The sequence below is a fragment of the Alcanivorax sp. 97CO-5 genome (assembly GCF_000524665.1).
In the GTDB taxonomy this organism is placed as follows: domain Bacteria; phylum Pseudomonadota; class Gammaproteobacteria; order Pseudomonadales; family Alcanivoracaceae; genus Alcanivorax; species Alcanivorax borkumensis.
Map to the genome: position 1 here is coordinate 1 of NZ_KI965881.1, position 57,671 is coordinate 57,671.

General features: G+C 54.0%; 53 protein-coding genes (1 of these 53 running past the window's edge). 16 read left to right on the forward strand and 37 right to left on the reverse strand.

All coding sequences use genetic code 11. The annotated features are described in order from the left end of the window. Positions 1 to 282 precede the first annotated feature (282 nt). Together pssA and ilvC are read right to left on the reverse strand one after the other, a co-directional pair. Complete coding sequence (pssA, locus tag Y017_RS04410) at positions 283 to 1,059, reverse strand: CDP-diacylglycerol--serine O-phosphatidyltransferase (protein WP_035459239.1); 777 nt, start codon at positions 1,057 to 1,059, stop codon at positions 283 to 285. Positions 1,060 to 1,211: 152 nt separating this feature from the next. Beyond that, positions 1,212 to 2,228, reverse strand: a complete 1,017-nt coding sequence (gene ilvC / locus Y017_RS04415) for a ketol-acid reductoisomerase (RefSeq protein ID WP_035459332.1) — start codon at positions 2,226 to 2,228, stop codon at positions 1,212 to 1,214. A 188-nt stretch (positions 2,229 to 2,416) separates the two neighbouring features. Between ilvC and ilvY the strand changes: the two genes are divergently transcribed. Further along, on the forward strand, positions 2,417 to 3,304 hold the full coding sequence (ilvY, locus tag Y017_RS04420) for an HTH-type transcriptional activator IlvY (RefSeq protein ID WP_011587770.1): 888 nt from the start codon (positions 2,417 to 2,419) through the stop codon (positions 3,302 to 3,304). 65 nt (positions 3,305 to 3,369) lie between these two features. Here the strand turns inward: ilvY and Y017_RS04425 are convergent, their stop codons facing one another. The 3 genes from Y017_RS04425 to Y017_RS04435 all read right to left on the reverse strand — a co-directional run bounded on the left by Y017_RS04425 (position 3,370) and on the right by Y017_RS04435 (position 7,641). After that, complete coding sequence (locus Y017_RS04425) at positions 3,370 to 5,274, reverse strand: hypothetical protein (RefSeq protein WP_035459241.1); 1,905 nt, start codon at positions 5,272 to 5,274, stop codon at positions 3,370 to 3,372. A 154-nt stretch (positions 5,275 to 5,428) separates the two neighbouring features. After that, positions 5,429 to 5,920: an acetolactate synthase small subunit gene (gene ilvN / locus Y017_RS04430; RefSeq protein ID WP_011587768.1), complete on the reverse strand. Its 492-nt coding sequence runs from the start codon at positions 5,918 to 5,920 to the stop codon at positions 5,429 to 5,431. Further along, entirely contained in the window at positions 5,920 to 7,641 is a 1,722-nt protein-coding gene (locus Y017_RS04435; protein ID WP_011587767.1) for an acetolactate synthase 3 large subunit, read from the reverse strand. The genes ilvN and Y017_RS04435 overlap by 1 nt, the downstream gene beginning before the upstream one ends. Positions 7,642 to 8,113: 472 nt before the next feature. On the opposite strand from Y017_RS04435, the gene Y017_RS04440 reads away from it, so the two are divergent. After that, the gene (locus tag Y017_RS04440; RefSeq protein ID WP_011587766.1) at positions 8,114 to 8,575 is read left to right on the forward strand and encodes a DUF4124 domain-containing protein; all 462 of its coding nucleotides are present in this window, start codon (positions 8,114 to 8,116) and stop codon (positions 8,573 to 8,575) included. An 80-nt stretch (positions 8,576 to 8,655) separates the two neighbouring features. Here Y017_RS04440 and clpB read toward each other — a convergent pair whose 3' ends face one another. From clpB to rluD, 3 genes are all read right to left on the reverse strand, one after another. Continuing rightward, on the reverse strand, positions 8,656 to 11,253 hold the full coding sequence (gene clpB / locus Y017_RS04445) for an ATP-dependent chaperone ClpB (protein WP_035459243.1): 2,598 nt from the start codon (positions 11,251 to 11,253) through the stop codon (positions 8,656 to 8,658). A 294-nt stretch (positions 11,254 to 11,547) separates the two neighbouring features. After that, on the reverse strand, positions 11,548 to 12,294 hold the full coding sequence (gene pgeF, locus Y017_RS04455) for a peptidoglycan editing factor PgeF (RefSeq protein ID WP_011587763.1): 747 nt from the start codon (positions 12,292 to 12,294) through the stop codon (positions 11,548 to 11,550). Between the two features lie 87 nt (positions 12,295 to 12,381). After that, a complete protein-coding gene (gene rluD / locus Y017_RS04460) occupies positions 12,382 to 13,353 on the reverse strand; it encodes a 23S rRNA pseudouridine(1911/1915/1917) synthase RluD (protein WP_035459245.1) in 972 nt (323 codons plus the stop codon). 68 nt (positions 13,354 to 13,421) lie between these two features. Here rluD and Y017_RS04465 point away from each other — a divergent pair, with 68 nt between their 5' ends. Beyond that, positions 13,422 to 14,240, forward strand: coding sequence for an outer membrane protein assembly factor BamD (locus Y017_RS04465; RefSeq protein ID WP_011587761.1), 819 nt, complete (start codon positions 13,422 to 13,424; stop codon positions 14,238 to 14,240). A 102-nt stretch (positions 14,241 to 14,342) separates the two neighbouring features. On the opposite strand, the gene Y017_RS04470 is transcribed toward Y017_RS04465, so the two are convergent. Beyond that, positions 14,343 to 15,968, reverse strand: coding sequence for an NAD+ synthase (locus Y017_RS04470; protein WP_035459248.1), 1,626 nt, complete (start codon positions 15,966 to 15,968; stop codon positions 14,343 to 14,345). A 122-nt stretch (positions 15,969 to 16,090) separates the two neighbouring features. Between Y017_RS04470 and Y017_RS04475 the strand changes: the two genes are divergently transcribed. Genes Y017_RS04475 through Y017_RS04485 form a run of 3 tightly spaced genes read left to right on the forward strand, consistent with a single transcriptional unit; the run spans position 16,091 to position 19,282 of the window. Continuing rightward, positions 16,091 to 16,333 (forward strand): PP0621 family protein, encoded by a 243-nt coding sequence (locus tag Y017_RS04475; protein WP_011587759.1) that lies wholly within the window; start codon positions 16,091 to 16,093, stop codon positions 16,331 to 16,333. Beyond that, on the forward strand, positions 16,323 to 17,876 hold the full coding sequence (locus tag Y017_RS04480; RefSeq protein ID WP_035459252.1) for a PAS domain-containing sensor histidine kinase: 1,554 nt from the start codon (positions 16,323 to 16,325) through the stop codon (positions 17,874 to 17,876). The genes Y017_RS04475 and Y017_RS04480 overlap by 11 nt, the downstream gene beginning before the upstream one ends. Positions 17,877 to 17,887: 11 nt before the next feature. Beyond that, positions 17,888 to 19,282 (forward strand): sigma-54 dependent transcriptional regulator, encoded by a 1,395-nt coding sequence (locus Y017_RS04485; protein WP_035459254.1) that lies wholly within the window; start codon positions 17,888 to 17,890, stop codon positions 19,280 to 19,282. On the opposite strand, the gene Y017_RS04490 is transcribed toward Y017_RS04485, so the two are convergent. Next, positions 19,222 to 20,337, reverse strand: coding sequence for an FAD-binding oxidoreductase (locus Y017_RS04490; RefSeq protein ID WP_046961665.1), 1,116 nt, complete (start codon positions 20,335 to 20,337; stop codon positions 19,222 to 19,224). The two genes, Y017_RS04485 and Y017_RS04490, sit on opposite strands and share 61 nt — an antisense overlap. A 102-nt stretch (positions 20,338 to 20,439) precedes the next feature. Between Y017_RS04490 and Y017_RS04495 the strand changes: the two genes are divergently transcribed. After that, the gene (locus Y017_RS04495) at positions 20,440 to 20,955 is read left to right on the forward strand and encodes a GspH/FimT family pseudopilin (protein WP_035459256.1); all 516 of its coding nucleotides are present in this window, start codon (positions 20,440 to 20,442) and stop codon (positions 20,953 to 20,955) included. On the opposite strand, the gene Y017_RS04500 is transcribed toward Y017_RS04495, so the two are convergent. The 12 genes from Y017_RS04500 to murJ all read right to left on the reverse strand — a co-directional run bounded on the left by Y017_RS04500 (position 20,952) and on the right by murJ (position 34,497). Beyond that, the gene (locus Y017_RS04500) at positions 20,952 to 21,401 is read right to left on the reverse strand and encodes a type IV pilin protein (RefSeq protein WP_051428700.1); all 450 of its coding nucleotides are present in this window, start codon (positions 21,399 to 21,401) and stop codon (positions 20,952 to 20,954) included. The genes Y017_RS04495 and Y017_RS04500 overlap by 4 nt on opposite strands. 19 nt (positions 21,402 to 21,420) lie before the next feature. Continuing rightward, the gene (locus tag Y017_RS04505; RefSeq protein ID WP_035459258.1) at positions 21,421 to 24,450 is read right to left on the reverse strand and encodes a PilC/PilY family type IV pilus protein; all 3,030 of its coding nucleotides are present in this window, start codon (positions 24,448 to 24,450) and stop codon (positions 21,421 to 21,423) included. A gap of 10 nt (positions 24,451 to 24,460) precedes the next feature. Then, positions 24,461 to 25,000, reverse strand: a complete 540-nt coding sequence (locus Y017_RS04510; protein WP_035459259.1) for a PilX N-terminal domain-containing pilus assembly protein — start codon at positions 24,998 to 25,000, stop codon at positions 24,461 to 24,463. After that, positions 24,997 to 25,725 carry a PilW family protein gene (locus tag Y017_RS04515; RefSeq protein WP_035459261.1) on the reverse strand — a complete coding sequence of 243 codons (729 nt, stop codon included), beginning with the start codon at positions 25,723 to 25,725 and terminating at the stop codon, positions 24,997 to 24,999. The genes Y017_RS04510 and Y017_RS04515 overlap by 4 nt, the downstream gene beginning before the upstream one ends. Next, positions 25,722 to 26,240, reverse strand: coding sequence for a type IV pilus modification protein PilV (gene pilV / locus Y017_RS04520; protein ID WP_011587750.1), 519 nt, complete (start codon positions 26,238 to 26,240; stop codon positions 25,722 to 25,724). The genes Y017_RS04515 and pilV overlap by 4 nt, the downstream gene beginning before the upstream one ends. Then, positions 26,240 to 26,728, reverse strand: coding sequence for a GspH/FimT family pseudopilin (locus Y017_RS04525; protein ID WP_035459262.1), 489 nt, complete (start codon positions 26,726 to 26,728; stop codon positions 26,240 to 26,242). The genes pilV and Y017_RS04525 overlap by 1 nt, the downstream gene beginning before the upstream one ends. A 255-nt stretch (positions 26,729 to 26,983) precedes the next feature. Then, positions 26,984 to 27,919, reverse strand: a complete 936-nt coding sequence (ispH, locus tag Y017_RS04530; RefSeq protein WP_011587748.1) for a 4-hydroxy-3-methylbut-2-enyl diphosphate reductase — start codon at positions 27,917 to 27,919, stop codon at positions 26,984 to 26,986. Positions 27,920 to 28,044: 125 nt separating this feature from the next. Then, positions 28,045 to 28,515: an FKBP-type peptidyl-prolyl cis-trans isomerase gene (fkpB, locus tag Y017_RS04535; protein ID WP_035459264.1), complete on the reverse strand. Its 471-nt coding sequence runs from the start codon at positions 28,513 to 28,515 to the stop codon at positions 28,045 to 28,047. Then, positions 28,508 to 29,053, reverse strand: a complete 546-nt coding sequence (gene lspA, locus Y017_RS04540) for a signal peptidase II (RefSeq protein WP_231483395.1) — start codon at positions 29,051 to 29,053, stop codon at positions 28,508 to 28,510. Before lspA ends, fkpB begins: the two co-directional genes overlap by 8 nt. Beyond that, complete coding sequence (gene ileS, locus Y017_RS04545) at positions 29,046 to 31,859, reverse strand: isoleucine--tRNA ligase (protein WP_011587745.1); 2,814 nt, start codon at positions 31,857 to 31,859, stop codon at positions 29,046 to 29,048. Before ileS ends, lspA begins: the two co-directional genes overlap by 8 nt. Positions 31,860 to 31,870: 11 nt before the next feature. Further along, positions 31,871 to 32,848 (reverse strand): bifunctional riboflavin kinase/FAD synthetase, encoded by a 978-nt coding sequence (ribF, locus tag Y017_RS04550; RefSeq protein ID WP_035459265.1) that lies wholly within the window; start codon positions 32,846 to 32,848, stop codon positions 31,871 to 31,873. 83 nt (positions 32,849 to 32,931) lie between these two features. After that, complete coding sequence (murJ, locus tag Y017_RS04555) at positions 32,932 to 34,497, reverse strand: murein biosynthesis integral membrane protein MurJ (RefSeq protein ID WP_035459266.1); 1,566 nt, start codon at positions 34,495 to 34,497, stop codon at positions 32,932 to 32,934. A 247-nt stretch (positions 34,498 to 34,744) separates the two neighbouring features. Here murJ and rpsT point away from each other — a divergent pair, with 247 nt between their 5' ends. Beyond that, positions 34,745 to 35,011, forward strand: coding sequence for a 30S ribosomal protein S20 (gene rpsT / locus Y017_RS04560; protein WP_011587742.1), 267 nt, complete (start codon positions 34,745 to 34,747; stop codon positions 35,009 to 35,011). A gap of 104 nt (positions 35,012 to 35,115) precedes the next feature. Here the strand turns inward: rpsT and proB are convergent, their stop codons facing one another. From proB to rplU, 4 genes are all read right to left on the reverse strand, one after another. Next, entirely contained in the window at positions 35,116 to 36,246 is a 1,131-nt protein-coding gene (gene proB, locus Y017_RS04565) for a glutamate 5-kinase (protein WP_035459268.1), read from the reverse strand. A 67-nt stretch (positions 36,247 to 36,313) separates the two neighbouring features. Continuing rightward, positions 36,314 to 37,498 carry an Obg family GTPase CgtA gene (cgtA, locus tag Y017_RS04570; RefSeq protein ID WP_035459270.1) on the reverse strand — a complete coding sequence of 395 codons (1,185 nt, stop codon included), beginning with the start codon at positions 37,496 to 37,498 and terminating at the stop codon, positions 36,314 to 36,316. Positions 37,499 to 37,624: 126 nt separating this feature from the next. Further along, entirely contained in the window at positions 37,625 to 37,885 is a 261-nt protein-coding gene (gene rpmA / locus Y017_RS04575) for a 50S ribosomal protein L27 (protein WP_011587739.1), read from the reverse strand. A 45-nt stretch (positions 37,886 to 37,930) separates the two neighbouring features. Continuing rightward, positions 37,931 to 38,242 carry a 50S ribosomal protein L21 gene (gene rplU, locus Y017_RS04580; protein ID WP_007148862.1) on the reverse strand — a complete coding sequence of 104 codons (312 nt, stop codon included), beginning with the start codon at positions 38,240 to 38,242 and terminating at the stop codon, positions 37,931 to 37,933. 265 nt (positions 38,243 to 38,507) lie between these two features. Here rplU and Y017_RS04585 point away from each other — a divergent pair, with 265 nt between their 5' ends. From Y017_RS04585 to Y017_RS04595, 3 genes are read left to right on the forward strand one after another with little or no spacing between them, the layout of a single operon-like run. Then, positions 38,508 to 39,479 carry a polyprenyl synthetase family protein gene (locus Y017_RS04585; RefSeq protein WP_035459274.1) on the forward strand — a complete coding sequence of 324 codons (972 nt, stop codon included), beginning with the start codon at positions 38,508 to 38,510 and terminating at the stop codon, positions 39,477 to 39,479. A gap of 26 nt (positions 39,480 to 39,505) precedes the next feature. Next, entirely contained in the window at positions 39,506 to 40,087 is a 582-nt protein-coding gene (locus tag Y017_RS04590) for a YajG family lipoprotein (protein WP_035459278.1), read from the forward strand. Then, entirely contained in the window at positions 40,087 to 40,368 is a 282-nt protein-coding gene (locus Y017_RS04595) for a SelT/SelW/SelH family protein (RefSeq protein ID WP_011587735.1), read from the forward strand. The genes Y017_RS04590 and Y017_RS04595 overlap by 1 nt, the downstream gene beginning before the upstream one ends. A gap of 82 nt (positions 40,369 to 40,450) precedes the next feature. Here the strand turns inward: Y017_RS04595 and Y017_RS04600 are convergent, their stop codons facing one another. From Y017_RS04600 to Y017_RS04610, 3 genes are all read right to left on the reverse strand, one after another. Further along, positions 40,451 to 40,645, reverse strand: a complete 195-nt coding sequence (locus Y017_RS04600; RefSeq protein ID WP_035459280.1) for a CPXCG motif-containing cysteine-rich protein — start codon at positions 40,643 to 40,645, stop codon at positions 40,451 to 40,453. Continuing rightward, positions 40,645 to 41,064, reverse strand: coding sequence for an HIT domain-containing protein (locus Y017_RS04605; RefSeq protein ID WP_035459282.1), 420 nt, complete (start codon positions 41,062 to 41,064; stop codon positions 40,645 to 40,647). Before Y017_RS04605 ends, Y017_RS04600 begins: the two co-directional genes overlap by 1 nt. A gap of 116 nt (positions 41,065 to 41,180) precedes the next feature. After that, positions 41,181 to 42,197, reverse strand: a complete 1,017-nt coding sequence (locus Y017_RS04610) for an AraC family transcriptional regulator (RefSeq protein WP_011587732.1) — start codon at positions 42,195 to 42,197, stop codon at positions 41,181 to 41,183. 690 nt (positions 42,198 to 42,887) lie between these two features. On the opposite strand from Y017_RS04610, the gene Y017_RS04615 reads away from it, so the two are divergent. Further along, positions 42,888 to 43,316: a phasin family protein gene (locus tag Y017_RS04615; RefSeq protein ID WP_035459284.1), complete on the forward strand. Its 429-nt coding sequence runs from the start codon at positions 42,888 to 42,890 to the stop codon at positions 43,314 to 43,316. 241 nt (positions 43,317 to 43,557) lie between these two features. Beyond that, positions 43,558 to 44,886 carry an AarF/ABC1/UbiB kinase family protein gene (locus tag Y017_RS04620; protein ID WP_035459286.1) on the forward strand — a complete coding sequence of 443 codons (1,329 nt, stop codon included), beginning with the start codon at positions 43,558 to 43,560 and terminating at the stop codon, positions 44,884 to 44,886. 112 nt (positions 44,887 to 44,998) lie between these two features. Here Y017_RS04620 and Y017_RS04625 read toward each other — a convergent pair whose 3' ends face one another. Next, positions 44,999 to 45,550: a porin family protein gene (locus Y017_RS04625; RefSeq protein WP_011587729.1), complete on the reverse strand. Its 552-nt coding sequence runs from the start codon at positions 45,548 to 45,550 to the stop codon at positions 44,999 to 45,001. 136 nt (positions 45,551 to 45,686) lie between these two features. Between Y017_RS04625 and Y017_RS04630 the strand changes: the two genes are divergently transcribed. Beyond that, positions 45,687 to 48,128 (forward strand): hybrid sensor histidine kinase/response regulator, encoded by a 2,442-nt coding sequence (locus tag Y017_RS04630; protein ID WP_035459288.1) that lies wholly within the window; start codon positions 45,687 to 45,689, stop codon positions 48,126 to 48,128. A 19-nt stretch (positions 48,129 to 48,147) separates the two neighbouring features. Here Y017_RS04630 and Y017_RS04635 read toward each other — a convergent pair whose 3' ends face one another. The 6 genes from Y017_RS04635 to Y017_RS04660 all read right to left on the reverse strand — a co-directional run bounded on the left by Y017_RS04635 (position 48,148) and on the right by Y017_RS04660 (position 53,528). Then, entirely contained in the window at positions 48,148 to 49,509 is a 1,362-nt protein-coding gene (locus Y017_RS04635) for a VWA domain-containing protein (protein WP_035459290.1), read from the reverse strand. Continuing rightward, positions 49,509 to 50,438, reverse strand: a complete 930-nt coding sequence (locus Y017_RS04640) for a MoxR family ATPase (RefSeq protein ID WP_011587726.1) — start codon at positions 50,436 to 50,438, stop codon at positions 49,509 to 49,511. Before Y017_RS04640 ends, Y017_RS04635 begins: the two co-directional genes overlap by 1 nt. A gap of 192 nt (positions 50,439 to 50,630) precedes the next feature. Then, positions 50,631 to 50,993 carry a putative quinol monooxygenase gene (locus Y017_RS04645; protein WP_035459293.1) on the reverse strand — a complete coding sequence of 121 codons (363 nt, stop codon included), beginning with the start codon at positions 50,991 to 50,993 and terminating at the stop codon, positions 50,631 to 50,633. A 102-nt stretch (positions 50,994 to 51,095) separates the two neighbouring features. Continuing rightward, positions 51,096 to 51,779: a nitroreductase gene (locus tag Y017_RS04650; protein ID WP_035459295.1), complete on the reverse strand. Its 684-nt coding sequence runs from the start codon at positions 51,777 to 51,779 to the stop codon at positions 51,096 to 51,098. Positions 51,780 to 52,084: 305 nt separating this feature from the next. Continuing rightward, positions 52,085 to 52,576, reverse strand: a complete 492-nt coding sequence (locus Y017_RS04655; RefSeq protein ID WP_035459297.1) for a nucleoside triphosphate pyrophosphohydrolase family protein — start codon at positions 52,574 to 52,576, stop codon at positions 52,085 to 52,087. Further along, positions 52,557 to 53,528 (reverse strand): alpha/beta fold hydrolase, encoded by a 972-nt coding sequence (locus tag Y017_RS04660; protein ID WP_011587722.1) that lies wholly within the window; start codon positions 53,526 to 53,528, stop codon positions 52,557 to 52,559. Before Y017_RS04660 ends, Y017_RS04655 begins: the two co-directional genes overlap by 20 nt. A gap of 204 nt (positions 53,529 to 53,732) precedes the next feature. Here Y017_RS04660 and Y017_RS04665 point away from each other — a divergent pair, with 204 nt between their 5' ends. Together Y017_RS04665 and Y017_RS04670 are read left to right on the forward strand one after the other, a co-directional pair. After that, positions 53,733 to 55,232: an adenylate/guanylate cyclase domain-containing protein gene (locus Y017_RS04665; protein WP_035459299.1), complete on the forward strand. Its 1,500-nt coding sequence runs from the start codon at positions 53,733 to 53,735 to the stop codon at positions 55,230 to 55,232. Then, on the forward strand, positions 55,210 to 56,235 hold the full coding sequence (locus Y017_RS04670; protein WP_035459301.1) for a hypothetical protein: 1,026 nt from the start codon (positions 55,210 to 55,212) through the stop codon (positions 56,233 to 56,235). The genes Y017_RS04665 and Y017_RS04670 overlap by 23 nt, the downstream gene beginning before the upstream one ends. A 155-nt stretch (positions 56,236 to 56,390) precedes the next feature. Here Y017_RS04670 and gspD read toward each other — a convergent pair whose 3' ends face one another. Beyond that, positions 56,391 to 57,671, reverse strand: the 3' portion of a protein-coding gene (gene gspD, locus Y017_RS04675; RefSeq protein ID WP_231483397.1) for a type II secretion system secretin GspD. 840 nt of this gene lie beyond the right edge of the window; only the last 1,281 of its 2,121 coding nucleotides appear in the window; the start codon falls outside the window, past its right edge; it ends in the stop codon at positions 56,391 to 56,393.

Here is a 57,671-nt window from a genome sequence, read left to right on the forward strand (position 1 = left end):
CCGGGGCCGTCAACACTTTTTTTCATGTCTTTTTTATCAAACGGTCATCTTCTGTCTGGACGGATAAAAAACCATCAGAAACGGCCTAAAACGCTCATTTATTATGCGTCCCAACCTCCTAACCAACAGCTCTCTTCTACCAAAACAGCCCCCCCCCCCCAAAATACCATCACCTCCTGTCTTCTCTGCCTTTTTGTTTTTTTTCATGGCCCCAGCAGCAAGGCTGCCATTGGCAGATAAAAAAAGGCGCCCTGGGGACGCCTTTTTTTATCTCGAACCTGACTAATGTTTACGCAGCTGCCAAAGTGTCATCAGTAAACCCGCGGCCACATAGGTCACTGCTACCCCCAACAACACTAACGGTGGGTCCAAAAAGACAATGGCAAAAGCAATAATCACCCCAAGAAGCATCTTGAAGGGGACTCTGCCAATATGGAATTCTTTAAAAGAGTGGTACTTCACTGACGACACCATCAGCAAACCGGCACCCCCAACCACAATGGCCACTAGCCAGGAAATATCCGCCCCCTCAATGCCACGACTAGCTCCCAGCCAGACAAGCGTCGCCACCAACCCCGCTCCGGTAGGGCTAGGCAAACCGATAAAAAAGCGTTTATCCGTGCTTTCCGCCTGTACATTGAACCGAGCTAGGCGCAAAGCAGCGCAGGCCACATAGATAAAGGCCGCCACCCAACCAAACTTACCCAGCCCTGATAGCGCCCAAGCATAAGCCACCAGTCCCGGAGCCACACCAAAAGCCACGCAGTCTGACAGCGAGTCATACTCCGCTCCGAACTTACTTTGGGTGTTGGTCATTCTCGCCACCCCGCCATCCATCCCGTCAAGGATACCGGCAATGATGATCCCCAAAGCGGCATTTTCGAAATGCCCATTCATGGCAGCCACAATGGCGTAGAAGCCGGCGAACAAGGCCGCTGTGGTAAACAGATTGGGCAGTAGGTACACGCCCTTGTGGCGAGTCCCTGTTCGATACTCAGCTTCAACCACTTCAAATGTGTCTTGAGTGTCCGTCGCTGCTGTCTTGTCGTTATCCTGCATGGTTATCCACCCATTTATGATGGCGCTAGTGTAACGCAGTACTCCCAAACAAAAAAACGCGGCCGAAGCCGCGTTTTTTGGGTCCCTAAGACAAGGGAGCCTCTGAGTGACCCCTTGCATACTCAACATGCAAGAAGTTTTTCAGTGAGCCCTTAGTTCTTGGTTTTGTCTACGATCTGGTTCGCCTGGATCCACGGCATCATGCCACGTAACTTCTCACCCACCTGCTCGATGGGATGCGCCGCATTGTTACGACGCGCCGCAGTCATGGACGGGTAGTTATGCGCGCCTTCAGCAATAAACATTTTTGCGTATTCGCCACTTTGGATACGCTTGAGCGCATTGCGCATGGCGGCACGAGACTCATCGTTGATCACTTCTGGGCCCGTCACATACTCACCGTACTCCGCATTATTGGAGATGGAGTAGTTCATGTTAGCGATGCCACCTTCGTACATCAGATCAACAATCAGCTTAAGCTCGTGAAGACACTCGAAATACGCCATTTCCGGCGCGTAACCCGCTTCGGTCAGGGTTTCGAAGCCCGCCTTCACCAGCTCAACAGCCCCACCACACAGTACCGCCTGCTCGCCGAACAAGTCGGTTTCAGTTTCGTCCTTGAACGTAGTTTCGATGATACCGGTACGGCCTCCGCCCACACCACAGGCATAGGAAAGAGCCAGTTCTTTAGCGCTGCCGGACGCGTCTTGGAAAATCGCGATCAGGTCGGGGATACCGCCACCCTTGGTGAACTCAGTGCGCACAGTGTGGCCCGGCGCTTTAGGAGCGATCATGATCACGTCCAGGTCCGCACGCGGTACGATCTGATTGTAGTGAATAGCAAAGCCGTGCGCGAAGGCCAAGGTAGCCCCCTCTTTCAGGTTCGGCTCAATGTCGGACTTGTACAGGTGCGCCTGGAACTCATCAGGCGTCAGCACCATTACCACGTCAGCGGCGGCAACGGCGGAGGGTACGTCAGTTACGCTAAGGCCATGGGCTTCAGCTTTGGCAATGGAAGTAGAACCAGTACGCAGCCCGACAACGACGTCTACACCGGAATCTTTCAGGTTACAGGCGTGGGCATGGCCTTGAGAGCCGTAACCGAGAATGGCTACTTTCTTGCCTTGGATAATGGAAAGGTCGCAATCCTTGTCGTAATACACTTGCATGCTCATAGCTCTGACTCTTTATAAATAGAAGAAAAAGGTAAAGGCCCGATACACATAAAGCACCAGCCTGATAGGCCGGTACTTTAGGGGATTCACATCATTGCGTAAAATGATATATTTGAAACACCACATTCCTTATTCTGCAACACAGCAAGTGTCTCACTCCTTCAGCAGCAAGCGGATACCTGATGGACACCAAACCCCTGCGGCTGTTCCTGACCCTAGCCGACACCCTGCACTTTGGGCGCACCAGCTCCATGTGCCACGTAAGCCCTTCCACACTCAGCCGTACCATTCAACAGCTGGAAGAAGAGCTGAACGTGCCATTGTTCTACCGTGACAACCGCAGCGTTACCCTGACTCGAGAAGGCCAACGCTTCCAGGAATATGCCCGCGACACACTGATGCGCTGGGATGGCCTGCGCCATGCATTACAGGAGGATCGCCGCATTCTGCAGGGTGAGCTGCGCCTGTATTGCTCCGTGACCGCCAGCTATAGCTTTCTCTACGATCTACTCAGCAGTTTTCGGCACCAATACCCTCGTATCGAACTAAAGCTGCATACTGGCGACCCGGCTCAAGCCGTGCAGCGCATCCAGCAGGGCGAAGAGGATATCGCGATCGGCGCACGACCTGATCACCTCCCCAGCGGCATCGCCTTTAGGCCCATTGCCCGGTCCCCTTTACTGTTTATTGCCCAGGCCGGACAAACCCAGTTGGCGGAACGGCTCAACGGTGTAGCCAAGCAAGCGGACTGGAAAGACACTCCCATGATTCTCTCGGAGGAAGGGTTGGCACGGGAACGGGTAGATCGCTGGTTTCGCCAGCTTGGCGCGAAGCCGCATATCTATGCTCAGGTCAGCGGCAACGAAGCCATCGTCAGTATGGTCAGCCTAGGATTTGGGGTGGGCGTGGTGCCGAAGATTGTGCTGGATAACAGCCCGCTAGCCGGACGCACCCGATCATTGGATGTGCAGCCCGCCCTTGCACCTTACGAAGTAGGGCTGTTTACCCAGGAGCGACGCCAAGAAGAACCGCTCATTAATGCGTTTTGGTCACAATTAGGTGATACCTGACGCCAGACAACAAAAAAACGGCTCACTCTTGGGGCCGCTTCGGGAGGGAGACCGAGCAAGGCGTGTTACGGTACCGGCTCATCTCCCGCGGTGCCGCCATTGCTAGGCTTCGCTTCGACATCGTCCGCTGCCTGCTCCTGGCGCAGATACCCGGCAGCGTCCTCATCAGCTCCCGCCGTCGGCAGTGACACCTGAGCTCGAGTTTGCTGATTGAGCTGATAAATTTGCGATGCATTACCCAAATCCCTCTCACTTGTAATCGACGCGATGGACTCGCGGTCCTTCAAGAAAGTGACCACATCAGCCCTAATTGAGGCTAACGCTTCTGGAGCCTTATGCATTTCCATCACGTAACGCGGGAATTCAAGGTTACGCATACCAGTGGCTGCGAACGTGGACGTCACCAACCTTGAGACCACAATCCAGGGTGTAATGCTGCTGCGTATTAAGGTATTTTCTGAACGAGTACTATCATGGATGCCCGTACCCGTGGACATTTTCGACTCCGTAAATGTGCCTTCACACTTGAAGTAAATCATCACCGATTCGAACTGCATTTCAGAAAAAAACAAGTGGGCCGCTCCGCGTAACAGCGCCGCGAAAGCTCTAAAAATAACGCCCCACACCAGTAAATTCACCGCCAACGACAGTGCACTGCTATCACCAGACAACAACGCCTCCACCGATACGCCTTGCTGGGCCAAAGCCTCATAAAGATCCACCGTGGCAAACGCTAACCACAAGGTTAGCCCTGTCGCTATCAGCACTAAGATATTACCCCCGATGAGCAGAGCCATTCGTACTTTGTCAAAACCTGCCCCCAAGTTCATCGGTTTCACTTTCGGCTGGATTTCCTGGATCATCTCACCCTTGAATCCCCCCTTGCCCTCCACCTGTTCAACCAATTGCGGGTCCAGTTCCCGATACACCCGGTTGGGCACTTCCTTATAACGACGGTTAGCCATAACTAGATTATCTAGGTTGATAAAAATTTCATTGGGGTGCACCGACTCCTGCCAATTTTCCCGCAACTCAGACACTTCCGACACCGGATTCGCCAACGCCAAACGACGACGAAGCAGCTGATAAATGCCCACGCTAGCCACTGCAGCAAACAGCAATGACACCAACAAATACGTTAACGGATAAAGGCCGTCGAGCACGCTAATCCACTGCTGCCACTGCTGAATACCCACATTGCCCACTTGGGAAACCGAGCCCAGCATAAGACCCACCATCACCGGCAGCACAATAGACACCGCTATCACCATAACCAGGTCGCCACCGCCCATGGACTCCACCTGCCGTTCCGGATGCCGAGCAATAGCGCGACCGGCTCTCCACCACAACACAATCACATAAATGCTCAAGATCACCGAATAGAGGGGAAAGATCACGGTACCCATATCACCGACAAAACCCGCCAGCGTGACAAACGCCACAAACAGATACGCCATGATAGCCACTGCTGTTTTCACCCAGGCGCCAAATAAGCGCTGCCCAAGGTTACGAATGGGATACGGCATGAACAACAACTTAGGAAGTAGACTGTGCAGCGCGCGCGCCAGAAACCCTTCTGGCTCCACAAAAGTGGGATTCTTACGACCAATCAACATTTCTTCTAGCGTACTGCCTTTGTAGCCCACATAACGGGACTCTTCCTGCGCAGTGCTGCTTTCCGAGGGGCTGTAATTATAGGCCAGCGAGGTGGGATGGTTCCGACCTACAAAATAGCGCAACATGGCAAAAGCACCCCCACTCAAGGCGCGAACCCCGCCCCCTAGAAGCACTACCGCAAACACTATATAAATCCAGCCCGCCACGGTATTTTCCTTCACCGTTGCCGCCGCTATCAGCAGCACAGCCAGCCCCACACAAGCACTCAGCCCACCCGTTACCGCAGTAACCAAGCCTTCTTTTTTAAACGGGTTCCGCAGTCCCAAATCAATGGACCCATAATCAAACGCCATAGCGACTCTCCTTTCCTTGGTGCGGCCGATTAGGCCGTGCGCTTTTCCGTGAATCGATTCTAAAGACTTTTATGTTGCTATCATGAAAAACAAAAAAAGCCGCTCCGAAGAGCGGCTTTTGCATCTAGCATTCAGCGTCAACCGCTGAGCACGACTACAAGCTCAAAACCTTCTCGCCACGAGCAATGCCGGATACTCCAGACCTCACCACTTCTAGCACCTGGGTTTCCCCAATAGCACCAATAAAGGCGTCCAGCTTGTCCGATGCACCCGTAAGCTGAATGGTATACACCGTACTAGTCACATCCACAATCTGGCCACGGAAGATATCCACCGACCGCTTCACTTCAGCCCGTTGGGCACCGGTAGCCTTCACTTTGATCAGCATCAGCTCGCGCTCAATGTGCGCGCCTTCTGTCAGGTCCACCAGCTTGACCACTTCGATCAATTTGTTGAGGTGCTTAGTAATCTGTTCGATCTTCAGATCATTACCGTAAGTGGTCAGCGTCAGGCGAGACAGGGTGCTGTCTTCCGTAGGTGCTACCGAAAGGGTTTCAATGTTGTACCCCCGCTGGGAGAACAGACCGATTACCCGGCTCAGTGCGCCCGGCTCGTTTTCCATCAGAATAGAAATAATTCGACGCATCAGGTCCGCTCCGTCTTGCTCAACCACATATCACGCATGGAACCGTCTGCAATCTGCATAGGGTATACGTGCTCGGTGGAATCAACATAAATATCCATGAATACCAAACGGTCTTTCAGGGCAAAGGCTTCGTCCATAGCCGCGTCCAGATCCTCGATCTTGGTGATCTTCATGCCCACATGACCATAAGATTCGGCCAGCTTGACGAAGTCCGGCAGGGACTCCATGTATGACTGGCTGTGACGGCCGCCGTACTGCATGTCCTGCCATTGGCGAACCATGCCCAGCGCCTGGTTATTAATGTTGATGATTTTCACCGGCAAGCCATACTGCAGGCAGGTGGACAGTTCTTGGATATTCATCTGAATAGAGCCTTCGCCCGTCACACAGGCCACCGTCGCCTCGGGGAACGCAAACTGCACCCCCATGGCCGCCGGCAAGCCGAAGCCCATAGTCCCCAGGCCACCGGAGTTGATCCAACGGCGAGGCTTGTCGTACTGATAGTACTGGGCTGCGAACATCTGGTGCTGACCCACATCGGAAGTCACATAGGCATCACCTTTGGTTGCCTTATATAGCGCCTGCACCACCTGCTGGGGCTTCATGGGACCATCTTCGTTGATCTCATAACGCATGCCATGCACCTTGCGCCAGCCGTCGATCTCTTCCCACCAGCGCTCAAGCGCCTTGCGGTCCGGCTCGCCACCGTGCTCATCCAGCGCCGCCAGCATCTCTTCCAGCACCTGCTGCACCGGGCCCACGATGGGGATGTGCGCCATGATGTTTTTAGAGATAGTCGCCGGGTCGATATCGATGTGAATGATCTTGGCGCCCGGGCAGAACTTCTTCACATTGTTAGTCACCCGGTCGTCCAGACGGGCACCCACAGCCAAAATCACATCCGAGTTATGCATGGTCATGTTGGCTTCATAGGTGCCGTGCATGCCCAGCATACCCACGTTCTGACGGTCGGTACCGGGAAAGCCCCCCAGTCCCATCAGGGTATTGGTCACCGGGAAATTAAGCCGGTGGGCCAACTGGGTCAGCAACTCGCTGCCTTCACCCTGCACCACGCCACCGCCGGCATAAATCACCGGGCGCTTGGCTTTCATCAACTCGTCCAGCGCCTTACGGATCTGCCCGGAATGGCCGCGGCTCACCGGAGAGTAAGAGCGCATCTTCACTTTCTTGGGATACTCGTAGGGATTCTTGACGTTCGGTGCCGTCTGATCCTTAGGAATATCCACCAGCACCGGGCCGGGACGGCCGGTGGTGGCGATGTAGAAGGCCTTCTTCATGATTTCGGGAATGTCTTTGGCATCACGAACCATGAAACTGTGCTTCACCACCGGACGGGACACACCAATCATGTCCGTTTCCTGGAAGGCATCATCACCAATCCAGTCAGAACGCACTTGCCCGGACAGCACTACCATAGGAATCGAATCCATAAAGGCCGTAGCCAAGCCAGTAATCGCATTAGTCGCGCCTGGCCCGGACGTCACCATGACCACACCGGCCTTGCCGGTGGCACGGGCATAGCCGTCGGCCGCATGGGTGGCCGCCTGCTCATGGCGGACCAGAATATGGTTGACCTTGTCCTGCTGGAACAGCGCATCATAAATGTGCAGTACGGACCCTCCGGGATACCCGAAGATGTACTCCACTCCCTCGTCTTGCAGCGCACGGACCACCATTTCCGCGCCGGATAACATTTCCACGGTTGCTACCTCAAATTTAAATGCATACTACCCACTGCCACGCAGCGGGACGGTGTTTTGGCTGGCTGTTGAACAGCCTGCTAGCTTGCTGCCTGCGGAAAGCACCGTATTTAGGTGCTCTGGAGCCCTGTCGGAGGTGGCCGACAAGAACACAGGCGGGAGGACTACACGGAAGATCTGCAAACCTGAAAGGGAATACTCCCGCTTTAGGAATGAGAAACCTCCGGAGGCTCCCACAGCGGGACGAGAGTGCAGTGGTACTGCTGGCAGGACATCGCGGTAACGGTGCCCCGGGTCCCGGCCTCACACACGCCGGTAAGCGAATGCGGGTCCCGATCTCCGGAAAGTCATAATCTTCGCAGAAATGTGCAGTCAATCAAAGCCCTTGGTCGACTTTAGGTTGCAGAAAATCCCCTTCTCACGTCATGCTAAAGTCTGATGGATCAACCGAAATCATAAGAAGACGGACATCATGACAAAATTCAGCCTGTTTCTCGGCGGCGCCTTACTTGCCCTTTCGAGCCTGAGCCCGGCGGCCAAGTTCTATAAATGGGTAGACGACAAAGGCGTTACCCATTACGACGCCCAGGCTCCACAGGGCGCGAATACGACCGAAATAAACACCCGCGCCACTGCCAGTTCGAGTCAGAGCGAGGCCATCGAAGCCCTTGAGACCAAAAGGAACGCGGCACAAAAAGCCAAAGAGGCTGCCGCGAGTCAAGCCAAGGAGCAAAAGCGACTGGAAACGGAACCAGAAGCGGTCGCTCAAGAACGCTGCGAACAACACCGCAAGAATCTGGAAACCCTGACCAACAAGCCCACCGTACGGCGTAAAAACCCGGAAACAGGTGAACTGGAAGTGATCGACCAGCAAGTTAGAGACGAGATGCTCGCCGAGACCCGTAGTGCCTTGGAGAAATGCGAAGGCCGCTAAGCTGAGACTAAAAGCCCGCCCACAAAAAAGCCGCCGGCGTTACCACCGGCGGCCTTTCTTTACTTGGCCCAAAGGGACGATTAACGGCCAAACGTAAACCGCCCCTCTTCCACATCCACGTGAATGGTATCGCCCTGAACGTACTCGCCTTTCAGCAGCGATTGAGCCAGCGGATTTTCCAACTGCTGCTGGATAGCCCGCTTAAGCGGACGAGCCCCGTAGACGGGATCAAAACCGGCATCCACCAGCTGATCAAGCGCCGCATCACTCAGCTCCAGGCTCATTTCCCGCTCCGCCAATCGCTTGCGCAAGAAACCCAACTGAATGGACGCAATGCCCTTGAGCTGATCTTTGGCCAGCGGATGGAACACCACGGTTTCATCTACTCGGTTGAGGAACTCCGGGCGGAAGTGGTTACCTACCACCTCCATCACCGCCGATTTCATCGTTTCATAATCACTAGCAGATTCGGCATCAGAACCTGCCAGCTTCTGAATCAGATCAGAACCCAGGTTGGATGTCATCACCACCACAGTATTGCGGAAGTCCACGGTACGGCCTTGGCCATCCGTCAGGCGACCATCATCGAGCACCTGCAACAGAATGTTGAACACATCCGGGTGGGCTTTTTCCACCTCGTCCAGCAACACCACCGAGTAAGGTTTACGTCGCACTAACTCGGTGAGGTAGCCGCCTTCCTCATAACCCACATAGCCCGGAGGGGCTCCCACCAGCCGAGCCACGGAATGTTTTTCCATAAACTCAGACATGTCGATGCGAACCATGGCCTCTTCGGTGTCGAACAGGAAGTTGGCCAGCGCCTTACAAAGTTCCGTTTTACCCACCCCGGTGGGGCCCAGAAACAGGAAGCTGCCGTTGGGTCGATTCGGATCTGACAACCCTGCCCGGGAGCGGCGTACCGCATTAGCCACCGCCTCAACAGCCTCATTCTGGCCGACCACCCGATCATGCAAGGCATCTTCCATACGCAGCAACTTGTCCTTCTCACCTTCCAACATTTTCGATACAGGAATGCCGGTCCACTTGGCCACCACCTCAGCAATTTCCTCGTCGGTGACCTTGTTACGCAGCAGCTGCGTCTCAGTTTGGGCTTGTTCTTCCCGGTCCTGGGCATCCTGAACTTTCTTTTCCAGTTCCGGAATTTCGCCGTACTGCAGTTCGGACATACGGCTCAGGTCGCCGGCGCGACGGGCCTGCTCCAGCTCCACACGAGCCTGCTCCAGCTCCGCCTTATATTCGGCTGCGCCCTGCAACGCGGCTTTCTCCGCCTGCCAAATTTCCTCTAGATCCGCGTACTCTTTTTCCAGCTCATCGATCTCATCTTCCAGCTTTTCCAGCCGCTTGCGGCTGGCATCATCGTCTTCCTTGCGCAGCGCTTCACGCTCCATTTTCAGCTGGATCAAACGGCGATCTAGGCGGTCCATTTCCTCCGGCATAGAGTCGATTTCCATACGGATACGGCTGCCGGCCTCGTCGATCAGATCAATGGCCTTATCCGGCAGTTGTCGATCGGTAATGTAGCGATGACTCAAGCGAGCAGCGGCAATGATGGCGCCATCGGTGATGTCCACGCCATGGTGAACTTCGTAACGCTCTTTCAAGCCCCGCAGAATGGCAATGGTGTCTTCCACCGTGGGCTCATCCACCAGCACTTTCTGAAAACGACGCTCCAGCGCGGCATCTTTCTCAATGTACTGCCGGTATTCGTCCAGCGTGGTAGCACCCACACAGTGCAGCTCACCCCGAGCCAGTGCCGGCTTGAGCATATTGCCCGCATCCATGGACCCTTCACCCTTGCCGGCGCCGACCATGGTATGCAGCTCATCAATGAAAAGAATGATGCGCCCTTCCTGCTTAGCCAACTCGTTGAGTACCGCTTTCAAGCGCTCTTCGAACTCTCCTCGATATTTAGCACCCGCGATCAGCGCGGCCATATCCAGCGAGAGCACTTGCTTGTCCTTCAAGCCTTCAGGGACTTCGCCATTCACAATACGCTGAGCAAGGCCTTCGACAATGGCGGTCTTGCCCACCCCGGGCTCACCGATCAATACCGGGTTGTTCTTGGTGCGACGCTGCAAGACCTGAATAGTACGGCGAATTTCGTCGTCCCGGCCGATCACCGGGTCAAGCTTGCCGGACTCCGCTCGCTCGGTCAGGTTCACGGTGTACTTATCTAGCGCTTCACGTTTGTCTTCCGCGTTGGGATCGTTCACCGTTTCGCCCCCTCGTACTTCAGCAATTTTTTCAGCCAGCACCTTACGAGTGACGCCGGCATTCTTAAACAGCTTACCCAGCTCACCGCTATCGTCGCAGGCCGCCAGCAACACCACTTCCGTAGAAAGATACTGGTCACCGCGCTGCTGAGCTTCCCGGTCGGCAATATTCAGCATCCGCCCGGTGGCTTGTCCCATCTGCACATCACCATTGAAGTTAGTCACCGTGGGCAGCTTGTCCACAGCCATTTTCAGGGCGGTAATCACATCGGCAACGTTGGCGCCTGCTTTTTCCAACAACGGCCGAGCGGCGCCTCCCTGCTGCTGCATCAACGCCAACATCAGATGAACTGGCTCAATGGTGCTATTACCCTGCCCCACGGCCAAGGATTGCGCGTCTGACAGCGCTTCCTGCAGGCGGGCAGTGAGTTTATCCATTCGCATTGTATCGCTCTCCTATCCGGTCGTGATCCACACAACGCCTCCCTGTCGGCAAGGCCAATGTGATCACCGGTTATCTATCAACTGAATCATAGATGGGTCCGATTGGGCCAGCTTCAAGGTTAATTGTTTTTTGGAAATAGCGAATTGATACCGCGCAATAACAAGCATGACCATAGCCTTAAAGCAAAGAGGCCGCGCCCAATCCTGGATCGCAGCCTCTTTGTTTTTGGATAAAAGAAAAAACAGCCCATATAGCGGAGTCCACTCACCCTCCCCGCTCAACAATCCCTGTTTTCATCCATCAAGCCAGATCAGTGAGGCGAACCGACCCGTTTGGCCTTCCTTACGATAGGAGTAAAAGCGGGACAAATCACAGGCCGTGCAAAGATCTCCACCATGAACATCGTCGATGCCCAACAGGGCCAGCTCAATAATGGCAGCGTGGGCCACAGAAAACCGCCAATGATTAGGGGTAGCATCTTTCTTGAAGGCAGGCTCAAAAGCCGGGCGACCCATGGTGAAAGCGCGATACACGTCATCCCCCACCTGATAACACTGCCCACAAATGGCCGGCCCTAGCCAAGCACTCACTGGCTCACCGCTGGGAGCAATACGAGCGACCCCTTCGGCGATAATGCCCGCTTGCAAGCCGCGCCAACCGGCATGCACCGCCGCCACCGCCGTGCCATCCTTGCGAGCGAGCAACACGGGCAAACAATCAGCCGTCAGCACGACACAAGGCCAACGCTGCTGATCGGTCCAAACACCGTCTGCCTCATTATTCTGTTCATCTGCCCGCATCACCCGTTTGCCATGGACCTGCCACAACCAGGCCGCAGGATGATCCGCCTGTAATTGTTTCTCCACATGGTGGCGCGCCCGCTCCACTCGCTCAGGCTGGTCACCACAATTCAGCCCCAAATTTAAACCGTTCCAAGGTTTAGGGGAGAGATCGCCAGCCCGGGTGGTCACACATACCCGCACTGCCGGGTGTGGATTCCAATCCGGGCACAACCACTCACTCTTGTCCGGTAGTGACATTTCCGGCTCCTTGATCATGAAGGGGCGCAGGCCCCTTCCCCCGCTCATATTGAACAACACACCTGATTGAGGCTAAGCGGGGGTGACCTATTCGTCTTTGATGTCATTTTCCAACGCGACAATCAGGCTAGTCATATCCGCCGGCAATTCGGCTTGAAACTCACAATACTCTCCCGTAGCCGGGTGGATCAGCCCCAATTTCCTGGCATGTAGCGCTTGGCGGGGAAATTTATGCAGCGCCTGACGCAACGCTTCGGTGGCACCGGCTGGCTGCTTGAGGCGACCTCCGTAGAGCGGATCACCCACCAGCGGATAGTTGCGATGGGCCATATGAACGCGAATTTGATGGGTACGACCGGTTTCCAGTTGCACCTGAATCCGGGTGTGAGCCCGGTAACGATCAAGCACCCGGTAGTGAGTCACCGCATTTTTTCCGCCGGTTTTCACTACCGCCTGCTTCTTACGGTCCACCGGATGACGCCCCATGGGCGCATCCACCTTGCCACCGCCAGTCATCACCCCCACCGCAATGGCCTCGTATTGCCGAAACAGACTTTTATCTTGTAGTTGCGCCACCAGGCTCTGATGAGCTTCTAGAGAACGGGCCACCACCATTAACCCAGTAGTATCACGGTCCAAACGGTGAACAATACCCGCACGGGGCAGGCTGTTAAGGCGTTCGTCCAAGTGAAGCAACCCGTTAAGCAATGTGCCATCTGCGTGGCCTGCGGCCGGGTGAACCACTAGCCCGGCGGGCTTATTAATCACGATCAGGTCGTCATCCTGATAGACCACATCCAGATCGATGGACTGAGGCTGATCATCCAATTCAGGCTCAATTTCCACCTCCAGAGTCAGCGATTCATTACCGGTCAGCTTCTCTTTGGGCTTGGTCTGGGCACCGTTGACCGTCAACACACCATTCTTGATCCAAGTCTGCAGGCGCGAGCGAGAAAAGCCCTCGAACAGCTCCGCCGCTACCTGATCTACCCGCTGCCCGGCGTGCTCCGGCTTCACCTGTTCGGTGCGCTGAATTTTTTCGCCGCCAAGATGTCCCATATAAAAGGTTCCTCAACCTGTGCTTAAATACCCAATTCGCGAATTGTAACCCGTTCAACGAGGAAAGAATGCCACGACTTTTATGGCCACTACTGTGTCTACTGATTCTGGCCGGCTGTGCCGCTAACCCTGAAGATCGCCCGGAGCTCACCGAGGCCGATCAATATCGGGAAGCCCGCGAGTCCATTGAATCGAAAAACTATCTGACGGCCATCGACCAGCTCAAAGAGCTGGAGGCGCGTTTTCCGTATGGAGATTATGCCGAACAGTCCGCACTGGACCTGATTTACGCCCAGTACAAATCTGTGGACTACCCAGCCACAGTGGTAGCGGCACAGCGTTTCATGCGCAACCATCCCGCCCATCCGCGCATGGATTATGCGCTCTACATGCGCGGGCTGGCCAACTTCAATATGGAGAAGGGCCTGTTTGACAATATGGTTGCCTCCGACCGCTCCAGCAAGGATATGGCTGCCGCAAAAGACGCCTTCCGCGACTTCGAGCGCTTGGTCAGCCGCTTTCCGGACAGCGAGTACGCCCCTGACGCTCGCGCCCGCATGGTACATATCCGCAATCAACTCGCCCGGCAGGAACTCCACGTGGCACGCTATTACGCGCGGCGCGGCGCCATCGTCGCCTCTCTTAACCGAGCGCAGTATGTGGTAAAACACTATCAGCATACCCCAGCCGTGGAAGAAAGCTTGGCCATTATGGTGAAAGGCTACCAACGGCTAGAGCTCCCCAAGCAGGCTGAAAAAAGCCGCGCGGTGCTGGCCCTGAACTGGCCCAACAGCACCTTTCTAGATGACGACAAACACGTAGACCTGGCTTGGTGGCCAGATGAGGATAACGGCTTACTCAGTTTGCTGACATTCGATTTGTTATAACATGCTGCACGCAAACAGAACGCCCGACGCCTAACGAAGAAAGCCCGCAATAGCGGGCTTTTGGGTGTTTACCTAGTAGCAAACATCTTGCGCCACAGCCACTTAATCTCCCGGCCGCCAACCGTTGGTTATTGGATAGCGCCGGTCCTTGCCGAAAGCCCGGCGGCTAACGCGCGGCCCCACGGCAGCCTGGCGACGCTTATACTCGTTGCGGTCCGTGAGTTTCACCACCCGATACACTGTTTCTCGATCAAAACCATCACGAATCACCGCTTCGGCGCTCATGTCCTGCTCCACGTAACGCTCCAGAATCGCGTCCAGCTCGTCGTAATCAGGCAGAGAATCACTGTCCACTTGGTCTGGAGCCAACTCTGCGGATGGAGGGCGCGTAATCACCCTGTCGGGAATAATTTCCGCCCCAGCCTGTTGGTTGCGCCAACGACACAGGTTAAACACTGACGTCTTGAAGACATCCTTGAGCACCGAGAAGCCTCCCGCCATATCGCCATACAGCGTGGCATACCCCACCGCCATTTCGCTCTTGTTACCCGTGGTCAACACGACTGAACCGTTCTTGTTGGAAAGCGCCATCAACAGCACCCCGCGACAGCGAGCCTGGAGGTTTTCTTCGGTTGTGTCCCGGGAGGTGCCTGCAAACGGCTCCCTGAGAATATCCATAAACCCATTAAACGCTGCCTCGATCGGCAATAACCGGTAATGGACGCGCAGGGTTCGAGCCTGTTTTTCTGCGTCTTCCAGACTCATGGCAGAGGTATACTGAAATGGCATCATCACCGCCTCCACCCGTTCCGGGCCAAGGGCATCCACCGCCACCGCCAGGGTCAGAGCAGAATCAATCCCCCCGGACAGTCCCAATAGAGCGCCCTTGAAACCGTTTTTGTTCACATAATCACGGGTTGCCAATACCAAAGCCTGGTACATACCCGCCTGCGGCCCTGGCAGCGGCAACACCTCACCACGAGGCTCACAGTGCCCGCCCTGGCATTGCACATCCACCGGCACCAGTGCTTCGGTAAAACTAGCAGCTTGCACACAGCGATTGCCCTGACTATCGCAGACAAATGAGGCCCCATCAAAAACCAGCTCATCCTGGCCACCCACAAGATTGCAATACAACACCGGCAAGCCAGTCTCCCGGCAACGGGCTTGTACCTGGTCGAAACGTTCGTCTGCCTTGTTGATGCGATAAGGAGAGGCATTCAAATTCAGAATCAGATCGGTGCCTGCCTTCTGTAACTGGGCCGCTGGGCCAGCGTGCCAAATGTCTTCACAAATGGTAATACCCAGCGTCCAGCCATCAATATCAAAGGTGCAAGCATCCTTGCCCGGCTGAAAATAACGTTTTTCATCAAACACCCGGTAATTGGGCAAGTGTTGCTTGAAATACTCATGACGGGGACCAGTCTCACCCGGGAACATCACCCCCGCCGCATTACGACGATGCCCGTTGCGTACCGCCGGATAGCCCAGCACTACGGGCACCGAAATCGCCGCACCGATATCTGCGAGGGCCGCATCGACCCGACTGTTCAGACTCGGGCGCAGCAGAAGATCTTCTGGCGGGTAGCCGGTAAGCATTAGTTCCGGGAACAGCACCAAATCTGCCCCTAATAATCGACGAGCTTCGTCTGACGCGGCAATAACGCGCTGGGCGTTGCCTTCGATATCGCCCACCAGCGCATTCTGCTGGGCCATAATAATTCGCATGATCAACCGGCCTTTCCTCAAGTGAGCGCTGATTGTACTCTTTAGCTGGCGATCGATGAATGCGCTAGAAACACGTAACCCGACCGCACCTGACAAAAACAGCAAACAATAAAGGGGGCTCCATGGGGCTAATTCGCCTGATTATTATCGCCGCGCTGATTTATCTAGCCTGGCGGGTTATGAAACAACTGCTGGCCCAGGCCCGGCCCACAGCGCCCGACAATAGCACCAGTAACCCGCAGATCATGGTGAAATGCGCACAATGTGGCGTTCATGTTCCAGCCCCCGACGCTTTTAGTCATGGCGGGCTGCATTTCTGCAGCCAAGAACATCAGCGCCAATATCTGGAACAGCATGATCGCTAGCCAAGGCTGGACACCGGCACGCATCTATAATGTTTACCGCATTGCCATAGCTTGCGTGCTGCTATTACTACACTACGGGCCAGATAAGGCTCTGCTCGGCACCCATTTCCCCGCCCTCTTCGAAACAACCCTTTTTGTCTACTTGGGCCTGACGCTGGCCTCCGCCACCCTGGACAATAACCGGCATAGACGAGCATTTCCTGCCTGGGCACAACCGGCCGCGCTCATCAGTGACCTCGGGATGCTAACACTGGTAGTGCATTCCAATGGCGGACTAGAAGGCGGTCTTGCGGTGCTTTTGTTGGTGACCGTTGCGGCTGGCAACATTCTTTTACGCGGTCGACAAGGCTTTCTTATCGCGGCACTGGCAACCCTGTCCGCCATGTTCGAGCAGTTCTATTTTTCCATCCATACACAGCACTCATCCCCGTTCGTGCTGACTGAATCGAGCCTGCTCGGCATTGCCTTCTTCATGGTATCGCTGATTATTCAGCAAATCGCGCATCGCCTAGAACAAAGCGAAAAAGTCACGCTGCAGCAACAGGTTGCTATTGAACGACTGGAAGCACTGAACCAACAAATTGTGCAACGTATGCGCACAGGCGTTTTGGTGTTCGACGACGGTTTTCAAGTTCTCATGTCCAACCAGTCCGCCAACAATCTGTTCGACAGCCCGATGCTAGGCAAGCACCTACCCGACGCATTAGCCTCCCGTTTTCATCGTTGGCAAGATAATCCCCTTCTGCCTTTACCTACCCTGCGCGTCTCGGAGCAGTCTCCCGTGCTGAGCCCACGGTTCGCACAGCTGGATACCGGACATGAAAACCTGACACTGCTTTTTCTAGAGAACACCGCACAAATCGCACAGGAAGCCCAGCAAATGAACCTAGCTTCTCTCGGGCGCCTATCTGCCACCCTAGCCCATGAAATCCGCAATCCTCTCAGTGCCATTAATCATGCCTCCGATCTCTTGCTTGATGGAGACCCAAGCCAGGAAGACCAGCACCTATTACAAATAATCCGCAACCATGTAACTCGGGTGAACGGCATTATTCATGATGTACTAGACCTTTCACGCAGACCGAAAGGGCAAGCTGAACGATTCATTCTGCCAACACTAATTCAGGAAGTAACTGAGCAATGGAAAATCAAAAACACCACCGGACGAATTGCTCTTCATTGCCAACCGGATATGGAAGTGCGCTTTGATCGCAGTCAGCTGATCCAGGTGCTGGATAACCTGATCGGCAATGCACTGCGCCATGGCGGCGATTTCTGCGAGGTGAGTCTGCATTGTGGCCACCATGATCGTACCGGTCTTCCTTGGCTAAGAGTTCAAGATAACGGCCAGGGTATCAGCCTTGAGGCCAGGGATTATCTCTTCGAGCCCTTTTACACCACCGCCAAAGACGGCAATGGCCTTGGCCTTTATCTGTGCCGCGAACTGTGCCATGCCAACCAAGCCACACTAGACCTGGAGGAAAGCTCGAAAGGAGCCAGCTTTGTGATAACCTTTGCTCACCCGCACCGACAATTTCAATAACAGAATCGCTTATGAGTGCAGAAGCCCCCCACGTATTGGTTGTTGACGATGAAGCTGACCTGCGCGAACTGCTGGTCATCACGCTCGGCCGCATGAAACTTCAGGCCACCGCCGCCGACTCTCTGTCCACTGCCAAACAGCGCCTTAAAGAGGCACACTACGATCTCTGCCTGACAGATATGAACCTGGGGGATGGTACCGGCCTAGAGCTTCTCCAATTCATTTCACAATATTGTCCGACTATGCCCACTGCCGTAATAACCGCCTACGGCAGCATGAAAACCGCCACCGATGCGATGAAATATGGCGCCTATGATTTTATTGCCAAGCCTGTCGCTCTTGACCGATTAAGGCAGTTAATTGAAGACGGGCTGGGCATCAACGAAGTCGAAGAACACCATGAAGAAGAAGATAATCTGATTGGTGACGCGCCCAGCATGGTCGCGCTAAAAAGCCAGGTTCGAAAGTTGGCGCGCAGCCAAGCGCCTATTTATATAAGTGGCGAATCAGGAAGCGGTAAAGAGCGTATCGCACGATTAATTCACACGTTAGGACCGCGCCGGGAAAAACCGTTTGTGGCAGTAAACTGCGGCGCCATACCGTCTGAACTAATGGAAAGTGAATTTTTTGGCCATCGCAAAGGCGCATTTACCGGCGCGGTGGAAGACCGAAAGGGACTGTTCCGCGAAGCTGATGGCGGCACCTTATTTCTCGATGAAGTGGCCGACCTTCCCTTACATATGCAGGTCAAACTGCTACGAGCCATTCAGGAAAAATCCGTTCGACCGGTAGGCGAAGCCAAGGAATTCCAAGTCAATCTACGGATTCTCTGCGCCACCCACAAGAACCTGGAAGACGAAATGGAAGAGGGGCGTTTTCGTCAGGATCTTTTCTATCGGCTTAATGTTATCGAGGCTCACGTTCCGCCGTTACGCGAGCGACGTGAAGATATTCCAAAGCTGGTTCGGCATATTCTCGACCGGCTCAGCCAAGCCTGGGAAATTCCGCCGCCCAGCGTTAGCTCTGACGCGGTGAATGCCATTGCCAACTACGCGTTTCCCGGCAATGTCAGGGAGTTGGAAAACACCCTGGAGCGGGCGCTAACATTGTGTGACGGCAACACTATTCTCCCCGAACACCTGCGCCTACCATCAAACCGTTCTGGGCTGGCCTCAAACCGTTCTAGCACTTCAACCTCGCCCCCCCCCATAAGACCCAGCGAACAGCCCCTGGAAGAGTTTCTTCAGGAAATCGAAAAACAGGAAATACTCAAGGCTCTGGATACAACTCACTGGAATCGTACCGCCGCCGCAAAAAAACTCGGCATGACCTTCCGCTCTTTGCGCTACCGATTGAAAAAGCTGGAGCTGGACCGTGATGACGACGAAACAGACGATAACGAATAAGGCTCGGGATCAACAAAGGTTTGCTCGCCAGTAATCAACTGGGCGAGCAACTCCGCACTGGCCGGCGCCGCCACCAGCCCGTTTCGATAATGGCCAACAGCCGCAAACACCCCATTGGTTCCTGGTACCGAACCAATAAACGGAATATCACGCTCACAGCCCGGTCGCACCCCTGCCCAATGAAAGGCTGGCGAACAGGATGCCAGCTCCGGCCATAATCTCGCCGCCAACCGCTCTAACTGATAACGCCCAGCTACGGTAGGGTATGTCGTATTATCGCCTCGCCTCAGCGTTGACCCCACCAGCACGGAGCCATCGTGCCGCGGAATCAGATATCCTCGCTCAGTCAACATAACCGCAGGCACCTGACCGGGCTGCATGTGATACAGCAACATCTCACCTTTTGCAGGAAAAAGCGGCAGTGTAACCCCCATGGAGAGCAAAAGGCCTGGGGCTGCATGCCCAGCACTGATCACAACGGCATCGCTGTGCCAGCGTCGTCCATCAGCAGCCCCAACTTCCCCACCCAGATTCAACGGCCGAACATGGCGAATAATGGCCGACTCAAAGCGCACGCCCAACCGCAGCAAATACGCACGCAACACTCTTAGTACACCCGGATTACGAATATTACCCAGTGACGGAAACAACAGCCCTCCGCCAGCAGCAGATTCTTCCATTTGCTCATGGGCCAAGACCGCTTGTACTGGAATATGCCAGCGTTGTGCCCATTCAAATGCTAGAGCAGCATCCTCTTCTGCCGTTTCAACCCACAAACCACCGCCATGCAACAGTGAGCCACAACCAGGTATACCTGCCGAATCACACTCTTCCAAAACTTTCTGATAACGGGAAAACGCATTTACCGACAAGAGCGTCATAGCATCGCAATAACGCCAAGCATATAAAGGGGAAAGAATGCCGCCACCGGCCCAAGAGGCCGGCGGATATTTATCTGGGGCATCAATGATCGTCACTTTCCTGCCTCGCTTTGTAAGCTCAAGCGCACAAAAAAGACCGATAATTCCACCACCTACAACGAGCACATCAGACATGGCAATATGAGGAAACAGCAGACATTAAGGATGGCAACAATAGCATAACCACCCAGCGCATTCTCCCGTAGGCTTTTATGCATTGCTATGGGAGCCCTAAAGATGGCCCGCCACTATCAATGCCCACAACAATACGGTTTAACGCTGATTGAAATATTGACAAGCATCACTATCATCGGTGTTCTTTCTGTCTGTGCTTCCTATGCGTGGAATGACATCATTCCTCGCTATCAAGTTCGCACAGCCACCATGACATTGCACAGCCTGATAAGACAGGCTCGTGCCGGGGCGATTACCGATGGTAACCGCATGATCTGCGATGGACAAAACGGTTGTAATAAATTCGAGGAAACACAACAAGTTTGGATGGGGTTCGATCGAAACAACGATGGAAATCTGAACGCATCCGAAATCATTGAGCACTACCAGCTCCCAGGGCAAACACGCCTAATCTGGAAACGTTTCAAAGGTAATGCGTTGGTCTTTCACAACAAGGGCAACAGCCATTTCCAAAATGGCAGCTTTTATCTATGCAACCCTGTCGCGGCAAGAAGAATTACCATGAACTGGATTGGCCGCCCTAGAGTGGAGACCGCCAAACCGGAAGACTGCGATTAATGTTCTTTCCAAGAATCGTCCGTGCCAATAGTACAGCCAGAAACCTTCATACATGTCTGCCCTTCACTATTGATCTTCAACACTTCGGTGCCCGTCATTACGCCCGTTTTCGGCGTCACTGTAATTTCATACTGCTGACTCCCCGTTCCCGTCACGGAGATTGCAGTAGTGAAATAGTCACTATTGGCAAGCACTGGCGATAGAGCTGCTAGCTTAGTGTTGGCACCTTTGTAGGAAAAGTTCTTTGCTCGGTACCGCTCAAGTGCACCAGCCAAGGCCATCATCTCACCCTGCGCTTCCGCCTGGCGAGTATCCTGCACATAACGGGTATAACTGGGGTAAGCAATAGAGGCGAGAATCGCCACTATCACCACCACAATCATCAACTCAATCAGGGTAAAGCCTTGCTGATCACGGCCTTTACACACCGATTTTCCAGACATCATACACAACCTCGTCACTCGCTTAAGGCGCCTTAAATTCATTCGCTTTGGTTTTATCCATCTGATACCAGCGACGTTTTCTTAAGTGCGTATAACCCAAGTCTTCAGCACCAATTACTTCAGTACCCACGACCACATACACATTACCTTCACCATCGGTTACTAGTACTGGCGATGGGGGAGGAGTGGTTTGCTCAAGCTCTTCACTACGACTCGTTGGAACGTTACCGTCATTATTAAAACTGGCCGGCTCTGCCGTTTCAATATTTACCGTGTGTAAAAAAGACTTCCCAAAACTCACAGAACAAGCACTATCATCATCGCCAACGGCCTTCTCTGGTTTATACGTAGTGAAGCGTAAAATATTTTTGAAAACAACCGGCGAAGCCAATGATTTCTCACCCTTCTCAAGCAAGTAATACCACCCCATATCACTTTCTTCCGGCGTACCTGTAGCCACATCAGTAAGCTGCGACAGCATCACATCATCTGGCGCATCCATTGACGTTGATAAGGCGGTCTTGTCCTTTATAACAAAAATGCCATCACGGATATTTTCATCAAGAGGGTGAGAGCGATACCCTGTAGCAACAGCAACATACAAAGTATTCACACCGTTATCATTTAAATAAACAACCGAAGGTGCTTCATAAATACGGCGATTATCTGAGACACTAGAACCACTAACCCTTGCCAAGCGGTGCACTTTCATTTTCTTTCCTCCGGTCTGATCAATATCAACCCGGAATACTTGACCTCCCAGATCACCGAAATATAGATAATCTGCTATTCCATCAAACTCTTTATCAACAACAGCAATACTGCTCGGGATAGACCACTTCATACTCGCAACATTCGTACTGGCACCAGTATCACTGGCCGACCAGATTAATTCTCCTGTGCGGGCATCAACAATGTAGATCGCGTTACCCATCGAATCGCCGTTACCTCTGCTCTTCCCCTGCTTCTTATCATGAGCAGCAGAGTCATACCCTCCACCAAAAACCAGTACAGGCACATTCTCGCCCCCCACAGGAATCTGGGTAAGCGTTGGTGTTGACCACGTTTGCCCTAAATTGGAAAAGTCACCACTACCACCTTTAATCTGCCACATCATCGAAGGGCTACTAATATTACCGACATCCACTGCATAGTAGTCTCGCCCTCCCCGGCGCATCCCACCGTAGAGGAACACATCCGAAGGCTTGGCATCGACGGTATCACCCGGACGACGCCAAGCCACCCAGCTCCCGTCTAGCCCATAGCTTTGTCGTATATTTCTATCCTTAAGCGCTAAGCGTTCCGTTGTGTATTCATTCGCCCTAGAAAAAAATTCGTAAGGCATAAAAGCAAACTTTTCTTCCCCGTTTTTAGCATCGACAGCATGAAGCATGCCGCCATTGTTTGAAACGAAAACAATATTATTGTCACTATCTCCTCCATAGTTGACCATTACTGGAACACTATGGAGCGGATCACCCCACATCACCTTCATTTCATCGAGAAGGTTTTCAAGCTCATCATCGTCAGCACCTGAATTGAGGCCAAAGCTTTCCTTTGTTAGATTATTGTTTGCTATATTTTCCCAGTCGATCTTACGGGTATCGCCTCCAGCAGTAGTATAGAAAAGTCGTCGCGACGAAACCTCCTCTCGAGCTCCGCCGATTTTAGCGTCATAGCCATCAACTTCATCACTCCAGAAACTCTGAGAAAACTCCTTAAAGAAACCGGTATCTTGGTCAACTGCTGGGCCGTTCTTACCCTTAATAACACCATCTTCAAGCTGGTAACGTTTCAAATTTCCTTGCCAATAACTATTTTCACTCGGCTCAAATACGGAATAATAGAGTTGATCTAGATGCTGAAATCGGTCCATCTGGTTAATCGCAACACCTGGAGCCGCAATAGAGCGAGATTCTTTTTCGATCAGATCAAAAATATCAAGGAACGCACTAGCAAGTGACTCCGCATCAGAGGCGGTATAGGTGCCATCAGCCCCATCGGAGGACACTGTTTCCATATCTGCTCGATTGTCCTCCATGTGCAAGCCTACGTTGTAGGTCTTTATTTCGAAATCTCGATCAAGATAATCAGAGATAGCACGCTGACAATCATAGGATGAACCGCCGCCACAGGGGAGATTCACATCATTAGCCTCTCCGTCTGTAAACAGAACAATATGATTACTCTCACATTCATTGGCAGTGTTTCTTGGTGAAACATAGTTGCCATTATCCACGATCTTTTTTTCGTCAACACAGATCTCTGTGGTTTCACACTCCTGCTCTTGGCCCACTATCTGATAGCGCTGATAAACGTATTCTTGACAAAACACAAGCCACCGACTCACGCACTCCCGGCGACATGTAGACGAACTAGTATTACATGAATCGTTAGCCGGCAAATCCATCCACCCATAGACATTAACATTACTGCATGTCTGGTTTTCTTCGTACTCGAGGCAAACTTCACTAGTGTTGTCATCATTAGAACTATCGCCGTAGGAAGTATAGCTTTGAGGGGAACTTCCAATCATGTAACGCCCCATCTCCCAGTAGGCTTCAGCGGTAGGCGTACTACCGTAAGGGGCTCCATCGCTAGGACCGCTTGGAGAGTCCCCTGCAGAATTCAGGGAAGAAACCGTATCCTTGAAGACTCTTTTAGTTTTTTCATCAATATCGGTTACCGGCAGAAGAACATGAGCTCCGCAAGTATTACGCCCGCCATTACAGTTATAACCGGCATTAAATCGACCCAGTCCCATCTTTACATCTCCAGGAACGGAGTCGATCAATACATGCATTGCATCTTCCAGCATGTTGATGCGTCGCTCTTCAACATCACTGCACCAAGCAACATTGGCCTCGCTATTTTTACAAAAACGCATACTGCCAGAGGTATCCAAAAGAACCATTACATTGGCAGAAGGCTTATTCTCGCTCCCACCTGCAGCAGCCTGAGAATAATAAATCTCAGTGTCATCTGCATGAATTGCAACAGGAGCCATAAGCACCATAAGCACCAGTAGATAAACCTTTTTTGAATAGCTCATTGTCCCCCTCCTATTCAATTTCGGATCCTGGTTTTATACCCCGCTTCAAGGCCTCCTGAAGGTGGTGATTATCCAGGTTAAAACTACTCATTTCGCTCTCGCCTAACATCGCGATCTTATAATCTACAAAAATAGCCCCTCCACCCGTGGTGCTAATTTGCGATCCAGGCACAGGGTCATAGCCATTCAATTTTGAAAACGACTGAGCAACAATCAGCCCCCTAGAATCCAAGGCATCACCTTGACTGCAGGCCCCTTCTTTTGTGGTGTCTTCCTCCGTTACACAGCGGATGAGTAACTCGCCACCCGCCAACTTCGTATAGAGATCCGCACCCGACATGTTATTCAGTTCTTTATATGCTTCCGCCAAGGTGGTTTCTGCAGCCTCAAAAGTCATTGCATCTGCCTGGGTCCCCGTTGCAACCTTTGCTGAAAATACACTGGATTTCATAGCCGACACACCAAGTAAGGACACCACCACTAGAATCAACAGCGCAACGACCAGGGCTGCCCCCTGCTGACGTTTCCAGATAATCATATTGGTAGTCATACGGCATCCCACTTGTAATTACGCATTTTGACCGTCGACATAAAAATACGGCGAATAGAGCGATCTTCCGGTTCGCTCACTGTCTTAGTCAGCACATAGAACTTTCGGCTCCCATCACTTTGCGGTAAAGAGTTACTTTCTTCTTTAAGTAGGAGAGAAAAGCGAACAGCAACAACCGGAAAGCTGCCCTGATTCCCAGCTTCAACATAACGACTTACATTAGCGTAACCATCCTGATTCTCATCAATACCGTAGAGCAACTCAAAGGCCTCCACGCCATCTAATAGCACGACCCCATTGCCGCCAGTCAAGTTACCTTTACAGATAAGCTTCCCATCATTATTCACGAAGTAGGTATTCACTACTTCACTCAATATCGTTACTGCTGAACCTTCACAATCGGACATTCCATGGTAAGCCAACGTCAACCGATCATAATCGTTACCGTTTGCCGAACCAGGAACGGGCCCTACCGTGGCGAAGCGAATCCCTTTCTCATCAGTTAACGCCGTAACACCGTCCATTTCCAAACCGGCTCTTCGCAAATCCTCCCTAAGATAACGAACGAAAAGCTGGCCATCTTCCTGGACCCGAGACAACGTTTGCTGCAAAGCAAAGGATTGTTGATTTGCAAGAAAAAGCTGCAAGGCCGCACCGGTGATAAGCAAACCGAGAAGCATCGCCACCATTAATTCGACAAGACTAAAACCTTTGCTTTTTTTCATCGCGCTACCTCCAGCACCACGCAAGAAGTACCTATACCTGTGTTAACGCCATCATTCGTCATGCAGTCATTAGGCTCATCATCGTTCCAGCTAACAACCACACAACTAATCCCGGTAGCATGCTGACATTCGTCAACCGCAATCATTCCCGCAGGCAACTGATTCGCCGCCTGCCACGCAAGCATGCTGATATCCCACGAGGCAAGATCATTCGCATTACAGGAGCTGGTAATACAATCATTCAGCACATCCGGCTTTTCCCCAGGGGGCGTACTCTCATCTGGCCATTGATCTACATCAGTGTAAGAAGCCATTGCGGTTTCATTGGCAAGAAAACGCTCAAGAGCATCCTGTCCGAGTAAAGTGGCTTGTGCTCGGTTGTTAGCATCCTCCGAGGCTTTCAGCGCGGTAAGCTGCATTCCCGCATAGCCAAGCACTCCAATTGCTAGCACTAACAAGGCAATCATCACCTCGATAAGCCCCACACCACGTTGTTGTTTTCCCGTGATCATCATCAGCTACAGCTCTTCACTTCGTTGGTGACCTTGCCAAAGGGCGAAACAGTAATTGTTCTTCCTTCCTCTGCACTACGGTCATCGCATAAAGAAAATTTAGCCTCACCCGCGTTCGACAAACCATTACTACGAAATTCAATTTTGCTCAGCCCGGCCTCGGAAATAATTTTACTGCTGCCTGTCGGCAAGAACTCCTGGTCATCCTCTGTGAGAACCGATGCTGGGTAATCAATTACCCAGCCCCCTCCCCAGTCCGAGCCTGAAATCGGCTTAAGCGTTACAGTTACTCTCAAATTGATCGCCTGAATGCGGGCAGTATTAATCGCAGTAATAAAGTCAGCCGCCGTAGAGCGCAGAGCGTTTCTTTTCTGGAAGTCATTAAACGCTGGTACGGCAACCGCCAAAAGAATGCCCGCCACAGCAATCCCGATCATCAATTCGATGATGGTAAAGCCTGTCTGGGCGTGGCTTTTTGATGCTGTTTTCATCCCTGCCCCGGTCTATTGATCTTATTCGGACTATCACGATAGCAAGACCCGATCTGCCTTCAATTGAATGAAGACCAGTGGCCCCTTGCTGCCACTGAACGGTATAAGCCGCTGAAAAACAATGACTTTTGGCACTTTTCGCGTGAAAAACATCACACTTCAAGCGTAGACTGAAGCAAATTTTTGCTTATTGCTTATATTGAAGCGCTAAGAGATAAAGCCGAGGAGTTAACGGTACTAAAGGCAGGACAAGCGCTACGGGCGTAGCGCCTTGGGCATAGAGAAGCGGATATTTTCTTCGCGGCCGGGGATTTCTTCGGCATCCTCACCGCCTAGGTTTTTCAGGGTAGCGATAACCTGTTGTACTAGATCTTCAGGCGCACTAGCTCCGGCGGTAACGCCGACGGCGGCTTTGCCTTTCAGCCAGCTCGCTTCAATTTGGGACGGCTCATCAATCAGATAAGCCTCCGCACCACAGCGCTCGGCCAGCTCACGCAGGCGGTTGGAATTAGAGCTATTCACCGAACCAACCACCAACACCAGGCCGCATTCCAGCGCCAACTGCCGCACGGCATCCTGCCGGTTCGTCGTTGCGTAACAAATATCTTCGCGTTTGGGGCCGATAATGGCCGGGAACCGCTGGCGCAGAGCATCAATGACCCGGGCAGTATCGTCCACACTCAGTGTGGTTTGGGTCACGAAAGCCAATTTGCTTTCATCTCGCACCGTCAGGGCCACCACATCAGCTTCGTCTTCCACCAGATAGATATCACCGCCATAGGATTTATCATACTGCCCCATGGTGCCTTCCACTTCTGGGTGACCGGCATGGCCTATCAGGATGCTTTCGCGTCCCTCGCGGGCATAACGGATGACTTCCATATGCACCTTAGTGACCAGAGGGCAAGTGGCATCGAAAACCTGCAGCTGACGACGCTTGGCCTCTTCCTGCACCGCTTTGGAGACACCGTGGGCACTGAAAATGACAATGGCATCGTCCGGCACTTCGTGCAGCTCTTCCACGAACACAGCGCCGCGCTGGCGTAAATCCTCCACCACATAGCGGTTATGCACCACTTCGTGACGAACATGGATCGGCGGCCCAAACACTTCCAAGGCGCGATTGACGATGTCGATGGCACGATCCACGCCAGCACAGAAACCGCGGGGATTAGCGAGACGAATTTGCATAATTCAACTGATGGTTGACTGTGGATAATGGGCAGCGGAAAACCAGAATCATTCCGCCGGCCCGTTGTTTGTCCGCCTAACCATGAACGTTCCTCTTTTCACCGCCGGCTGTCCACCGGCAACGGTCAATTGAGCGTCACAGGCTGCTCGGGAGCATGGCGTTCAATACTAATGATTTCCACCTCGAAGGTGAGATCGCGGCCTGCCAAAGGGTGATTGAAATCCACCGTGACCCACTCCTCATCGACCTTACCGATGACGCCTGGCAATTCAGCGCCGCCCGCATCGGCAAAACTCAGCACCATACCCGGCTCAAGAGCATCGTGCTCGGCAAAGGTGTCACGGGTGAAATGTTGCACATTCTGCTCGTTGTACTCACCGAAGGCCTTGGCCGCCTCAAGAAAAACACTGCGGCGATCGCCAGCTTTAAGCCCACGAATGGCATTTTCAAAACCCGGCAGCAGGGACTCATCTCCCCATACAAAAGAAGCAGGCTCGCCATCAAAGGTAGAATCCAGATCCGTGCCATCCATCAGACGCACGGCAAAATGCAGCGTAATCCGGGTTTCCGGGCCTACGCGAAGCAACTCACTCATTATTTTTACGCTCTCTTTTCGCTGACAGCAGCATTTCCAGCAGGATCAATGCGGCCCCAAGGGTAATGGCGGTGTCGGCAATATTGAAAGCGGGAAAATGATAATCGCCCCAGTAGAAGTCTAGAAAGTCGACCACATGCCCCAACACCAACCGATCGTAAAAATTGCCCAACGCACCGGCCAGAATCAGCGACAGCGCCACCCCTTGCAGCTTTTCCGCAGCCGTAAGCCGGGCCAGCCAGATCAAAATCATCACCGAGGCGCCCACCGCTATGGCAGTAAAGAACCAGCGCTGCCAGCCGCCTGCATCGGCCAGAAAGCTGAATGCGGCGCCGCTGTTATAGGCCAGGGTTAAATTAAAATGCGGAAACACTTCCAGCCGCTCATACAGGGTAAACACCGCCACCACTTCATGCTTGGTCCACTGATCCAGCACGATAATCAGCGTCGTCAGCCACAACCAGGACAGCTGACCGGGTAGCCATTTCTTGGCACTGCCTGGCATCTGGCGCCCGACGTCCGGCTTGTTATCAGGCATAGTGTCGAACCTCACCGTCGCCCTCTACATTGGTAATGCAGCGCCCGCACAACTCAGGGTGCTCAGCGTGGCTCCCCACATCCGGCTGGTGATGCCAACAACGGGCGCACTTGGCGTGATCCGAAGCCAACACCTGCACTTTCAATCCCGCTACAGACGTGTCTTCCAGCTCCGCCGGTGCCTCTGCCAATGGCTTGAGTACTGCCGCGGAGGTAATAGTGACAAAGCGCAGCTCATCGCCAAGACGCTGCAACAATGCGTTCTGCTCCGCATCAACAAACAACACCACTTCGGCGCTCAGGCTACCCTTGATCAACTTGGCGGCACGGGCCCCTTCAATGGCCTTGTTCACCGCCTGCTTGGCGTCCTGCACTTTGTCCCAGAACGCCCGACCCATATCGGCATTGTCGGCCAGCGCAAACAGGCCGTCGTACCACTCTGCCAGGAATACGGAATCCAGCCGCTCACCGGGCAGGTTCTCGTAGATTTCCTCAGCAGTGAAGCTGAGCACCGGCGCCATCCAGCGCACCAGCGCTTGAGCAATATGGTACAAGGCGGTCTGGCAGGAACGCCGCGCCACGGAATCCGCTTGGGTGGTGTATTGGCGATCCTTGATGATATCCAGGTAAAAACCGCCCAGGTCCAGTGCGCAGAAGTTATGCAGCTTCTGATAGACCTGATGGAAATGATAACCGTCGTACAGGTCCTGAATCTCAGCCTGCACTTGCAGTGCACGGTCCACAATATAGCGGTCCAGCGCCAGCATTTGTTCTGGCTGCAGAGCATCCGTAGCGGGCTCGAAACCACTCAGGTTGGACAACAGGAAACGGCTGGTATTACGAATACGGCGATAGCTGTCGCCCATTTGCTTGAGAATATCCTTGGAAACGGACATCTCACCACGGTAGTCAGTGGCGCACACCCAAAGACGCAGAATATCCGCACCCAGGTCGTTCCAGACTTCCTGTGGCGCGATCACGTTGCCGACGGACTTGGACATCTTGCGGCCGTGCTCGTCCACGGTAAAACCATGGGTCAACACCGTACTATAAGGAGCGGCATCACGAATCGCCAAGCTGGTTAGCAAAGACGACTGAAACCAGCCGCGATGCTGATCCGAACCTTCCAGATACAGGTCCGCCGGGGCGCGCAGCTGTTCACGCTGATCCAACACGCAATAATGAGTCACACCAGAATCGAACCATACGTCCAGCGTATCGGTGACCTTGCTGTACTGATCCGCTTCATCACCCAACAGCTCCGCCGGGTCCAGATCAAACCAGGCATCAACCCCCGCCTTCTCCACCCGCTGCGCTACCTGTTCGATCAAGGCAGGGGTTTGTGGATGCAGTTCGCTGGTTTCCTTATTCACGAACAAAGCAATAGGCACACCCCAGGTCCGCTGACGGGAAATACACCAGTCTGGACGATCGGTTAGCATGCCTTCGATACGCGCCTTACCCCACTCAGGCAGCCACTGCACCTTATCAATTTCCTGGCGAGCACGGGGCAACAGCCCCGCTTGATCCATGGATACAAACCACTGGGCTGTCGCCCGGAAAATGAGCGGTGTTTTATGGCGCCAGCAATGCGGGTAGCTGTGTTCAATTTTGGCCAGCTTGACCAAGTTACCGCTGTCTTTCAGGGCCTCAATCACCGGCTCGTTGGCCTTGCTCACATGCAGGCCACCTACCACGGGCAGGTCCTCACGGAACAAGCCGTTATCCAGCACCGGGCTAATCGGGTCTAGATCGTATTGCTTACCCACCATAAAATCGTCGACACCATGGCCCGGCGCCGTATGCACCAAGCCGGTACCGGCATCGGTGGTCACATGTTCACCGAATACCACCGGTACCTGCGCCTCGAGAAACGGGTGCTGCAGGGCCAGCATTTCCAGCTTGCTACCGGCAACCGCCGCCGAACGGGTTACATTCTCCAACCCCCAGCGCGTTACCAAATCATCCGCCAGCGCCTCGGCCACCAACAGTTCACGGGCCACACCGGACAACTCACCAGACAACAACACATAATCCAGCTCAGGATGCACCGCCACCGCCCGGTTGGCCGGCAAAGTCCAGGGAGTCGTGGTCCAGATCACCAACGCCGGGGCGCTGGCCTCAATGCCCGAACGGGCAACAAAGTCCGCCACATCCACCACCGGAAACGCCACATCAATGGCCGGGGAAATTTTGTCCTCGTATTCAACCTCGGCTTCCGCCAGCGCAGAGCCGCAATCCAGACACCAGTGCACGGGTTTGAAGCCCTGCTGCAGGTGACCGTTATCCACAATCTTGCCCAGCGAGCGAATAATGTTCGCCTCGAAAGTAAAGTCCATGGTCAGGTAGGGGTTATCCCAGTCACCCAACACGCCCAGGCGCATAAAGTCAGACTTCTGCCCCGCCACCTGTTTGCTAGCGTATTCACGGCATTTCTTGCGGAAAGTCCCTGCATCGACTTTATGCCCGGCCTTACCCACCTTTTTTTCTACCATTAGCTCAATGGGCAGACCATGGCAGTCCCAACCGGGTACATAGGGGGCATCGAAACCCGCCAACGTACGAGACTTGACGATCATATCCTTGAGAATCTTGTTTACCGCATGGCCGATATGAATATCGCCATTGGCGTAAGGAGGGCCGTCATGAAGAATAAACTTGGGTCGGCCGGCAAACGCCTCACGAATCTTTTGGTACAGCTGCTTCTGCTGCCACTCTTTGAGCCGCGCAGGTTCACGCTGGGACAGGCCCGCTTTCATCGGAAAGCCGGTTTGGGGAAGGTTTAGCGTTGCCTTGTAGTCCGTCATGATTCCGCTTATTACACCGTAGGCATATCAAAAAAGGCCCGGACCGCGTTTATGTCCTGCCGGATGGCAGTTTTCAACAAGTCCAGATCCGCGAATTTTTCTTCCGGGCGCACATAATGGCGGAAGGCCACTGTCAGGTGCGCGCCGTACAGGCTATCTTGATGCGTGCACTGAGCATCGCCTGAGCTACCCGCCGGATCACCGTAATCCAGCAGATATACTTCCAAACGATTCTCCGTGCCATTCACCGTGGGACGGGTGCCCATATTGGCGGCCCCGGGCTGGTCGGTAAGCCCTGCGCCAGTAACCGCCACCGCAAAAACACCATGCAAGGGGGACTGTAAACGTTTTAACGCCAGATTCACCGTGGGCAGCCCCAAGGTCCGGCCAATTTTGTCGCCATGGCGTACCCGGCCACTAATAGCAAAAGGTCGCCCCAGCAAGCGCTCCGCTAACGCGAAGTCACCCTCCCTTAGCGCTGCTCGCACCCGGGTGCTGGACACCCGATCACCTTCAATTTCACAGGTGGCGGTATCGGTCACCGCAAAATCAAACTGTTTTCCGGCCTGCTGCAAATAGGAAAAATCACCGTCTCGGCCACAACCAAAACGAAAATCATCCCCCACCACCAGATACTCCACCCCCAAACCATCTACTAATAAGCCCTTCACAAAGGCTTGCGCCGTCAGAGAGCGAAAACGCTCATCAAAGCGCAGACACAGCACCTGATCCACACCGGCCTCGCGCAGGGCGATCAACTTGTCGCGCAGCGACATCAGCCGCGGCGGCGCTGTCTGGGGGGAAAAAAACTCCTGGGGTTGCGGCTCGAATAGCATCACGGTGGCTTTCAGGCCACGGCCACGGGCCTCTGCGATAACCTGATCCAGAATGCGCTGATGGCCCTGATGCACCCCATCGAAATTGCCGATGGTAGCCACACAGCCGCGATGCGTATCGCGCAGATTGTGAATGCCGCGAATCAGTCGCATCTCACCCTCATATCAAAAGACGCCCGATTATACAGAGTTGGGCAGGCCCACGACACACGCCCGAGCGCCACAATGCGAAATCACTAACGGCGCAAGTGCCGCACCCGCAAACCTAACACCACCAGTGACGACAAATAAATGGCCACGCCCGCAGCCACTATCAATGACAGCCAGCCGACTCGAGGCCACACTCCGGGCTCATTCCAGGCTGTGGTCTGCAGTGACAGCCAGTAACAAGCCGCCACCATGGACGCCCCGGCCAACAACATCCGCAACCATTGCAACCCCCAACCTGACAACGGCTGGTACACCCCACTACGGCGCAGGCCCAAATATAACAAACCGGCATTCAGCCAAGCCGATAGCGCCATGGCCGAGGCCAAGCCAACATGACGCCACTCCCACACCAACAAGGCGCCCAACAACATGTTAGCCAGCATGGCCAACACCCCGATGCGCACCGGGGTGCGTGTATCTTGGCGCGCATAGAACCCTGGCGCCAAAACCTTGATCAACATGGCGGCGAGCAAACCCGCGCTATACGCACGAAGCGATGCGGCGGTTTTCGTCACATCAAACGCCGAAAACTCACCGTATTGAAACAGGGTAGATAACAATGGCTCGGCCAAAGCAAACAACGCCAAAGCCGCAGGCAAGCCAACCAGCAACACCATCCGAATGGCCCAGTCCAAGGTCCTCGAGAACGCCTCAGCAGAGGCATCCGCATGTTTACTGGATAAGCTGGGCAGAATTACCGTACCAATGGCCACCGCAAAAATCCCTAAAGGCAATTCAATCAAGCGATCCGTGTAGTACAGCCAGGTCACCGATCCCGTTTCCAACATAGAGGCCAGAATCGTATTGACCAAAGAATTAAGCTGATAAACCGATGCCCCGAACAGGGCCGGCGCCATCAGCCTCATGATCTTACGGACACCGGGGTCACTCCAGCCCATCCGCGGGATCGGCATTAGGTTCAGCCGAGCCAAAAATGGCAATTGGAACAAAAGCTGCGCTATCCCGGCAATCAACACTCCCCAAGCCAGCGCCACCGCCATGCGCTCCTCGGCAAAATGTGGCGCCAGAAACAGGGCACAACCGATCAGGCTCAGATTGAGCAACACCGGCGTAAACGCCGGCACCGCAAAACGGTTCCAGCTATTGAGAATGCCACCGGCAAAGGCGGTAAGCGCAATGAAGAACAGGTAAGGAAAGGTGAGGCGCAACATCTCAACCGTCAGCGCCCGTTTTACCGGATCATCCCCAAAACCCGGGGCGAATATCCAAATAATTCCCGGTGCCGCCAGCACCCCGACCAGGGTTACTAACATCAAAGTGCCGCCTAACGTGCCCGCCACTCGATCTACCAGCAACTTGGTCGCCGCCATACTACCCTTGCTGCGATATTCACTAAGCACAGGCACAAAGGCCTGATTAAAGGCCCCTTCGGCAAACAATCGACGCAGAAAATTAGGAATTTTCAATGCCACAAAAAAAGCATCCGCACCGGCGGAGGCGCCAAGCATTCTGGCGATAACCACATCACGCACCAACCCCAGCACCCGCGACAGCATAGTCATGGTCGCCACCACGGCGGTGGAGGCCAGCAAACCTGCCTTTTTCGGGGGTTGTTCGGGGATATCGGTCATTGTCGCTCCAAGAAACCGGTGAAGGTTAACGAAAGGCCACCCAAACCGCCAGAGAGCCACGTGCCAATCATCATTTCAACAGGCATTCACCATTGACACAGGCCGCCTTGATCGGCATAGTTGCGCGTCTTTAGACCGTGACCCGTGTATTTTTTAGCCACGATGTGGCTTCCGATACCCAGGTCAGCCCTTAGGGGCCAGTGTCACAAACCGAATTTGACCTCGAATTTTAGATAGGAGCAGGACCTTGGCTAACTCACCGCAAGCACGCAAGCGTGCGCGTCAGGCGGAAAATCGCCGTCAGCACAACGCAGCGATGCGCTCCATGGTGCGCACATACCTGAAGAAGGTGAACGCGGCTATTGCGTCCGGCGACCAAGGCAGCGCTCAGGAAGCTTACAACCAAGCGGTGTCTGTGCTGGACAAAGCCACCCGCAAGGGCAAGTTTCACCCAAACAAGGCCGCTCGCCACAAGAGTCGCCTGAACACCAAGATCAAGGCAATGGCAGCCTAAGCCTAAGCCTCTTGGTGTACATAAAAAAACCGGCCCTGAGCCGGTTTTTTTATGCCTGATACTTAAGGGCACCAGACGGCAAAGATTCTAAGCTAGCCCCCACATCAAGCGCCCGAAACCCGGCTCCCGGCCTCCATCAACACCAGGTTATCCCGGTGGATCAGCTCTTCCTCGTTCATGAAACCCAGCACACCGGCGATTTCAGCACTTTTCTTACGACAAATCCGGCGCGCATCTGCCGCATCATAATTCACCAGGCCACAGCCAACCCGCTCGCCACGCTCATCTTCACAGGCCACCATTTCGCCACGGGAAAACTGGCCAAACACATCCACCACTCCTACCGGCAACAGGCTAGAGCCACCTTCACGCAAACGCACCACCGCCCCAGCATCCAGCACCAACCGCCCACGCATCTGCAAATGCCCTGCCAACCATTGCTTGCGTGCATTCATTGGCGTGGTATCCGGCAACAGCGTAGTCCCCGGCCCCTGTCCGTCGGCAAGCTCAATCAACACCTCCGGACTACGCCCTGACGCAATCGTTGTAATAGCACCAGAACGGGCCGCCAGCTTTCCAGCTCGTACCTTGGTGGCCATACCACCGCGCCCCAACAAACCGCCGCCGCCAGCCACACGGACAATGGCCGGGTCCGAGGCACGCGCTTCGCGAATCAGATTAGCATCAGCCTTGCTACGCGGGTCTGCATCGAACAACCCCTCCTGATCCGTCAGGATCAACAGCCGATCAGCCTCTACAAGATTGGCCACCAACGCCGCCAACGTGTCGTTATCGCCAAAGCGAATTTCATCGGTAACCACGGTATCGTTTTCGTTTACCACCGGCACCACACCAAAGCCCAGCAAGGTTAGCAGCGTGGAGCGCGCATTGAGATAGCGCTTACGGTCAGACAGGTCATCATGGGTAAGTAGCACCTGGGCGGTATGCAGCTGGTGCTGCTGAAAACGGGTCTCCCAGGCCTGCACCAGCCCCATCTGCCCTACCGCAGCGGCAGCCTGCAACTCATGCACTGAATCCGGGCGAGCGGACCAACCCAGGCGGGTCATGCCTTCGGCCACTGCCCCGGATGAGACGATCACCACCTCAATGCCCCGCTCACGCAGAGCGACCATGCGATCCACCCAGGTTTGCATGAGCGCACAATCCAAGCCCTTGCCGTCATTGGTCAGCAAGGCACTGCCTATCTTGATTACCCAACGCTGGCGATCCGCCACGCTCACTCCTTATTACCTGAGACAAACATCCGACATTGATTCATTCACGCGCACCAGAACAAGTCCACTAGGGCTCGTAGACAACCTCCACATCATGATCATCATCGTCGTCATCGTCGTCATTTTGGCGAGCCTGCCGCGCCTCAGCCTTGAGCTCCTGAACCCGCTCCCGCGCCTCCTCTTCCAGGCGGGCTCGCAGGTCCTGCTGGGCGGCAGCATAGGCAGGATCTTCTCGCTCCAGCAGGCGACGATCCTCAATGGCATTCATTAAAGCGTAAACCAAATCTTCACAGCCGACGCCCGCCGCAGCAGACACCTTGAACACCGGCCCCTGCCAGCCCAACTCATCAACAATAGCATCCACTTGAGCTTGAGCCTCATCATCGGCCAGCAAGTCAATTTTGTTAAACACCAGCCACCGCTCCTGCTCCGCAAGAGCCGGGGAAAAGCGATCCAGCTCATCGGCAATGGCATCAATATGATTGGCGGGGCTAGAGCCATCCATTGGCGCCAAATCCACCACATGGAGCAGCAAGCGGGTACGGGCCAAATGCTTAAGAAAGCGAATCCCTAAGCCGGCCCCCTCAGCCGCCCCCTCAATCAGACCCGGGATATCCGCCACTACAAAACTGCGATAGCGATCGGCTTTCACCACACCAAGATTGGGAATCAACGTTGTAAACGGGTAATCCGCCACTTTTGGCTTGGCCGCAGAAATGGCGCGAATCAAGGTGCTCTTGCCCGCATTGGGCATACCCAGCAGCCCCACATCCGCCAACACCTTCAACTCCAGCCGCAAACGTCGGGATTCGCCCGGCTTGCCTTTGGTGGTTTTCCGCGGCGCCTGGTTCACGCTGCTCTTGAAGTGAATATTGCCCAAGCCACCGCGACCCGCCTGGGCCACCATCACCGGCTTATCCGTGTCGGTTAGATCCGCCAGCACCTCATCCGTATCCAAGTCCACTACGGTGGTTCCTACCGGCACATACAGAATAATGTCTTCAGCGGACTTACCGGTCATTTGCCGACCCTTTCCCGGCTCACCGTTGCGCGCCTTGAAGATACGGTCGTAGCGGTAATCCACCAAGGTGTTGATATTGGTGTCAGCCTGCACGAATACATGCCCACCGGCGCCGCCATCACCGCCATCAGGCCCACCAAACTCCACGTACTTTTCGCGACGAAAACTCAAACAGCCGTCGCCGCCTTTTCCGGCATGGACATCAATAGTGGCTTCATCGACAAATTGCATGGGAAACAGACTCTCAAGGGGATAGATGCCATTTTACGGTAAAGGGCATGAGTTGGAACACGAAAAACACGTACAAAAAAGCCCCGCGGGCGCGAGCCTCACGGGGCTTTTTAGGATCCGTCAGGATCAGGCCACAGGCTCGATTACCACATACTTGCGGTTCAGCGGACCTTTGACTTCAAACTTCACTCGACCGGTTTCTTTGGCAAAGATGGTGTGGTCTTTGCCCATACCAGCGTTTACACCAGCGTGGAATTTAGTGCCACGCTGACGAACAATGATCTCGCCAGCACTAACAACTTGGCCGCCATAACGCTTAACGCCAAGGCGTTTACTTTCCGAATCGCGACCGTTACGAGTACTACCACCGGCTTTTTTATGTGCCATGTCTCAATCCTCTCTACTCAATTTCTGAAAATCAGGTCTTAAGGATCAGCCCTGGATCCCGGTGATTTTCACCGCAGTGTACCACTGACGGTGACCCTGTTGCTTACGGGAATGCTTACGGCGACGGAACTTCACAATTTTAATCTTCTTGTGACGACCTTGCTCCAGCACTTCCGCGGTTACCTTGGCGCCATCCAGCATGGGCTGGCCGACTTTCACGTCGTCGCCATTAGCAACCAGCAGCACCTGGTCGAAATCAACGGACTCGCCGGTGGCCACTTCAATTTTCTCGATGCGAACAACATCGCCTTCTTCAACGCGATACTGCTTACCACCGGTTTTGATTACTGCGTACATGTGTGTGCTCCAGCACAACTCCACTCAGGCGGGCGACTTTACCGTCTTACTAACGCGCTAGCAGCGCGGAAAACGGCCATCACCACTTGCAAGCCAGGCAGAGGATGAAATTGGGCCGCGAAGTGTACGCGAAACAAGCGGGACTCACAAGCCTTTCGCGCTGCTGTTGCCCCAGTCACTACGGGGGCTGTGGTTTCCTTGACTACCCGCCAGCCACTGCTAGCATTGCCCGCTGTCGCACCACCCTTTGTCTGGACCTGAACACATGGATTTCAAGGCTATTTATGCCGTCGTCGATGACGACTTCGAGGCGGTGAACCAGTTTATCAGTCACCACCTGGATTCCAACGTCCCCTTGATCCGTGAAGTGGGCGATTACATCATTCAATCTGGCGGCAAGCGGCTTCGCCCGTTAATCGCCGTACTCTGCGCTCGGGCCTCCGGCTATCAGGGGAGCCGCCACGTGGATGTGGCGGCGATTATCGAGTTTTTGCACACCGCCACCCTACTTCATGATGACGTAGTGGATGAGTCCAACCTGCGACGCGGGCGTCCCACCGTGAATGCGGTATGGGGCAACGCTGCCAGCGTTCTGGTGGGAGACTTCCTGATTTCTCGTGCCCTGCAACTCATGGTTGCCCTGCGCCACCCACGGCTGCTGGATATTTTCTCGCAAAGCACCAACACGATTTCCGAAGGGGAGGTGTTGCAGCTGATCAACGTGCGCGACCCCAACACCAGCGAAGACAACTATATGCGGGTGATTCACCACAAAACCGCAAAGATGTTTGAGTCCGCCGCGGAAACCGGGGCCGTACTGGGGGCCGATGACGTCAGCGACCACGTGGACGCTTTTGCCACCTACGGCCGCCACCTGGGTATCGCCTTCCAGCTCATCGACGACGTGCTCGACTACCAGGGCGACGCCAGTGAACTAGGCAAGAACGTGGGCGACGACCTCGCCGAAGGTAAGCCCACCCTGCCCTTGATCCATACCATTGCCAATGGCTCTGCAGAACAGGCCACACTGATTAAGGATGCCATTCGCAGCGGAGGGCTACAGCACCTAGAACAAATAGTTGAAACCGTTCGCGCCAGCGGCGGTCTTCAATATACGGTAGACAAGGCCGCAGAACAGACTCGCATTGCCTTGGACGCCATCGCTCAAGTACCGGCGTCTCCCTACAAGGACGCCCTGTTCCGCTTGGCAGAAGAATCACTAAAGCGCACCTACTGAGCGCACCCACGAATCAAGGAGTGACCATGCTGCGTGCAGCCCTGATTTTCACCGCAACCACGTTATTTGCCGGTTGCGCATTAAGCCCACAAATGATTACCGTGGCCCCGAAAGCGGATGTGGAAGCCGCCAATATCGGCCACAATGAGCCCGTCCAAGTGATCGCCGTAGATTCCCGCGAGCAGAGCGCTTTTGGCACTCGAGGCGGCGTCTATAAAGAAACCGCCCTAGTACAACCCGCCAATGACGTGAAAAACGCCATCGAAGACGCTGTACGCAAAGGCCTGCAAAACCAAGGGTTCAACGCCTTTAATGCCGGCGCCGACGCCACCCGCCTGGAAGTACGGCTGGAGCAGCTGGACTATGTGCCTGAAGAAGGTTCAGTGGTTAACGAAGTCACTCTGTCGCTGACACTGCTAGCCGAAGCAAGCCGTGCGGACGTGGTACACATCGGCACCTATAAGAGCAGCGTAGTCCACGACCTGCCGCTCACCCCCACCGCCAACCGTAACCAAACCATGATCAACGAGATACTCAGCAGCGCCATCACCCGCATGCTCACTGACCCTAAAATGCAGGCATTCTTGGCCGGCAACGACACCCCCTAATGCCCAGCAGCCGCGTTGTTATTCACTACTGCAGCCAATGCAACTGGCTGCTGCGTAGCGGTTGGTATGCCCAGGAATTACTAGCAACGTTCAGCGATGAACTGGATGAAGTGGCCTTGCGGCCCAGTACCGGTGGAATATTCTGGATTGAAGCTAACGGTCAACAAATTTGGGAACGTAAAAAAGATGGCGGCTTCCCGGAGATTACCGAGTTAAAACGGCGAGTACGGGACGCCCTATTCCCGGAAAGGGATTTAGGGCATATCGACCGAAAGGGGTGAGTTAAACGTTTAACCTTGAAAAGCACTGACAATACGCTTTCCAGCACCCACCCAAACCCGCGTTTCAACTTTAAGCTTCCAACTACTCATTCTCCGGCCGCACCTCTACTTGCGGCGAGTCACTGCCAAACGGTAACTGCACCGTGAATAGCAGCGGCTGGCAGCACACCTGACAATCTTCCACGTACTCCTGTTCCTCCACAGAGGGGTCCACCAAAACCTCGATGGACTCCCAGCAATGGGGACACTGCACGGTCACTGGCAACAACTCAGCCATCAACAGCCTCCCGTGATTACACCGTCCGCCAACGCCAACTCGGCAATCCAACCCGGCACTTGACCGTCCGCCCAAGGTTGCGGCGTCCCTTGCCCCCATACCGGGCCAGGCCAGCAAGGGTCATCGACATAGCGGGCAATGATATGGATATGCAGCTGCGGCACCATGTTTCCCAACGCACCGATATTGATCTTATCCGCATCAGTAATACGCTCAAGCTGACCGGCCAAGTCATTCACCTGCGCCAACAGCGCCTGCTGTTCATCCATCGGCAAATGGTGCCACTCTCGTAGCCCGTCACGCTTGGGCACCACGATAATCCAAGCAAAACGCTGATCGTTCATCCAACGCAACCAGCACAAATCTGTTTCTCCCAAAGCACCGGTATCGGCAGCTAGGCGAGGATGAAGCATGGCCATAATATGTCCTTAACTGACTATTGCTGGCTACAGGAACGACCAACTAAGCCGTCATCCCACCGACATTGAAACAATCCCCCCCGCTAGGGTTCAACCTCTAACCTCACGGGGCGATTCTATGGCCGGTAATCCGACGGGCTACGGGCCGTCCAGCGCCGAAAAGCACGGGCAAAGTTGGAGGCATCGGAATAGCCCAGCGTCATCGCTATTTCATCTACGGTTTTCTCGGACTGAGTCAGATATTCCACCGCCAGACCTTTACGTAACCCATCCAGCACCTCTTGGTAACTGGTACCTAATTGCTGCAGCTTGCGTTTCAAGGTGCGTGACGACATATGCAGTTCACCAGCTACCTCTTCCACCCCAGGGAAGCGGCCACCGCCACCCAGAATGATCCGCCGCACCTGCCCCAACAAAGGCGGCGGCAACTTGATCGTCGCCATTTCCTGCTCACATTGATCTGCCGCCATTCTGGCCAGACGCGGATCCGCAAACTGTAAAGTGTATTTCATGCGCTCCACCGGAAAGCGCATTTGATTGTAGGCACAATCGAAATACACTGGCACCGGCATCACCGGCCGCAAGCGAGCAAAATAGTCAGGCTCTGGATAAGAGAAACGCAGCTCACCAATCACTTCCTGCCCCGGAACCAGCTTTTCACCCATAAAATGGAAGCTTGAAAACAGGCTTTCCATAATCAGCGGAGCCAGCTCTCCCAGCGCCAGCAATTCATTAATCTGCATGACCGCCATGTCGCCATCAGTAAAGGTTTCCAGCTGCACCAAGGTGCTGCGGGTGCGGAAATATTTAACCGCCAACTCCAGTGCCTCACCCAGGGTAGCGCTGCTCATGGCGGCGTAACCAAGAAAACCGTGAGAAGATAGCGTCATCGACGCACCAAGCTCCCAACCCAGCCAGGGCTCCCCGGACAGCTCGATGGCGCGGATGGCGACCCTTTCAAAATCCTGCGCGGTGATCCGCGCCTGCGGATTACGCCAACAGCCGGGCTCGATTCGAGTGCCTTCAAGCAAAGTCTCAGTGGCAACACCACGGCGGGATAAGACCGCCAACAACAAGGCTAGATATTCCGCCGACACGGAGTATTCCTCCGGATCCATTTTTAGAATTGTCATGACTGCATTCCGATTACGCTGCGCTGGCCCAAAATGACCGAATAGACAACCATAACCTCACCACGCAACGGTGACAAGTAACTCCTGTTCACTTGCCAGCAAACCAAGTCCTCGCCAAGTTATACCTCACAGGAACGCCCCTCCGAGCGCGCAACATCGGGGCGAAAGGACAATCAACTACTGGCCAGGATTTCCCACGACCAAGAAGGTGTAACAGAGCCAGCTCGCGCGAATAGTTACCAACATCATCACTTGCAATCACCGCCGCCGTCCTGAGCATGCAGCGCCATACTTCAATTGCTTAAGAGTTTGTTGTTAAAGGAAAATAAAACAGCTTGCTGGCACACTCCTCGCCACATGGGCCATGGGCGGATCCGCCAGATGCAACGATATCTGCACCTGCTTCACGTCGGAGCTCAGTTTAAGGCAAATCGCCCCCGACAACAGAACAGAGCCTTCTTCGTCCTCCTCCGCACGGGAAGCAACTCCGGCTACGCCAGCTTGGCCTACTAACATTCATTGCTGGGCACACACCTTGGAGCTTCGCCGCTCACCACTTATCGTCCAATTGTTGGACGATTTGTAGCTGCTTCGCCCACAGTAATCCCTACTATTTATCCACGCAACGCAACAAACGTTGCACCGAAGTTTTTCTTTTTTAACACCGGACAACGTTAAGGATTGATCAACATGGGCGAGCTGAAAGATCTCCGCGAACAAAGCGAATCTCTGGTAAACCGTGCCAAGCAGCTAGGTAACAAGCTGTACTTGGCAGGCTTGGGCGCCTACGAAAAAGCCGAAGAAGGCTCTGAAGAGCTATTCAACAAATACGTTGAAACCGGCTCTAAAGCATTTGGCGAAGAAGCTGAGAGCAAACCCAAGGCCCTGCTAGCAAGCCGTGGCGCACTGGTCGCTGCCCGCGAGTTACTCGACAGCGCCCCGGAAAAGCGCCAAGCCTTGTACCAAAAGTTGCTTGAAGCTGGCAAGAAAGAACGCGGTGAAAAAGCCGAAGAAACCAATGAATATCTGCTGGCAAGTCTTGGCGCCGTTGCCACTGCCCGCGAAGAAGGTGAGAAACTGTTCAATGAGCTGGTTTCCACTGGCGAAAAACGCGACTGATCCTGTTTTGCTGTGAAAATGTAGTACGTGTTGTTTTAAAACTCTGTCTTACTCTCCCTTTGGGGCCCCGTTTGGGCCCCTTTTCTTTATCTAGCCTATCAATAAGACCCCGCCCTCCCGTCGCCTTATGGCACTATCGCACCTTGTGCATACGTTATGCATGGCGCTAGCCTTAACGCAGCCGTAAACACAGCCGTAAACACAGCCGCAGACATAACAAGAAAACCCGCGAGGTTTTACCATGGCCGACAATCGTCGCCGAAAACGCCCCACCACTGCCACCGGCCGATTGTTTCGGCTCACCGGCATGACCACCTCAATCGCCACTCGGGTGGCCGGCCATCAGGTCAAAGGGCTGTTCCAGTCTGACCAATCCAAAGCCGCTGACCGGGAAAAACTGCTGCAATATATTGGTAAGGAGGTGGCTGCCACGCTGGGGGAGATGAAAGGCGCGGTCATGAAAGTCGGCCAGATTGCATCGCAGATGCAGGATATCCTGCCCGCGGAAATCAGTGATCAACTGAAAATTCTGCAGAATGCTTCCGCCCCCATGCCCTTCCATGTGATTCGACGGCAACTGGAGCGCGAACTTGGCGCCCCGCTGGATGAATTATTTGCCCGTTTCGAAGACCAGCCTTTTGCCGCAGCGTCCATTGGTCAAGTACACCATGCCCTGACTCCGGCAGGCGACGAAGTAGTGGTAAAAGTACAGTACCCTGCGGTCAAGGAATCCATTGATTCAGATATGAAGCACTTACGCCGTATTCTGCGCCTCGGCAGCTTACTGAAAGTGGATGAAACAGCACTGGATGCCGTATTCAGGGAAATTCGAAGCCAGCTCCACGAGGAGCTGGATTACCTTCAGGAAGCCTCCAACCTGGAACATTTTCAGGCATTTCATCAGCAACAGCCATGGCTGGTCATTCCCCAGGTTTTTCCAGCTTTATCCAGTGAAAAGGTGCTGACCCTGAGTTACGAAACCGGCATCCCCCTAGATCAGGTCGACGACGAACATGGTTTCGACCAGGCCACTCGCAACCTGCTCGGGGAGCGACTATTCGATGCCATCGGCCAACAAATTTTTCAGTTACGTGCCGTCCATTGCGACCCCCACCCCGGTAATTTTGCATTTCGCCCCGATGGCTCCATCGTGATCTATGACTTTGGCGCAGTGAAGCGACTCCCCCCGCAAGATGCTGATTTACTAAAACGGCTCGTGCGCGCGGCGATGGACAAGGAATGGGCAACTCTGGACACAATGCTAATGGAACTGGGGGCACGCAAAAAGGACACCCAGGTCAGTAGCGATTTTTATGCGGTCTGGATCGAATTGCTGCTGCGAGCCTTTGATGACGAGCCCTACGACTTCGGGCACTCACAACTCCATACCGACATCATGCGTCAGGTAAAACGCACCCCTTTAGAACAAATTCTCAAGTTCCAGCCCTCCTCGCGCAGCCTACTGGTTGAGCGGGTCATCAGCGGGCACTACTGGACCATGATGAAACTGGGCGTAAACACGGCCTTTCGACCGAACCTGGAAAAAGCGATCAACATCGCCGGGGACTAAGCATCACGGACTGCTCAATTACATGCAGCACACAACGTGTAACCTCTGCAAAGCGACACAAAAAAACCCCTCACTTGGAGGGGTTTTTTTATCTCAGTGTGATCTGCCGACATTAGAACGCAGAGCGCAGACCAACACTGATACCGGAGATTTCTTCCTCATCGGTATCCACATAACGCATGTATTCCAAGTTGGCTCCAACCGTATCAGTGATATTAAAGTCCAAACCGGCGCCATAGGATTCATCTTCAAAGGTTTCAGTATCACTGTAGGAGTAATCCACTCCCGCTAGCGTGCCATTGGCTGATACTTCACCCTTCACTTTTGTATACCCGCCGATAACATAAGGGCGAATTTTCTCACCGATAGGGGCGCTCAGCTTCACATACCCACCGTACAGATGGTCCATGTCGAAATCGACAATACCTTGGGAATCCTCATCAAAACCCAAACCACCCCGAGCTTCCAGTGCCAGAAAATCCGTAAACTCATACCCGGCATTGATCGTGGCCGAGTCGATTTTCAGGGTATCCGTGTCATACTCTTCGTTATCGTACTGAATTTGGCTGTAGTTACCGCCAATGTACGGGCCGACCGCAAAGGCACCGGGTGCCACGATCAATGAACAGGACAAAACCAGCGCATTACGCATAATGACTTTCATACAGGACTCCTTTTCCGTTAAGTCACCCATTTCGAGGCCGTATATGTCGCACAGTTCCAGAGACTACGGTAAATTCTGTAAAATGAATCGCGCACACTAACGCCGTATCCACATAACAGCGATAACAGGGTCGGGAATGACACAGGGGCTTCTCATCTTCAAGCAGGGAATTGCTACCGTCTTCCTGCTCATGCTGGCGATCTCAGGTCATAGCCTGACGCTTAGCGATGAGCAGGACAGTTACCAAGCGGCCCACGGCATGCAATGGCTGGCAGACCCCAAGCAAGCCTACAGTCCGGAAATGGCTCTGCAGGCTTTTCTCGATGACCAGGGCGAGAAAATTCATGATAAGTACCCTTCTCTAGGTTTTCGTAAAGGCTTGCAATGGTTTCTCATCCCCATCGAAAACCAGAGTGGCCAGTCTTTATGGTTTGCCCGCATGGGCCGCCCCCATCTAGACTATCTCGACATCTACCTTTTCGACCAACAAGGTAAGCGGCTATGGCACAATCGCCTCGGCGACCGTGTTCCTTTCCATACTCGGGCATTCGCTCATAGTCACCTAGTCTCCACGCTCAACCTTCCGATAAATACGCGGCGCTACCTGTTGCTACGTGCCCAAGGCGACAATGTGATTGATTTGCCGGTCTCCGTTATGTCAGCAACGGCGTTCAATCAACAGGACACCCAAGTCACTATTTTTTATGGCCTATATTTCGGAGCGATGGTTGCCATATTTTTGTTTAACCTGCTGATATTTATCTCCATCCGGGATCGCAGCTATCTACTATATGTTCTTTACTTAGGCACCTTCACCCTCAACATTTTCACTCGCGAAGGACTAAGCTATCAATGGCTTTGGCCACAAGCCACGCAGTGGAATCATTATTCTATACCTATCTTAAATCTACTCACCCTCGCGTTTTCTACCCTCTTTACTTGCCAGTTTCTCGAGCTAAAAAAACGCGCACCGACCATCAACCGCGGACTGGTCGCAACCGCCAGCGTGCTGATTCTCTTTGCCCCACTCACGTTGATTGATTTCCATTTTTTCATTCAGGCCAGCACCGCCATTATCCTGCCCTGGCTGCTTGTTGCCATCGCCCTATCCATCTGGCTAATTCGGCAAGGCTACAGCCCCGCACGCTATTTCCTGCTAGCCTTCACCGCTGTTGCTCTAGCCACCATGGCCTATATTCTGAAGACATTTCAGCTTATCAATGGCGGCTGGTTGCTGGAAAACATCATGCCGATGGGGACGTTTATCGAAGCACTCCTTCTATCGTTTGCTCTAGCCCACCGCATGACCATACTGAAAAGTGAAAATGCCCGAATTCAGAATGAAGCAAACGAGATTCTTGAACAGCGTGTTAGCGAGCGCACCAGCGAACTTAATGCCGCACTCAATGCCCGCAGTGAATTTCTAGCCGTCATGAGTCACGAAATCCGCACCCCATTGAACGGCATTATCGGCACAGTGGACATGCTCAAGGGCTCCCCCCTAAACGATGAACAACGCCACAACCTGAATGTAATCGAGCAATCGGGCAATAGCCTGCTGAATCTCATCAATGACATCCTAGATTACTCTCGCATCGAAGCGGGCAAGATGCCCATCGAGCAAACCAGCTTCAACCTGTTCAACCTTCTCAATGAATCCCTCACCCTGTTTCAGCACAAAGCCCAGATTCACTCCAACGCCTTGACCCTCGACGTTGCTCCTAACGTAAGCGAACGCTGCTTAGGCGACCCAGTAAGACTTCGGCAAATCTTGGTTAACCTGATCAGCAACGCAGTGAAATTCACCGACAATGGCACCATCACCGTACGCGCACAGCGCGACCCCGCTAACAGCGACTACCTATACTTTGAAGTGCAAGACAGCGGCACGGGTATTTCCGAAGAACAACAAAGGCGACTCTTCGATCACTTCCAGCAAGGCGACAGCTCCACCAGCCGACGCTATGGTGGCACCGGCCTGGGGCTAGCGATTTGTCGACAACTAGTGGAAATTATGGGGGGAGAAATCGGGGTAGACAGCAAGCCCAAACAAGGCTCTCGTTTTTGGTTCAGGCTGCCCATTCCTTGCACCGAACGCGCGGACACTTGTACAACAGCACCTGCCATCGACAACCAATCGGTGCTATTCGAAGGACGACTACTGATCGTCGACGACAACCATATCAACTTGATGGTCGCCGAGGGGCTATGTCAGAAACTTGGCTACGAGACAGAAGTGGCGGAGAGCGGATTGGAGGCCATCGCCGTACTCATGTCCACCACGCAACCATTCGATCTAATACTAATGGATTGTGAAATGCCGGACATGGACGGCTTTGAAACCTCCAGGGCGATCATCAAACTGCAACAAGAAAACCGTCTACCCTGGGTACCTATCATCGCACTCACCGCCCATGCGATACCGGACAAAATCCGCGCTTGCCGCGACGCGGGCATGATCGGTCATCTGGCCAAGCCAGTGAACCTTGCGCGCCTACAAACCACATTGCGGCAGGCCCTTCGCAGCACAGGGCCTCGCCCATCAAAAGCCAGGAATCATTCAGACTCTCAAAGGTAACGCTTGCGCACAAAGCGTGCTAATTTAGCCCCTTGAGCAGCGAATCCACAATCCGTTCAAGGTCATCCAGTGAAGCGCATTGGCGAGCCATCCGACAATGGGGCAAATAGCGGTCCATCACCGCATCCCCGCTATTCCAGCGAGAACGAGCCTCGGGGTTGAGCCACCATACCTGTTTCACCCGCCAACGGATTTGCTGTAACACCTCGGCACCCTCAGGAAGATAGTTATTTCGTGCATCACCCAAAATAATAACCGTGGTATGACTATCCAACTCCCGTTCACAACGACGCCAGAAATCCGCAAACATTTCCGCATAATCCGTACCGCTGCCAGACAGACGATCCAAAACCCTACCCACAGCCACATCCGGGCTGTAGCGCTGAAAATCCTCCGTAATTTCATCAAAGCGTGACGCAAACGCAAAACTGCGTACCCGCGGTAACACATCATTCATTGCGTACAGAAACTGCAGCAGAAAACGAGCGGCATCACTCACCGAACTGGACACATCACAAATCACCATGACTCGGCTTTTCTGAACTGGCCGCTGGCGCCAATGCAATCGCATAGGTATGCCATCGTGACGAATACCGGCCACCAAAGTGCGTCGCGCGTCCAACATGCCTCGTCGACTTTTTTTCATGCGCCGCTGATGCAGACTAGCCAGGCGCCGCGCCATGCGTCGCACCAATGTTTTTACTTCTTGAAATTCGCGCAAGTGCCGGAAGGGCACCGCACGCATGGTTTGCTCGCGCAGCGCCCGCCCTTTACCGGCACCGTGCAGAAGAAATTGCCGTCGCACATGGTCGGCTGCTTGCTCACGAACCTCCTGCCTCCATTGCCGCAGTGTTTCCGCCCGAGCCAGACAAAGAGCTCCCCCTTTATCCAGCTCTAGAATACGATCATCCACAGCCCCCATGCCCATGTTCATCAGTAATCGACGGGTATACAGTCCTTGCTGGGTAATCACTTCCATCTGAGTGAAATCCATTCGCGCCGCAGCTTCGGCAAGGCGTTGATCCAATTGGGCAGGGGTTTGGGTGGTCAGATCAGCAAATACCTCCTCTGTCCGACCCTTCTCGCTCGTTTCGCCAGCCTCGTTCACCGCAGCCGGCATGGCACGCCCCGCACTCTGCGATGATAAGCCAGAGCGAACATCAGACGTCACCGCAAAAAAACGCGCAAAGGTCTCCTCGAAGGCCGGGCGGTCCTCTTCCTGCTTCACCAACGTCATCGCCAGGGCATCATGAAAACGTTGTCGGCCCTGGTAGCCCACCAACGCAGCTGCATCCATAGCCTGGGTCGCTTCATCCGGCGAAATCCGTAACCCTGCACCACGCAGGGCCTGCACAAATTCAGAAAGGCGACGGGTTGGCATTAACGTTTGTCCAGCTTACGCAGCCAAGCCGGTAACAGCTCCCGCGCCAAAGTCACATCCTGTTCGGTCTTCAACACGAGGTTAAGTGTATCCGCAACCTGCTGCTGCTCCAGTGAATCCGCGTGCAGCAAGACCAGCGCTCGCGCCCAGTCCAGAGTTTCGGAAATCGCCGGCAGCTTCTTCATATCCTGCTCTCGCAGGTACTGAATAAACGCTACCAACTGCTCACGTAATCTGACATCCAGATCCGGTACCCGCGCCGCCACAATGTTCGCTTCCAGCTCAGCTTCCGGGTAAGGAATATAAAGGTGCAAGCAGCGCCGCTTTAACGCATCAGACAATTCACGCTGATCATTACTGGTCAACAATACCAATGGCTGGTGCTTCGCCTTCACTGTGCCTAGCTCGGGGATGGAAATTTGGAAATCAGAAAGCAGCTCCAGCAGAAATGCCTCAAATTCCTGATCAGCCTTGTCGATTTCATCAATCAACAACACCGCGGGCTCATCGCTGCGCAACGCATGCAGTAGAGGGCGAGGCTCTAGAAACGTTTCACTGTAAAAAGCTTCGCCCAAGTCACCCAGGCGATCCATACTGGCTTCCAGGCTGTCAGTGTCCGCTAGCATACCGCCCAGCTTGTCACGCAAAAGCTGCGTGTACAGCAACTGCTTGCCATACTTCCACTCGTACAAGGCACGGCTCTCATCCAGCCCCTCATAACACTGCAAGCGAATGAGCGGTGCTTCCAAAAACGCCGCCGCGGCTTTAGCCAGTTCGGTTTTTCCCACCCCGGGCGGACCCTCTACCAGTACCGGCTTGTGCAACTGCGCCGCCAGATACACCGCCAACGCAATACGCTCGCTACAAATGTATCCCTGTTCGGAGAAACTGCGAATAATATCTTCGACGGAGTCGATACGGGTTTTCATGGTTACTCCTACTCAGCCTTGCCAGGGCACAGCCGACGCTGAACCTTGCCTAAGCCAAACAGAGTAACCCAGAGTGAGGCGGGAGACATTGACCAACCACGACACAACACCGATGGGAAACTGCGAACCGTATAAACGGGAAGTAACGATAAGCGAGAAGGGCCAGCGCAGGGCCAAGGGGAAAACGCGGAGTCAGTGCAAAATAATATTGTCCGCCAGCACCATGGGCACAATCTCGCCCACCTCTTCTATAATGGGGTCGCCATCCATGCTGGACACATCAAACCGAGCAGAAGTGACATCACCATCAATCATGTCGGGAATGGCATCCAGGAAGGCGCCCACGTGCTCGGAGCCAAAGTGGATTTCCAGCGCATCAAGGTTCGACCACTGCTGCCACACCATAATTACTCGTGGCGCATCGGCCTGCAGATACACTTCATAGGCCAAACATCCCCGCTCCCCCCGCGACGCACTAGCAAGCGCTTGCACCAGCGCCAACGCATCGGGCTGTTCGTCTTCTTTTATGGGAAAGGAGCCTTTCACTATAATCATGGAGGAGGGTTCGCTACGCTGGTGAGAAACCCTATCCTAACACAATTGCGCCACCGCTGCCTGAGAGCCCTTGTTACACAGTCAGTGGAACAAGCCCTCAGATCACACGCTATCGCAAAACTGCACCGAGTCGGAAAGCGGCACGCGACCAACCCGAGCCTTGTTGGCGGCCACTTCCGGATCTTCGTAACCAAAACTGATGCCCAACACGATAGCCGAGGAAGAAGGAATCCCTAGCATGTCCCGTACATCATCCGGATAGTAACGCATGCTGCCTTGGGCACACGCTCCCAGCCCATAGGCACTCATGGACAGCAACAACGACTGCACATACATTCCCACATCCAACCCTACGGTGACGCCAAAGTTGCGCTCCATGCCAATAAAAGCCACATGGGGAGCATCAAACAGTTCGAAGTTACGCAGCTCTGCTCGCTGCCGGCCAGGACGATCTTCACGGGCAATACCCATGCTGCCATATAACGCCATGGCACAATCGACTTGGCGCTCCCGGTATACCCCTTCAAACCTAGGCGGGCCATCATAATCTGGAGCAAAGGGCACACCATTGGTGACCTTCTCGATCATCCGCTCGCGCAGCGCATCACGTACGGCTCCGGAGGCAACCCACACTTTCCAGGGCTGAATATTGCAGTTGGATGGCGAGTGCTGCGCAAGAGAGAACACCTCATCCATCACCGCCTTGGGCACTGGCTTATCAGTAAAACCGCGAACTGAGCGGCGCTGGATCATGGCGTCAGCCAAGGAAATATCATAGGCGGTCATGAATGGCTCCTGTCAAAACTCGCCTCGAGTCTAACCGGGCAAGAGGGCAGAAACGATGACCTTAACGACCAGGCTATTTATGCGACACGCACCACACGTGTTGCATAATCAATGAAAGGCTGCAGAGAAGAAAAAAAGGCCCCGAAAACGGGGCCTAATGGTTTCCAGGGACAACTGGAAACATACGCAGCGGGATCAAATCCCGCAGTTATAGTGCTACCCATCGCGCCATTTCGTCTTGATATGAATCAGATTTTCACCACTTTAATCTCCACGATAAATACAACCCCACTAGCCACTTGCCGCTATTCGGCACCGCCGGCCTGGTTTGCCAATACCTGGGCCAGCGATGGAGGCGAATACGCAGGGCCTTTCAGCACCTTGCCTCGTTCATCTTTCACCGGTTGACCGTCGGCACCCAGCTTGCTCATATTGCTGCAATGCACTTCCTTGCAGCAGGCATTCAGATCGATACCAAAAGTGTGGCCTGCGCCGTAAGTAACATAATTAATGTCAGTGAGCGCGTCCGCCACCTCCACCAAATCCACCTGAAAACCCTCTAACTCTTCCAGTTGTTCGCGAGCCTGAGCAAGGGTCATGAGAAATTTTCGTTGTCCCTCGCTCACCTCCTGGCAAGTGGCTTCGACCAGCTCGTAAAATTCTTCCAGCAGTAAAGCCAACCGCAACCGCACAGTGGCATCGTCTGGTACTACTGGCTGCGGCTCCACCGGCAAAGAAAAAGCGCGATGAAATTCGGCTACCCTGTGAAAGTTACTGTTATTCGATTTTATCGCCATCGACTTCTTCCAAAAACGCCAAGATCTCTCGATTAACTTCAGAGGCCTGCTCCATCTGAATCCAATGGCCACACTGATCCAGCATCACCGTGCGCAGGTCCGGCATATAGTCAGGCATACGCTGTAGCGCTTTCTGGCTAAACATGAGGACCGGGTCCTGCAAGCCTCCTATAAATAATATCGGCATGGGAATTTGCCAATTGCTGGCATTGCGACTTTCCTCCCAGGAGGCATCCATGGACCGGTACCAATTGATTGCGCCGGTAAAACCACTGTGCTCAAAACGCTCCACGTAGTAAGCCAGATCTTCCTCTCGCATCCAACGCGGTTGGGCTTCAGGAACGGGCATGGACTGAAGAAAGCCGGTATCGTCCGGCTTCACATTGAAGTCCGCAATGCCGTCAGCGGATAAGGCATGAAAAATACAACGCAAGCTGTGCGATACATCCGCCTCAAGTTCCTGCTCCGGCAAACCTGTTTGCTGGAAATACAGCATGTAGAAAAATCGATCTTCAAACAGCTTACGCATGGCTGCCGTGGGCGGCACCGGTGCTGGGCCGCCATAGGGAACCGACATACCGATAACTGCCTTAATCGATTTCGGGTAACAACGGGCGACCTGCCAAGCCAGCGCACACCCCCAGTCATGTCCTATTAGGATGGCACTGTCGTAGCCCAGCACCCGAATCAATGCCATCACATCCTCAACCAACTTACTTTGCCGGTAAGCCTCCACGTCTTTAGGGGCATCGGTAAAACCATAACCACGCAAATCCGGTGCCACCGCGTAATAACCAGACTGAGCTAGCACCGGTAGCTGATACCGCCAAGAGGCCCAACACTCCGGAAAACCATGCAAGCACAACACCAGCGGCAAACCGGCCACACCGGCCTCCGCCACAAAGAAATCCAACCCATTTGCACTGACTTGTCGCTCTCGCGTAAAGGCCATACTCATATCCTAATTCAAGGCTGGGAAACAAACAGTCAAGCGGCTACTTACCCGACATCACTAAAATGCTATTGTTGGCATAACACATACTTGAATTTGACAGCAAGGAACACCGCTGACAAGCGTAGACCAAGCCTGTAGTAGGCGGTCTGACGGACACAGAGACACACAGGATTACTCGCATAGCCACATCAGGGACGAAACGTGAGCACGCCAAAGGGAACCGAACAATCCGCCCCCCGCCGCACCCGCCTTCGCGAGTGGCTGGCGCCCTATATCCCGGCGTATTTCCCGGTAGCCTGGAAGCTTGGGCTATCCATCTCTCTGTTGATTCTCTGCGGCATGACCATCCTCGGCACCCTGTTACTCAATAACCAACTCAGTCGCATGCGCGACCAAGCTGATAGCTTCGGCACCGCGATTGCCCAACAGCTGGCTAATACCGTCCGTGAACCCCTATTAGCTGACGATACCTTTTTCCTCAAAGTGCAACTCAACAACCTGACCCGAAGTGAAAGCGTGCGTGGCGCCGCCCTGTTTGGCCGCGACGGCAACCTGACCGATAAAGCGGGCATTCTGCCGCTGGCCGCCTCACCTCTGCACGAGCAGGTAAAACGCTGGGACCTGGAAGACGAACCCATCACAACATACTACGCCCCCATCAAGATCAGCGATGTGGTCGCCGGCCATACCGCCATTTCCCTCTCGGACCGCCCCATTATGGCCGCCCGCCAAGCGGTGCGGGACACCATGATCACCGCCACGCTCATCATGAGCGTGATCGCCATTGTCGTCGCCTTCCTGATTAGCCGCCGGCTGGCCCAACCCATTCATGACCTGCTGGCCGCCACCAGTGCCATGCGCAAGGGCGACCTGAACTATCGCATTCAGGACCGCCGCAACGATGAAATCGGCGGCCTGATTGAGGCTTACAACACCATGGCTCATGGCATGCTAGAAAAGGACCAAGTAGAGCGTGTGTTGCAACGCTTCGTCAGCCCATCCGTGGCCCGTAACATGATGGCCGATTTGGATCAGGTGCAACTAGGTGGTCGTGACGTTTCTGCAACCGTGATCTTTGCGGACATCGTCGGCTTTACCCGTCTATCCGAGAACTTGGCACCAGACGCAATCGCCGACATGCTCAATGTCTATTTCGATGCTATCACCACAGCTACCAGCTTTTACCGAGGGACCATTGACAAGTACATGGGCGATTGCGCCATGATCGTGTTCGGGGTGCCAGAAAAAGATGACGAGCACCTATTCCATGCGCTGTGTTGTGCTGTAATGATTCAGCGGCTAGTAAAACGCCTGAATGAATACCGCAATGCCCGAGGCGAGACCACCGTTACATTCCGCATCGGCATCAATTCCGGCGCTATGCTGGCTGGCAACTTGGGCTCGCGCGATCGCATGCAATACACCGTAGTCGGCGACGCAGTAAATCTGGCCTCCCGACTGTCAAATATGGCTGGAGGCAACGAGATCATTGCCGCAGCACCGCTACTGTCCAATCCCAACATTGCCTCACGGGTACGCGCCACGGAATGCGGAGCCATGCGCATTCGCGGCAAAGAGCAACCAGTGAGCACTCACCGCATTGATGGTGTTCACGCCTTGTCCGAAACCCTAATGGAACAGCGTATTGCCCAGTTTCTGGCAAAACTGAATACGGAGCATGAACGTGTACAAGGCGAGTAGCCTAACCCTAGCCACGGTACTGGCCGGCTGCACCACCTTCGCCAACCCCCACCCAGAAAACGATGTCAGTGCGGCGCTGGAGCAACACGACTACGCCAAAGCCGCGCAGATCATCGAACAGGCAGATCCTAAACACCCGCAGTATGCCATCCTTCAAGAACAGTACGCTGGCGTTCGCCTGGCCAGCCAAGAGTATCGGCTCCACGTCGTTCAGCACGCAGAAGAACTGGCCCGAAAACAACAATGGGACGCTGCCTTTACCCTGCTGGAAACCAACCGCGACAAGGTACTGGACTCTTCCGCCATTGATGAACTCCGCAATACTCTGGTCCCGATGGAAGCCCGTCAGCTTAATCCGTTGCTAGCCGAGCGACGCCAGGCCCAAGCGCAAGCCTTGTTGAGTAACAAGGATCTGGCACTTCATCTTGCCGACTTTCACGCTTTAGCGGCAAAGCAGGAGCGTCAGGCACTGGCCGAAGAGCGAGAATTACTGATCGCAGACCTTACCACTCTGGGCAACTATTTCGCGGATCAGGAGCAATGGGTTCAGGCCCGCAACCTGCTCCGCTACGCCCATCAGTTGGCACCAGAGGCCGAACCAGCACCCAAACTGGCTCAGGCGCAGCAAGTGCTCAACAATGAACAACGGCGAGCCCGCGCCAAGCGTAACCGGGCTCTGCAGGCTGAGGCCGAACAGTTAATGACCCGCTATCAGCGCAATGGCCAACTGCAATCATTACTGTCCGCACGGGCCTTCCTAAACCAACAGAAAAACAACCCTGCACTGGCTTCACACCGCAAACGCCTTGAACAATGGTGCCGACGGCGCTTTGCCGAAGAAATAAATACTGGCGAAGCCCTCTATGCCCACGGACAGTATCGCGAGGCCTACCGAATCTGGAAACAGATAGCTCCGCTGTACCCAGATAACGAAGAGCTGAACAAGAAACTCGAACGCAGTGAGCGGGTGTTGAACAACCTACGCGACCTGGAACAACCCTGACCGTTTCCAAATGCTGCATCCCTTTCCTAACAGGCTACTTTTAAGTCGAATTCATAGCATGCTGCATAAATCATAAGTCGTTTTTCAAGCGCAGAGTGGCGCATAAAAAAACGCGCCGAAGCGCGTTTTTTATGCCACAGAAACCCTATGCAGCCCTACAGATCAGAATCTCCTTCTGCTTGGCGATCAACTCCGGGTACCGTTTTCGGCCGCTTATCTTCAATGTCTTTTTTGGTGGCCGGTACCGGTCTATTCTGCTGGTTGAAGTAGGCATCACGGAAATCCTGTGGCACCGGAGTCCGCCCCTCAAAGATATGATCCAAACTCTGCGGAATAGGGTTTTTCTCAACCTGCTCCAACTCTCCGTCATCATTAAGCCGGAATTGAAGGGCCGTCAGCCCCATGTATTTATCACGGCTCATTTCTACCAATCGATCATTATTGCCTAGAATCGTCGGCTTTAGGAAAACCATCAGATTACTCTTCACCCTGTCCTTGCTGGTTGAGCGAAATAAAAAGCCCAACACCGGAATATCGCCTAGAAACGGCACTTTTCGAACCGTCACCCGGATATCATCTTTGATCAGCCCACCCAGAGCGATGGTTTCTGCATCATCAGCCAATACGGTGCTTTGCAGCTTACGAGTGGTCGTCACGATATCAACGGCATCACCCGCCGAGTCCTTCACTGCAGAGCTTTCCTGCTCCAACTCCAAGCGAATGGTAGAGAGTCCGGCCACGTGAGGAGTAACTTTTAACGTCAGGCCCACGTCCTCACGTTGAATCGTGGTAAATGGGTTGGACACCCCCGAACCGGTATTGGTGCTCTGCCCGGTCACAAACGGGACATTCTCGCCAACGATGATGGACGCTTCTTCATTATCCAGGGTTAGAATGCTCGGGGTGGAAAGGAGATTCACATCTGATGAGGTGGATAGAGCTTGAATCAATGCCCCCCATTTCAAGTCCCCGTCGGAATCGGTTTCCCCTAACCCAGCAGTAATCCCATCGCCTAGGCTCAGTCCAGACGGATCATCCGAGGCCAGCGCCTGGACGACAGAGTTGACGCTTAATCCATTACCACCGAAGTTAACGGCGCCAACGCCATCTTCATTGCTACCGCCTACATACTGGAAGCCCAGGTTTTTCCCTTGCTCCCCAGAAATTTCCACAATGGCCGCCTCAATCAGGATTTGTGCCCGGCGCACATCCAGCTTGCTGATTACCGATTGTATTTGTTTCATCATTGCTGGTTTGGCACGAACTACCAGCGCATTCAACGATTCATCCGCCTGAATCGACACCTCGTTGTTATTCAACGCAACGGAGGTCGTCTTGCCATCGCCCCCAGCCCTGTTCACCGAGGCACCATCAACAAAGTTCTTCAACAACTCGGCCATGCTCTTGGCATCACCATGGCTTAGGCGAATAACCTT

Coding starts and splice junctions, on each gene's coding strand:
- Y017_RS04525 (WP_035459262.1), bottom strand. CDS start 26,728: ATGAAAACAGCATCAAAAAGCCACGCCCAGACAGGCTTTACCATCATC.
- Y017_RS04670 (WP_035459301.1), top strand. CDS start 55,210: ATGAACGTGTACAAGGCGAGTAGCCTAACCCTAGCCACGGTACTGGCC.
- cgtA (WP_035459270.1), bottom strand. CDS start 37,498: ATGCAATTTGTCGATGAAGCCACTATTGATGTCCATGCCGGAAAAGGC.
- Y017_RS04660 (WP_011587722.1), bottom strand. CDS start 53,528: ATGGCCTTTACGCGAGAGCGACAAGTCAGTGCAAATGGGTTGGATTTC.
- Y017_RS04610 (WP_011587732.1), bottom strand. CDS start 42,197: ATGACAATTCTAAAAATGGATCCGGAGGAATACTCCGTGTCGGCGGAA.
- Y017_RS04425 (WP_035459241.1), bottom strand. CDS start 5,274: ATGGCGTTTGATTATGGGTCCATTGATTTGGGACTGCGGAACCCGTTT.
- murJ (WP_035459266.1), bottom strand. CDS start 34,497: ATGACCGATATCCCCGAACAACCCCCGAAAAAGGCAGGTTTGCTGGCC.
- Y017_RS04490 (WP_046961665.1), bottom strand. CDS start 20,337: ATGTCTGATGTGCTCGTTGTAGGTGGTGGAATTATCGGTCTTTTTTGT.
- pgeF (WP_011587763.1), bottom strand. CDS start 12,294: ATGTCACTACCGGACAAGAGTGAGTGGTTGTGCCCGGATTGGAATCCA.
- Y017_RS04465 (WP_011587761.1), top strand. CDS start 13,422: ATGCCACGACTTTTATGGCCACTACTGTGTCTACTGATTCTGGCCGGC.
- Y017_RS04625 (WP_011587729.1), bottom strand. CDS start 45,550: ATGAAAGTCATTATGCGTAATGCGCTGGTTTTGTCCTGTTCATTGATC.
- Y017_RS04510 (WP_035459259.1), bottom strand. CDS start 25,000: ATGACTACCAATATGATTATCTGGAAACGTCAGCAGGGGGCAGCCCTG.
- lspA (WP_231483395.1), bottom strand. CDS start 29,053: ATGCCTGATAACAAGCCGGACGTCGGGCGCCAGATGCCAGGCAGTGCC.
- rluD (WP_035459245.1), bottom strand. CDS start 13,353: ATGGGACATCTTGGCGGCGAAAAAATTCAGCGCACCGAACAGGTGAAG.
- Y017_RS04650 (WP_035459295.1), bottom strand. CDS start 51,779: ATGACCGCCTATGATATTTCCTTGGCTGACGCCATGATCCAGCGCCGC.
- Y017_RS04485 (WP_035459254.1), top strand. CDS start 17,888: ATGAGTGCAGAAGCCCCCCACGTATTGGTTGTTGACGATGAAGCTGAC.
- ribF (WP_035459265.1), bottom strand. CDS start 32,848: ATGCGACTGATTCGCGGCATTCACAATCTGCGCGATACGCATCGCGGC.
- Y017_RS04590 (WP_035459278.1), top strand. CDS start 39,506: ATGCTGCGTGCAGCCCTGATTTTCACCGCAACCACGTTATTTGCCGGT.
- Y017_RS04600 (WP_035459280.1), bottom strand. CDS start 40,645: ATGGCTGAGTTGTTGCCAGTGACCGTGCAGTGTCCCCATTGCTGGGAG.
- Y017_RS04640 (WP_011587726.1), bottom strand. CDS start 50,438: ATGAAAACCCGTATCGACTCCGTCGAAGATATTATTCGCAGTTTCTCC.
- Y017_RS04630 (WP_035459288.1), top strand. CDS start 45,687: ATGACACAGGGGCTTCTCATCTTCAAGCAGGGAATTGCTACCGTCTTC.
- Y017_RS04480 (WP_035459252.1), top strand. CDS start 16,323: ATGATCGCTAGCCAAGGCTGGACACCGGCACGCATCTATAATGTTTAC.
- Y017_RS04615 (WP_035459284.1), top strand. CDS start 42,888: ATGGGCGAGCTGAAAGATCTCCGCGAACAAAGCGAATCTCTGGTAAAC.
- Y017_RS04595 (WP_011587735.1), top strand. CDS start 40,087: ATGCCCAGCAGCCGCGTTGTTATTCACTACTGCAGCCAATGCAACTGG.
- ilvN (WP_011587768.1), bottom strand. CDS start 5,920: ATGCGTCGAATTATTTCTATTCTGATGGAAAACGAGCCGGGCGCACTG.
- Y017_RS04495 (WP_035459256.1), top strand. CDS start 20,440: ATGGCCCGCCACTATCAATGCCCACAACAATACGGTTTAACGCTGATT.
- Y017_RS04635 (WP_035459290.1), bottom strand. CDS start 49,509: ATGCCAACCCGTCGCCTTTCTGAATTTGTGCAGGCCCTGCGTGGTGCA.
- Y017_RS04475 (WP_011587759.1), top strand. CDS start 16,091: ATGGGGCTAATTCGCCTGATTATTATCGCCGCGCTGATTTATCTAGCC.
- pilV (WP_011587750.1), bottom strand. CDS start 26,240: ATGATGATCACGGGAAAACAACAACGTGGTGTGGGGCTTATCGAGGTG.
- rplU (WP_007148862.1), bottom strand. CDS start 38,242: ATGTACGCAGTAATCAAAACCGGTGGTAAGCAGTATCGCGTTGAAGAA.
- Y017_RS04515 (WP_035459261.1), bottom strand. CDS start 25,725: ATGAAAAAAAGCAAAGGTTTTAGTCTTGTCGAATTAATGGTGGCGATG.
- rpmA (WP_011587739.1), bottom strand. CDS start 37,885: ATGGCACATAAAAAAGCCGGTGGTAGTACTCGTAACGGTCGCGATTCG.
- pssA (WP_035459239.1), bottom strand. CDS start 1,059: ATGCAGGATAACGACAAGACAGCAGCGACGGACACTCAAGACACATTT.
- ilvC (WP_035459332.1), bottom strand. CDS start 2,228: ATGCAAGTGTATTACGACAAGGATTGCGACCTTTCCATTATCCAAGGC.
- Y017_RS04645 (WP_035459293.1), bottom strand. CDS start 50,993: ATGATTATAGTGAAAGGCTCCTTTCCCATAAAAGAAGACGAACAGCCC.
- ilvY (WP_011587770.1), top strand. CDS start 2,417: ATGGACACCAAACCCCTGCGGCTGTTCCTGACCCTAGCCGACACCCTG.
- Y017_RS04470 (WP_035459248.1), bottom strand. CDS start 15,968: ATGCGAATTATTATGGCCCAGCAGAATGCGCTGGTGGGCGATATCGAA.
- Y017_RS04440 (WP_011587766.1), top strand. CDS start 8,114: ATGACAAAATTCAGCCTGTTTCTCGGCGGCGCCTTACTTGCCCTTTCG.
- clpB (WP_035459243.1), bottom strand. CDS start 11,253: ATGCGAATGGATAAACTCACTGCCCGCCTGCAGGAAGCGCTGTCAGAC.
- Y017_RS04620 (WP_035459286.1), top strand. CDS start 43,558: ATGGCCGACAATCGTCGCCGAAAACGCCCCACCACTGCCACCGGCCGA.
- Y017_RS04585 (WP_035459274.1), top strand. CDS start 38,508: ATGGATTTCAAGGCTATTTATGCCGTCGTCGATGACGACTTCGAGGCG.
- Y017_RS04505 (WP_035459258.1), bottom strand. CDS start 24,450: ATGAGCTATTCAAAAAAGGTTTATCTACTGGTGCTTATGGTGCTTATG.
- Y017_RS04605 (WP_035459282.1), bottom strand. CDS start 41,064: ATGGCCATGCTTCATCCTCGCCTAGCTGCCGATACCGGTGCTTTGGGA.
- ileS (WP_011587745.1), bottom strand. CDS start 31,859: ATGACGGACTACAAGGCAACGCTAAACCTTCCCCAAACCGGCTTTCCG.
- ispH (WP_011587748.1), bottom strand. CDS start 27,919: ATGCAAATTCGTCTCGCTAATCCCCGCGGTTTCTGTGCTGGCGTGGAT.
- Y017_RS04655 (WP_035459297.1), bottom strand. CDS start 52,576: ATGGCGATAAAATCGAATAACAGTAACTTTCACAGGGTAGCCGAATTT.
- fkpB (WP_035459264.1), bottom strand. CDS start 28,515: ATGAGTGAGTTGCTTCGCGTAGGCCCGGAAACCCGGATTACGCTGCAT.
- Y017_RS04500 (WP_051428700.1), bottom strand. CDS start 21,401: ATGATGTCTGGAAAATCGGTGTGTAAAGGCCGTGATCAGCAAGGCTTT.